Here is a 57671-nt window from a genome sequence, read left to right as displayed (position 1 = left end):
CGGCTGATGCAGATGGCGGATGTAGTGCTGTATGACAATCTGGTTTCAAAGCCAGTGCTGGAAATGACGCGGCGCGACGCCCATAGGATTTTTGTCGGAAAAATGCGCAGCAACCACAGCATGCCGCAGGAAAGCATCAACGAGCTCATGGTCAGGCTGGCAAGGCAGGGGAAACGAGTACTGCGGCTGAAAGGGGGAGACCCCTTCATATTCGGCCGGGGGGGAGAAGAAATTGAAACGCTGTCCGAATGCAAAATCAATTTTCAGGTCGTACCCGGCATCACCGCTGCATCGGGTGTGGCGGCCTATGCCGGGATACCCCTCACGCACAGGGATCATGCGCAGTCCTGTATTTTTGTAACCGGCCACCTGAAGGATGGCAGCATGGATCTCGACTGGGAAGTGCTGGCACGCCCCAATCAGACCGTCGTGGTATACATGGGCTTGCATGGGCTGGAAACCATCTGTTCCAGGCTGATTGAGCACGGCTCTCCGGAATCCACGCCTGCCGCCATTGTGCAGCAGGGAACCACCTGCAACCAGCGTGTGGTCACCGGCACACTAGCCACACTGCCAGAAAAAGCCAAGGCCGCAAAACTGAAAGCCCCCACACTGATCATCATAGGCGGGGTGGTGCAACTCAGGGAAAAACTCTCATGGTTTGAGCCGGACCAAAACACAAATCAACTTGACATAAAATTATAACAAACATCATTAATATTTTGATATTGCTATAATATATGAATTTTTCGAGAACCATTCCTAATAAAGTCAAGCCACCTTGCTGCGTTTAAAAAGCTCTGCAGCCTGCCACAGATACCAGGTTGCCACGGAACGATATGGACTCCAGGCCTGCCCGATCCTGGAGAGTTCCGCCGGAAGCGGCTGCCTAGGCAGATGCTTCAGCACCCGCCAACCTTCGCGCACGCCGAAATCCTGAACCGGCAGAACATCTGGGCGCCCCAGGGTATGAATCAGGAACATCTCAACCGTCCAGCGGCCGATACCACGTAGCGTTACCAGCGTATGAATCAACTCTTCATCGGTCATGGCCTGTGCAGCGTCTCGGGACGGCACGATACCGGAAAGCGCGCCTTCTGCAATCCCACGCAAAGTTATGGCCTTCGCGGTCGAAAAACCACAGGCACGCAGCAGACTGACATCAGTCGCCAGCAGGTATTCCGGCAACGGGAAAGACCCATCCGGGTACAGCGCCAGAAAACGTGCAAGAATCGATTCTGCGGCCCGTGCATGCAATTGCTGGTAAGCCACTGCCCGGACCAGTGCCTCGTACGGTTCCCGCTCCGGCCGGGGTTTCAGTCCGCAGCGCCCGACCCGGGCAATCAGACATTTCCAGTCCGGATCCAGGGCTGCCAGATGAGAAACGGCAGGGGAAAACGGGTCTGCAGGGCTCATGCTGCCTTCAGTCATGGTTACAGGGCCTTCCTGAAGGTTAAATTAATACGCTTGCGGCCGGCGATCGCATGATGCCCTTCAGCAAGCGGGGCAATCCCATGAAAATGGTATCTGGCAGGGCCGCCCCATACCACAATATCACCGTGCAGGAGCGTATAGCGCATCGGGCGAATGGAACGCTGTGAGCCACCGAACAAAAATACCGCAGGCAGACCAAGAGAGACGGAAACAATCGGTGCGGACGGGTCGCGCTCGTCCTTATCCTGATGCAGGGACAGCCGTGTTCCTGGCACGTAGCAATTGACCAGACAAACATCAGGAATAAAATTTTCATAGCCGGCACTCCGGGCCGCCCTGTTCGCCAGTTCCATGAAAACTGCGGGCAAAGTCGGCCATGGCTTACCCGTTTCTGGATCAATCGCATCATAACGGTAACCGCCCGGATCGCTTACCCATCCGGCCTGGCCGCAATTGCTCATGGCCACGGACATGCGGAAGCCGCCCGGGGTAATCATATGGCGCAACGGGGCCACGGCAATAATTTTTTCCACCTCTTCCAGCAGTACCCGGTCATCACTTCCGGCAAAGCCGCGCAGCAAAACTGCGCCATCATCAAGCCGAAACGGTTGCAATTGAGGAACCGGCAGCGCGTCAAAAAGATCCGGATGCATGTTCTTTATTTGGCTCTGGAAACTCCATTCAAAATTAAACCATGTTCATGTAATTTCGAAATATGTCTCGCAATACTTTAATATTTAGCTATTATCAATGCATTATTTTTGCTGCGATTACCCTTGCTGACAGGGGCTGACCAGATAATGAACCCCCCTTCCCGCGTAACCAGCGCACGCTGTATGTATGGCGGCCTACCATCCCGATTCGCGTTCCGGTGTGGCAGTGATCTTGTGTATGGTCAAATCCGAACCATTGAATTCTTCTTCCGCACTCAACCGGATGCCTACGGTATATTTCAGGGTTGCATAAACAGCAAAGCTGCCTCCAAATGCAACCGCGATGCCCAGCAGCGTGCCAATCACCTGCGCCATGAAGCTAATCCCTCCCAATCCCCCCAGGGAATGCAGGCCGAAAATACCTGCAGCAATGCCGCCCCATGCGCCGCACAGCCCATGTAACGGCCATACGCCCAGCACATCGTCGATTTTCCAGCGGTTTTGCGTCAGGGTAAACATCCATACGAACAGCCCCCCTGCAATGCCACCAGTCACCAGCGCACCTATCGGATGCATCACGTCCGAACCGGCACAGACTGCAACCAGTCCAGCCAGCGGGCCGTTATGCAGGAAGCCGGGGTCATTTTTCCCGGCGCAAAGTGCAACCAACGTTCCACCCACCATCGCCATCAGCGAATTAACGGCAACCAGACCACTGATATTTCCGATTGCCTGAGCCGACATGACATTGAATCCAAACCAGCCTACGACCAGTATCCATGCGCCCAGTGCAAGAAATGGAATGCTGGAAGGCGGGTGCGCCGATATTTTCCCATCCCTGCCATAGCGCCCATGCCTTGCCCCAAGCAGCAAGACTGCAGCCAGGGCTATCCAACCGCCCACAGCATGCACCACGACCGAACCAGCAAAATCGTGGAACTCTGCGCCGAACCGGCCATGAAGCCAATCCTGCACACCCAGGCGATGGTTCCATGCGATCCCTTCGAAAAAGGGATAAATAAAGCCAACCAGCATGAAAGTGGCCATAATCTGCGGATTGAATTTTGCCCGTTCTGCCACTCCCCCGGAAACAATTGCCGGGATGGCTGCCGCAAAAGTTAACAGAAAGAAGAATTTGACCAGGGCATAGCCATTCTTATCTGCCAGCTGCGACGCATCGCTGAAAAAATTCACGCCATAAGCAATGCCGTACCCGATAAAAAAATAGGCCAGCGTGGAGATACCAAAATCCGTAAGAATTTTCACCAGCGCATTGACCTGGTTTTTCTTGCGCACCGTGCCCAACTCAAGAAATGCAAAACCGGCATGCATTGCAAGAACCATAATTGCTCCCAATAGAACCAGCAATGTGTCACTCGCTGATTTCAGACTTTCGATGCTTTCCATTTTCTGCTCCATGTATGAACGAACCTATCATACATAAGCAAATTTCATTCCATGTTTTATAAATATATGATTACAAAAGATTCAAACAATTAAAAAACCTTTGAAAAAAGGCCAGGCTCACCAATTTGATGCATTTCCGGTCTGCACATGCCGCATGTTGGTGCATCGGACTCGAATGAATGGCCGAAATTCACTGCCCGGCGCTTTTCCAGCCGTTTAAAATTTTTTCCAGCCAGAAAATGCCGATGATGGTTTTGCTGTCATTTATTTTTCCCTGTCTGATCCACTCCATCGCATCCACCAAAGACAGATCGAATACTTCGAGAAATTCACCATCATCCAGCTTCCTTCCCTGGAACATCAGATCCTGCGCCAGAAAATATTCCATGCGCTCGTTGGCATAGCCGATGCACGGCCAGGTTGTCGTCAAATGCGTCCACTTGCAGGCAACATATCCGGTTTCTTCCAGCAACTCCCGTTGTGCGGTCAACAGCATATCTTCATCACGTTCCATTTTCCCTGCCGGTAACTCGAAGAATTCACGGTGCGGTGCATAGCGGAATTGCCGCTCCATCAGCAAATTGCCGTTTTCCAGAATCGCAAGCACGGCAACGGCACCGGGGTGATCTATATGCTCACGCTCGCTCACGCTGCCATCTGGCAGCTGTACTTTGTCCTTGAAGACCCGGATAAAGTGACCCTCGTACATGACAGCCGTATCCAGGCGCTTTTCTTTAAAATTCATGAATAACCCTTTGATGAATCTGTAAGTTTTTTGCATGCATCACTGAGAACACGCATGATTCGGAAAAATTGCAGCACTTCTTCCGTCTGCATAAAATTGACTTTATTTTACATGCCCCGGCCAGCTAACACCTATGTCTTGGTTCCCGCTGCTCCTAAACATGGAATTTGTCCAGGAAAACAAGAACCACACGCCCATTCACGGGTTATTGGCTAGGAGCGGGGGAAGCAAGGGTTTCCTCAGCAAACACCGGGAACAACAATGGGAGCAATAACAGCGTAAACAGCGTAGCGGATACAATTCCGCCGACGATGACCACAGCAAACGGGCGCTGCGTTTCCGAGCCTATACCATGCGACAGGGCGGCGGGTAACAGGCCTAGCCCGGCCATCAGCGCAGTCATCAGAATAGGGCGTAGCCGCGCCACCGCCCCATCCAGTACACTTTCGTACATTTCCCTGCCATTACGCAGGCCTTCCATGAATTGCTCCACCATGATCACCCCGTTCTGAACCGAAATACCCGCTACAGCAATAAATCCGACTGCCGCTGAAACAGACAGGTGCAGCCCGGCCAGCCCAAGCCCGGCAATACCTCCTATCAGCGTAAAGGGAACCATCAGAATCACCAGCAACGCCTTGCGCATGGAACGAAATGCCCAGAACAGCAGAATAAAAATCATCAGGATGGAGAGCGGTACAATCACTTGCAAGCGCTTAATGGCACGCTGCTGGTTTTCAAACTGCCCGCCCCAGGTCATTCTGTACCCCGGTGGAAGCTTTACCTGCGTATTAACTCTTTTCATGGCCTCGGCCACAAAGCTTCCCTGATCACGCCCAAGCAAATTGGCTTTCACGGCAACCAGCCTGCCGCCGGCTTCGCGCCCGATGCGTGCCGCCCCCTGGCGTACCGTAATATCTGCAATCGACCCCAGGGGTAACGTTCCTCCCGCAGGCAGGGTAACTGGCAGGTCCGCCAGATCATCCACCGCATCCCGGTAGGGTTTATCCAGACGAATGGTCACGTCAAAACGACGGCTTCCGTCATAAAATACGTTTACCGTGCTACTGGCCATGGCAATCTTGATGGTGTCGTTTACATCGTTTACGTTAAGGCCGTAACGCGACATGCGGATCCGGTCGAGGGTGATATTCACTTCGGTCTGCCCGCCAACTTTAATGGCGGCCACGTCGGCCGCACCACGGATGCCGCTAAGAATGTGAGCAATCTGCTCGGATTTGTCTTCCAGAATTTCCAGGTCCGGTCCGTAAACCTTTACCGAAATTTCCCCCTTTACCCCTGACAGTGCTTCTTCGACATTGTCCTGGATCACCTGGGAAAAATTGGTTGGAACACCCGGAATCGCACGAATCTTTCGGGTCATATCCGAAATCATCGCTTCTTTATCGGAAAAACTCCAGGTATCCCGCGGGTTCAGGTCTGCCATGATTTCCAGATTGTTCGGTCCTTTCGGATCCGTGCCATCATCGGGACGACCAACATGCGTGGCAACGTTGTGCACTTCGGGATAGGAATTCAGAATCGCCCTTACCTGACGTTCCACATCCTTGGTTTTATCCAGCGATGTTGCAGGTGGCAGGCTGATGGTCAGCCAGATATTGCCCTCATCCAGCTTGGGTAGGAACTCGCTGCCCAGCATGGGCACGGATATCAGCGTAACAGCCAGAAAACAGGTTGAGGCAACAACAATTCTCTTGCGGCGACTGATTGCCCACAGCAACAACGCATGATACTGTTCCTGTAGCCTGTGCATCCAGTTGCTGTGTTTCTCGGAGATATCTTTGTTTTTTACTGTGTAACTCAATATGGTGGGCAGCAAGGTTAGCGTTAGCAGAATTGCCCCTAAAAGGGCAAATGACAGAGTAAGCGCTACCGGAGTGAAAATCTTTCCTTCCACCCGCTGAAACGTAAAAATCGGCAAAAACGCCAGTATGATGATTGCCTTGGAAAACAAAATTGGCGTTCCCATTCCAATGCTGGTCTGCTTGATGAGGTGCAGGCGCCAGCCGTAGGTCTGTTGCTGGGGTAATCCGCTTGCCTTGGCCAGGGCAAGCTTCACCATCAGTGCTTCGATCAGCACTACAGCGCTATCAATGATAATCCCGAAATCAACCGCGCCGAGTGAAATCAGGTTGGCAGATACCCCCCCCTGATCCAGCAGGATAAACGCAAACAGCATGGCAAGCGGAATAATCACGGCAACGGCAAGCGCCGCATACCAGCTACGCAGAAACAGGATCAGAATCGCAATAACCAGCAGTGCCCCGACGATCAGGTTTTCACTTACGGTATGTACCGCATGCCGCACCAGGTCGGTTCTATCATAGTAAGGAATGATTTTTACCCCGGGCGGTAATTTGTATTCAATTTCTTCCATACGAGTTTTTAGTGCTTCCACAACCTTGGTGGCATTTTGCCCCTTGGTCATCTGCACAATGCCTTGCACGACATTATCGTAATCATTGAAAGCCACAATACCGGAACGGGGTCGATCCCCGATCACAACCTCGGCCACATCGCTGACCAGAACCGTCTTGCCATCCTTGGCCATGATCACAACACGTGCAATATCGCCAGGGTTTTTAAACAGCCCGATGCTGCGCACTACCAGTGATTCATCGCCCCGAATCAGCAACCCTCCTCCCCCATTGTTGCTATTTGCGCCCAGAGCCTGTGCCACCTGATTAATGGTTACATTGTATTTGCGCAAGCGGAAGGGATCGATATGGACCTGATACTCTTTTACTGCGCCACCGAAACTGACTACGTCCGCCACACCGCGAACCTGACGTAGCGCGGGGCGCAATATCCAGTCCTGAAGGGCACGTGCTTCCCGGGGCTCCATGCTTTGCGGGACTTGCAGCACATAACGGAACACCTCCCCCACTGCATTGGTTAGTGGCGCGAGGCTAGGCTGTATATTCGGGGGCAGGCTGATGTTCTGCAATTTCTCCAGAACCTGCTGACGGGCAAAATAATCATCAGTTCGGTCAGAAAAAGTCAGGGTTACGACCGACAGGCCAGTGATCGATACAGAACGCAACTGGGTCATGCGGGGAACACCGCTCATTTCACGTTCGATCGGCAGGGTTACGCTACGCTCCACTTCTTCCGGAGCCAGACCCACAGCCTGGGTAACGATCTGCACCTGCACGTCCTGCACATCCGGAAAAGCTTCAATTGGCAGATTTCCAACCGCCATCCAGCCATAAATGATCAATACAAGCGTACCAACAAGCACAAATACCCGCTGATGCAATGCGAAGGTAATGAGTTTTTCTAACATTAAATCAGCGCCAGGGTTTAATTGGGAGCGGTATTCCCGCTTGCTCCGAGTTCGGAATTGAGCAGCAGGGCTCCACTGGTCACTACACGCTCTCCTTCCTGCAAGCCTTCCCGGATATAGGCATATTCGATACCTTGGAGGCTTAAGGTAACCCGCCGTCGCTGCAGCACACCAGGGGATTTTTCGACAAACACATAGCTATATAGACCCTGGGTTACAATGGCTGCATTGGGTACTCGCGGGAGCCTGAATTTTTCTCCTGCAATCGGAGTAACCCTGGCAAACATTTCCGGCTTGAGTTTGAGCAAAGGATTGTCAATATCACAGCGTACCTGTATCCGTCGGGTAAGGGGATCGACAGCGCCGCCAATGACCGTCACCTTCCCCTGAAAGGTTTCCCCGGGATAAGCGTCCACTTCTACGAAAACCACATCCCCGAGACTGATTTTATCGAGCTGTCTCTCCGGCAGATCAATCTGCACCCAAAGACGGTAGGGATCGGTGATTACAAACAGCGGGCGGTCAGCATCCGCCCTGGCTTGTACTTCGCTACCGGCATTTACCTGACGTTCGCTGATCACCCCGGCCAAAGGCGCACGTAAAACAAACTGCCCACCTGCGGCTGAAGCTTCGGCATTCAGATTCTTCAGCCTTGCCTTGGCGCGCAGGAATTCTGCCTTGGCTTGCTGCCAGTCGGCAGCAGCGGTTTCAACCTCCCTGAGAGCAATCCCCTTGATTTCCAGAAGCAGCCTGGCTCGCTCATGAATCTCTTGCTTGCGCAACAGGTCTGCCTTGGCCTTTTCCAGATCAGCCAGAGCCAGGGCAAAATCCGGAGAATCAAGCACAATCAGGGCATCTCCATTCTTGACCGGCATCCCTATTTCGGCTGGAATTTTGATTACACGACCGGCAACAGGGGAAAAAACACGGGCAGTATAATTATCATTATAGGCAATACGCCCATTCAGGGGTTCTACCAAGGGTTCGGGAAATGCTTCAACCATCTTGATTTTCAAAAACGACAATTGTGGCGCATTTGCCGCAAACCGCAGTTCGTCGGCAGCCGACTGGACAGGGGGAGGCTCTTTGCGGGTTTCCGGCATGGAAGAGTGCAGTCTGATCCATCCCCAGTAACTTGCCACAAACACCAGAATGGTAACTAAAGTCAGGATAAGCAGCTTTCTGTAGCGCTGGTTCATTAAATTTCTTTCTCGTCTGCCGGGGAAGGAAAACATGAATAGGTCAATTCACACTTGTGGAACCGGGACGGTTCCACCACCCTCCGCCAAGCGCCTGATATAAAGCTGCCACATCGCCAAAACGGTTTGACTTGGCCTGGATCAGGTTAATCAGCGACTGCTGATGACTTTGCTCTGCCATTACAACCATTTGATAACTGGCATAACCCAGCTTATATTGCTTTCGGGTAATCTCGGCAGCGGCTTTCAGGGCTTTCTCGGAACGCGCTGCAGCTTCCAGGAAATCAGCATCCGATTGGATTGCATGCAGCGTGTCGGCCACATTCTGGAATGCGGTAATCACCACTGTCCGGTAATCCGCGCTGGCCTGGATCAGGCGCTCCCTTGCTGCGCCCTCTCTTGCCTTCAAAGTCCCGGCATCGAACAGGGTTTGTGAAATATTGGCCAGCAACGAAAAAAACGGGCCGCCGGTCTTAAACATCCACGATGGCGTCGAGGCCATTCCGCCGATCGCTCCGGTAATCGAAAACTGGGGCAGCCTGCTGGCTATGGCCACGCCGACCTCCGCGCTGGCCGAATGCAACTGCTCCTGGGCGGCGCGGATATCAGGGCGCTGCTCGACAAGCTGGGAAGGCAGGCTTAATGGGAGTTCCTCCGGCAGTCGGATCGTTGTAAGTTCAAATTTTTCAGGCACCTCTTCATCGGGCAGATTACCTGCAAGTGCCCGGATCAGGTCGCGGGTAAGCTCAAGCTGTTTTTTCAATGGAATAAGTGCCTGTTCTGCCTGCGCTCTTGCGGCCTCCTGGTTCGCCACATCTGCTTCGGCAATATAACCGAGCTTAAGCTGCTTGCGCATAATTTCCAGGTTTTCATTGCTGAGCCTGACTATTTTTTGCATGACCTCGATTTGGCTTCTCAGGGATGCTTCCTGCAATGCGGCGGCCACAACATTGGAGGCTAGCGTAATGTAGGTTGCTTCCAGCTGGAAGCGCTGCGCGCTTAACTGCGCCTGCAGAGACTCGACCTGCCGGCGGTTGCTGCCAAAAACATCCGGAACATAGCCTACTTTCAAACTGGCGAGATGATAGTTGTAATAGGCTGGGCCAACAAATATCGGCCCGGCCGGATTGGAAACTGTTTGAATATTTCTGCCATTCCCTTGCAGACCCAGCGCATTCCCCCCATTATTTCCGGCAAGTTTTTCACGATAGGGAGTATAGCCAATACCCACAGTGGGATAGAAAAACCCCTGTTGCGCAATCACACTCTGCTGCATTTCACGCAATGCTGCCTGTGCAGACTGAATTGAGGGATTAGCCTTGAAAGCGCGCTCAATCAATGAATTGATCTGCGGCGAATGGAATAGTGTCCACCAGTCAAACGGAATGGCAGCCGTTACATTGTACTTTTGCAGCCCTGCTGCCTGACCCGGTTCAGGGCTGGCATGCCCATTTTCGGATTGAGGGGAATAGCCACTTGAAACCGGTGCAGCTGGTTTTTTAAAATCAGGACCCATCGCACAGCCGCTGAGTAACACCATAAACGCGACCGCAACCCGGTTAAACAGATTTCTTGTATAAATCCTCCTGAATCGGGACATGCCAGTCTCTTTTTGGCCAGTTGTGATTTTCAAGTGACTGACATTGCCTGCGGCTGAATCCATACCCCGGTCTTCAAGCTTGCAATGGATTGGCATGTTAATGAATATCCGGATATACGACGATATCCCATAACCTGCACATGCTGTTCCTTGGGAGGTTCGATAGTAGGCCTTGCTTTCTGTATCTGAAGAAAAAATTGTAGCTGGAAGAATTCCGGCTATTTCTTCGACGAGCTGACAACATGGCAGACATATACGTCATGTTTTTAAAATCGGTGAGAGCGAAACGGTCGGCCAACCATACACGCTGCAGCAGACAATTCATCCATGCAAAAGGAAAAAATATACGAATGAGCCATTGATGTTAAATTTCAACTGTACCCGCAAGACGAATTACATCTATCCTTTTCTACAACCATTCCATGCATTATCGGGTTTTGCTATTCGAATCATAATGTCATGCCTTTTATTTTACCGTGAACTCGGTGTAACAACGGTTACGATAGAATTCCGGTTGACTTGATATGCTATATTAAATTTGGATTAAATCAAGCGACATCAAAATACAAGACAGATGGCTGCCTCAATGATCATTTTTTCCCAAAAACGAGACTATTCTTCAGGAAATTAAAATGACAGGCAAAAACCAATCAATCGGACGGGTCATGAAAAATTATTGCACACCTTGTGTACGACGGTGACGGAAATATTCGCGCAGCGCTGGCAGAAATGAAACGGCAACAACCGTCAGAACCATCAGGGTCAGATTATCTTTCACTACGGGGATATTACCCAGGAAATAGCCCCCCAGTACGAACACAGTGATCCACGAGATGCTTCCCAGGGCACTGTACAGCATGAAGAGACGATAGCGCATTGAACCAATGGCAGCCACGAACGGAGCGAAAGTTCGAATAATGGGCAAAAAACGGGCAAACAATATCGTCTTACCACCATGCTTCTGATAGAAAATACGCGTCTTTTCCAGATGCTCAATTTTAAGAAAGCGCGAATTCGCAAGCTTGACTATACGTATTCCCACCAACCGGCCAATCCAGTAGTTGGCGCTGTCTCCCAGGAAGGACGCTGCAATCAACAATGGTAAAATTAACTTAATTTCCAGCGCACCGACCCCGCAAAGCGCCCCTACCACGAACAGCAATGAATCCCCAGGCAGAAACGGCATGACCACCAACCCGGTTTCACAGAAAATGATCAGGGTAAGGATGACATAGACCCACATGCCATATGTCTGGATGATAGCCAGCAGATGTGCATCCAGGTGCAGGACTATGTCTATAAAGGAAGCGAGCAGTTCCACGGCCTAGGGCATTACTTCTTCAGCGACTTTTTCCGTCTTGATGAAATCCTCGCGGGAAACCCCCATCAGCATAAGCAATGGACTAGCTACGAGCACTGAGGAATAAATGCTGAACAAAATGCCGATCGTTAACGCAAGCGCAAAATAATGCAACGTTTCTCCGCCAAGAAACAGCATTGCAGTCACAACCAGTTGGGTGCTGAAATGAGTGATGATGGTACGCGACATGGTACGTGTAATCGCATTATCGATAATTTCTGCAACCCCGGTTTTACGCATTTTGCGGAAATTTTCCCGGATTCGGTCAAACACAACCACGGATTCATTTACCGAATATCCTAGCACCGCCAACAGCGCTGCCAGCACGGTAAGTGAAAAATCCCACTGAAAAAAGGCAAAAAATCCAAGTATGATCACAACATCGTGCAAATTGGCGATAACCGCGGCAAGACCGAACTTCCATTCAAACCGGAGCCACAGATAGCACGCAATACCCATAGACACGATCAACAAAGCAAGCGCACCATTTTCCACCAGGTCTTTGCCTACCTGCGGACCGACAAATTCGACACGGCGCATTTCTACACTGGCGTCCTGCTGGCGGAGCTGTGCAAGTATCATCTCGCTCAGATTGGCTCCCACGACATTCTGCTTGAGCGATACTTGAATCAGCACATCATGACTGGATCCAAAATTCTGGACCAGCACGTCATTCAGCCCTATTCCCGCCAATTGCTCGCGCACCCGGCCTGGATCCGCGGCCTGAGAATAATGCACCTCCATCACCGTTCCTCCGGTGAAGTCCACACCAAAATTCAGGCCCTTGGTTGCAATAAAAAACACCGCCAGGATAAATGTCACTAGGGAAATCGTAGTGGTATATTTCCCGTAACTCATAAACGGGATGTCGCGCTTGATCTTGAAAAATTCCATTTATTGCCTCTTCAAATCCTTGGTCGGATGGCGGTTTAACCGATAGAGATCTTGGTCAGGCGCGGCTTGCGCCCGTAGATCAGATTGACCAGTGCGCGTGATATCAGCACCGCGCTGAACATCGAAGTAAGAATACCCAGACACAATACAACCGCAAAACCGCGCACCGCTCCTGAGCCGAACATAAATAACGCTATACCTGCAATCAGGGTGGTAATATTGGAATCTAGGATAGTCCGAAATGCGTTTTCGTATCCGGCATGAATTGCCGCCTGTGGAGTAATGCCGTTACGCAGTTCTTCCCGTATGCGTTCATTAATCAGCACATTTGCATCAATCGCCATTCCCAGGGTCAAAGCGATGCCTGCCATCCCGGGCAGGGTCAGCGTAGCTTGCAGCATGGAAAGCAATGCCACGAGCAACAACAGGTTGGAGCCTAGCGCCAGAACCGAAACCATGCCAAACATCAGATAATAGGCAATCATGAAAATTGCAATCGCTGCAAAACCGATCTGCGTGGATTGAAAACCACGGGTTATGTTATCCGCACCGAGACTGGGGCCGACAGTACGCTCTTCAATGATTTCCATCGGTGCAGCCAGTGCACCGGCACGCAATAACAGGGAAATGTCATTTGCTTCCTTGGTATCCATCTGACCGCTAATTTGCACACGGCCGCCTCCAATTTCCTCACGGATCACAGGAGCGGTGATAACTTCACCCTTTCCCCTCTCGAATAACAGGATCGCCATCCGCTTGCCCACGTTTTCGCGTGTCGCTTCCTTGAATTTGCGCGTACCTGCGCCATCCAGATTGATATGCACCGCCGGTTCGTTGGTTCGATTGTCAAAGCCCGGCTGTGCATCCTGAATGCGCTCGCCAGTGAGCAACACGTTTTTCTTCACCAATAGCGCAGTGCCATCCCGATCCTTGAACATTTCCGTACCAAATGGTACAGGAGAACCTTCGCTGAATGAGTGTTCATCATCCACAAGCCGCACTTCCAGCGTGGCAGTACGTCCGATGATATCCTTTGCATGCGCCGTATCCAGCACGCCAGGTAACTGTACTACTATGCGATCCACTCCTTGCTGCTGGATGATAGGCTCAGCCACACCCAGTTCGTTGACACGATTGCGCAAGGTAACCAGATTCTGCTGCACGGCGGATTCCTGAATGCGTTTTTCTTCCTCCGGTCTGATTGTTGCAAGCAGAACTATTTCATTTCCTGCATTTTTATCGATAAAGTTCAAATTACCGAAACGTTGCCTGAATTCCGCCAAGGCTTTGTTGCGCATCTCTTCGTCACGAAACCTGACCGTCACTTCCCTGCCTTCACGACTGACACCGGAATAGGCAATATTGCGTTCACGAAGAACACTGCGCATATCACCGGAAGCGGCTTCTACCGCCTTCTCCAGAGCGCTGCTCATATCAATCTGCAACAAAAGGTGTACCCCACCACGCAGATCCAACCCAAGATACATCGGCTGCGCATTCATTGCAGTCAGCCATTGCGGGGATCGCGACACCAGGTTAACGGCGACCATATAGTCATCGCCCAGCTGGGACTGCAGAATATCTTTGGCTTTCAGCTGCGTGTCGGTACTATTGAAACGTACCTTCACACTGGTAGAATCAAGCACAACCCCTTCAGTGCCCAGATTGGCCGCCCTGATCGCCTGATCCACCCTTTGCAGCAAGGCATGATCCGCCTTAAGATTGGCGCGCAATGGCAATATCTGAACAGCGGGAGATTCACCATAAAAATTTGGCAAGGTATAAATAAAGCCAAAAATAATTACGACCATGACAAGCAGATATTTCCACAGCGGATAACGGTTCATTTCAGTACCTTAGATCGACTTGATGGTTCCCTTGGGTAAAACGGTCTGAACCGCATTTTTCTGGATATGTACGAAAAGGTTGTCGGCAATTTCCAGACTCACATAGGTTTCACCAACTTTGGAAACACGGCCTATTTGTCCGCCTATGGTAACAATCTCATCCCCCTTTTGCAGGGCGGCCAGCATCGCTCTTTGCTCTTTGGCGCGCTTTTGTTGCGGACGCAGGAGCAGAAAATAGAATACTGCACATACTATGACCAACGGCAGAAATTCCAGCAAACCTGAGCCAGACGTAGCTGGAGCGGTTTGTGCAAAGGCATTGCTAATCAACATTACACTTCCCCCGGTTAAAATCTAGTAGCCCGGGATTCTAGCACGAACTGGCACGGGCTTGCCTAAACCGAGAGACAAACTCTTCAAACCTGCCGGTTGTAATGGCGGATCGGATTTCATACATCAAGTCGTGATAATAATGTAAATTATGTATGGTATTCAGACGTGCCCCGAGTATTTCTCCAATACGGTGGAGGTGATGCAGATAAGCACGGGTAAAATTACGACAGGTATAACAGATACAATTCTTGTCAATCGGTTGCGTGTCCATACGGTACTGGGCATTTTTAATTTTAATATCTCCATTTCGGGTAAAAAGCATCCCATTGCGGGCATTGCGTGTAGGCATAACACAATCAAACATGTCTATGCCGTAAGTAACGGCAGCCACCAGATCCTCCGGTGTGCCAACGCCCATCAGATATCGCGGCTTGGCTGCAGGTAACTGCGGCGAGGTATGCATCAAAATCCGCAACATGTCCTCTTTGGGTTCCCCCACAGAAAGGCCTCCTATTGCATAACCGTCAAAACCAACATTTACCAGCTCACGCAAAGACTCATCGCGCAGATGCTCGAACATGCCACCCTGCACAATGCCGAAAAGTGCATTGGCATTATCGGCATGAGCACGCTTCGATCGTTCTGCCCAACGTAAACTGAGATGCATGGAGTTTTCCGCCTGCCTTTCATCCGCAGGGAATGGGGTGCATTCATCAAAAATCATCACAATGTCAGAATTCAAAACCCGCTGAATCCGCATAGATTCTTCCGGTGTCAGAAAACATTGATTCCCATTCACAGGAGAACGGAATCGCACCCCTTCTTCGGTAATTTTTCGCAGGGCACCCAAACTGAAAACCTGGAATCCCCCCGAATCGGTCAGAATCGGCCCATTCCAGCCCATGAATGCGTGCAGCCCCCCATGCGCCTCAATCACTTCCATGCCCGGACGTAACCATAAATGGAATGTGTTCCCTAGTACGATCTGGGCACCAATTTCCTTTAACTCGGCTGGCGACATGGCCTTCACCGTTCCATAAGTCCCTACTGGCATAAAGGCAGGAGTTTCAACAATGCCGTGTGCCAGGGACAGGGTACCGCGACGGGCCGATCCGTCCGTTGCGTTCACGCAAAAATCCATCAGCATCTATCCTTAAACTGTCGCAAAAACTGCTACCCTAAAGCTGTACCCATGTTGCTTCGGCGTAAAAAATACGCCCGCCATAAAAATCTGGCAACAGGACAAAGCGGTATCCTAGGAAATGATCTTTCCGGAAAAAATGGCGCGCGCGATGAAACGATTGCGCATCCTTTTTCTGGCATGAAATTTTTGAATTGCAAATGCAATCCCTTTCATCAGCATTTTCCCTGACCATAAAAATGGCAAGCAGATGCTTGCCATTTGTTTACCTTAAATCCAGGAATTAATTTTTATAGGCTTCCACTTCGAATTCCAGAACAATTTCATCCCCTACGTTAGGCAACCCAAACTTCATGCCGAAATCCGAACGCTTGATTTTCGCCCTGGCATCGGCACCGCATAACTCCTTTTTATTCATCGGATGGTTCCCACATCTAAAGGAAACAATAGTAAGAGCTACCGGCCTGGTTACCCCGAGTAAAGTCAGATTACCCTCAACACTTACCGGAGCATCCCCCTTGAATTTAATCGCACTAGATTTATAGGTAAGAGAAGGAAATTCAGCAACATTGAAAAAATCGGGCGAACGCAGGTGATCATCACGTTTGACAAACCCAGTGGAGATGGAGGAAGCATCAATGGTGACATCAACCGATCCGCTTTTTGCAGCACGATCTAGAATAATTGTACCGCCTGTTTTATCAAAACGACCATGCATCGTCGAAAAGCCCAAATGATTGACCGAGAAATGCCCATACGTATGCTGAGGGTCAATCACATACGAATCTGCAGCCTTGGCTGTAAACGGCAAAGTTGCAAGCAGCAATGTAAATATAATTTTTTGTTTCAGCATCACGATCTCCTTATTAATTACGCAGATTCAAATTTAAAGTGCAACACCTGCTTAAAGAATACCTGACTGTGGATTAAATTTGTACTGTTCAAGCCACGGGCACGCAGACTCGCCAAATTTCAGTCAGATTTTACCGACCTGCATGGCGATTACGATTCATAAAGCTTATTGAATGATCAGAAAAACCCAATAATAAAAAACAAACCCATTCACAATATGGCTTATTTTATCCGGACAACCCCGGCACGTAAGATGCTCCATATATCTTTGCATAATAGCGCAATATGCCCTTTGAGCAACGCCCCTTTAAGCAACTCCAAGGTTATGTCAAACCTTTCCTACCTGAATTTATACCTCGTTTGAGGCGAGTAAAAATTGAATCCAGCAGGTGACAGACACATCATCCGGACACTCAGACTGCATCACCCACTCGAAAATGAAACCACCTAGAAAATAACAGCTTCATCTGGCAGCTCATTTGCTGAATTGGATTTTCTTGGGAAATTCCGCTGTAAATGACCGCTGATGGCATGAATTCCTTGAATTACACCTGCTTCAAATTTTCCAGAGTGAAACGCACTCTCCATTTCAATGCAAATCTCTTCCCATACGGATGATCCAACTACACTATGAATACCACGGTCCGCAACAATTTCCACATCTCGGTCCGCGAGCAGCAAATAAATCAGCACACCATTATTGAGCTCCGTGTCCCATACCCTCAACTGCGAAAACAAGTCGATTGCCCGTTCGCTCGCGGTCTGGTTATGAAACAGTACACCAAAATCAAGCGAGGCTTCAACGGCAAAACGGATTTGCCCGGCATGTCCTGCTTCTGCCTTATGGATTGCTCGCTCAATGGCAAGCAGCGAATGTGCCGGGAATGCTGAACGTACTGCAATATTCCCCGTAATCAAATGCTTAATAATACGTTTAACAGACATCACCATCGTCCAGAAGCACCACCGCCACCAAAGCCTCCTCCGCCACCTCCGAAACCTCCCCCCCCATAACTTCCGCGTCCCAAACCGCCACCTCCCCACATGCCGCCTCCCCCACCGGTTAGCGTAAACATAAACGCAACAAGGCCGGCAATAGCCGCTAAAAACAAGGTTCCAACGACAAACCAGGCAAACATGGCTGTCACAATACCGACGATCACAGCTGCAGGTAGGCGACCTAAGAATTTGCGCAAAATACTACCCACTCCAATGGCCAGCATGAAACTAATGAATAAGGCTGATTCAATGTTTTCAAAACTGCCTGATGTCGCACGGCGATCGCGGGGAGGCGGAAGCGGTTCCCCTTCAATAATAGCTACCAGTTGTTCGACCCCCATTGCAATGCCATCATAATAATGAGCATTTTTGAAATATGGGATGATGGTTTCGGAAATAATGCGCTTTGCAACAGCATCCGGAATCACTCCTTCCAAACCATAACCAACTTCAATGCGTAGCGTACGATCTTCCTTGGCGACAAGCAGCAATACGCCATCATCAATTCCCTTGCGTCCAAGTTTCCAGGCTTCGGATACCCTGATTCCATACTGCTCAATCGTTTCAGGCTGAGTTGTCGGAACCACCAGCACAGCGATCTGTACGCCTTTCCTTGCTTCAAATTCTGCAAGTCGAGTTTCAAGTTTCTGTTTTTGTGAAACATCAAGCGTGCCGGTTAAATCGGTTACACGCGCTGAAAGTTGCGGCACCGCCACCTCGGCATAAGCTGTGCAGCCTAGCAGAAACAGCATAAGCAGAACGGCTGGCCACGCCCAAAGACGCATCATGTCACCTGGCAGGAACTACCTGGGCAGGAGCACTGAAATCAACAGTCGGAGGCCTTGAAATTTCTTTCTCGTTTTCGACTGTAAATGTCGGCTTGACCTTAAATCCGAAAAGCATGGCAGTCAGATTGCTGGGAAAGGAACGAACAGTAACATTGTAATCCTGTACCGTCTTGATATACCTGTTGCGCGCCACGGTAATACGGTTTTCCGTTCCTTCCAGTTGGGCCTGCAAATCACGGAAATTCGCATCCGATTTTAACTGCGGATAATTTTCACTGACTACAAGCAACCGGCTTAACGCCGAGGTCAGCTCTCCCTGAGCGGCTTGGAATTTGGCAAAAGCCTGTTCGTCATTGATAAGCTCAGGCGTCGCCTGGATACTGCCAACCTTGGCCCGTGCATTGGTAACCCCCAGTAATACAGCCTGTTCCTGTGCTGCATAGCCCTTGACTGTATTAACCAGGTTAGGAACCAGATCTGCTCGACGCTGATACTGGTTCAGCACCTCAGCCCAGCTTGCCTTAATTTGTTCATCGTTTATCTGTAAGGTGTTATAGCCACAACCGCTTAAGGCCATAGCAAAAATACAAGCCAGAAATAGCAGCAAGATACGCACGGTGTTCTCCTCATCAAAAAATTACGGGATCAGATGTCTGATTGGGACATCTCCAATCATATATCCATTTCAGATGGCAGACTATCCAAAATCAGAGCAGCAAAATCCAAGCAGCCCATACCTGGTCGTGCTTGAAATCAAAAATAACTGGTCCACGCAATATATACTCTGACTCTGCCTGTAATTATGCGGTCGAGTACAGTAACGGCAATTTCCCGAGCCATGAATTTTTTCCACTGCCAATCCATTCTGTTCTTTTTTTGAAGTTCCTGCACACCAGAGATCATGCAGCAGTGCTTGTCGACCGGTTTCTCAACTAGGATAGCAAAAACATAAGCACTCTCATTCGCCAATCAGAAGTCTGGCATGAGCATGCCCCTGTAATGCAGCCTTCTGCATCAGATCAATAGCCTTTAAATTGTCCTTTGGCACACCATCTCCATCCAGATACATCACCCCAAGGCTATACTGCGATTCGACATGCTGCAGCTCAGCCGCTTTTTGAAACCATTCAGCTGCCCGAACAGAGTCCTTGGGTATTATTTCGCCATCCCGATACATAATCCCAAGATTATATTGCGCTTCCGCATGTCCCTGAAGCGCAGCTTTCTGAAACCACTCTATACTTTTCGTCCCATTTCTGGAGATTTGCTCACCATTTGAAAAAACCCAGCCCAGATTATATTGGGCTTCCTTATGTCCCTGATCAGCAGCTTTCTGAAGCCACTCCACAGCCTTTTTCTCATCCTTGCGAATTCCTTCTCCATGCATATACATCGAACCAAGGAAGAATTGCGCTTCTGCATATCCATGATCCGCAGACCTTTGAAACCACTCGAAAGACTTTGCAAAATCTTCAGTCTCCCCCTCGCCTTTCGCATGCATTACTCCAAGAAAAAACTCTGCTGCTGCATGACTCTGAATAGCAGATTTCTGAAACAAATCCATTGCCATAACCGAATCTTTGGATACTTCATCTCCTCTTGCATACAGCAATCCGAGATTAAATTGCGCATCAGCATCTCCTGTCAACGCAGCTCTTTGCAGGGTTTGCAGACTGTTGTTTGGCGCCTGCTCGGCTCTCTGCGCAGCAGATGCATCTTGCAAGCTCACACTGTCCGTTGCATTTACCTGAACCTTCCTATCCCCCGCAGAAGCATCACGCATGTCAGAAGCCTTGGCCTGGCCGCCAACAGTTTTAGTCATGGTAGTAACTTTACTCCCGGAGGCTGTTTTGCTTTTCGCAGAAATCAAGTTTTTTACAGTGGTTTTTTTTGCTTTATTCTTTGCATGGAATTGATTTTTAACACGGGGCTTCCCATTGGCAATTTCCTTGGTTTTACCCTTGACAACAGTCTGTTTCCTGACAGTTTTACTTTTGATATTGGTTTGATTTTTAGATGTAATTTGATTGTCACCCCCCCCCCTATCTTGAGTTCGTGCGCTTCCTGCGATAGTTGGCCTGTCCGTATTTTCAATTCCTAGCGCATCACCGGAAGGAAGAATTGAAAGAAACAAGAAAAAAATTAAAATCTGGCTCACAGAATGTTCACATCATTCATTAAATAAAAAAGCTAACTGCGCAAAAAATCTTACACCGCATCATGAATACTTTTTGATCAGAGCACCTCTGATTGTGCATCACCCTACAGAACTGATTGATTACCTGGCTGCAGAAAAAATCCTGAATCGGATACATGATATTTCCTAAACCGGATTTTAAAAAATCACAGCTCATTGGAAAAAAGAATAGATTGCTCTCAATCAGATTGCTGCATTCACAAGAATTCAGGCGATTAGATAAAAAATATCCTGGACAGTTCTAAACAGCAGCAAGTTTCTACATTATTATGCTGCGTCTTCAGATCTATCTGAGTATGTAAAATTAAATTCCCGCCATTGGCGGGAATTTAATTTTACTCATGAGCTATGGAAACAATATCAATACAACATCAATGATTTCTGCACCGCTACTGCACAAACCGAAATTAACGTACCAGGCAGAATACCCAATACCAAAACTGCCAAGCCATTAATAGATATTAACAAACCACTGTCAGGTTGAATAGAAATAGGAACATGAGTTTCCGGGGCATCAAAATACATCAGCTTAACAATGCGAAGATAGTAAAAAGCGCCTATCAAAGAAAACAATACCGCTATCACGGCTAATGGGGTATACCCAGCACCCACAGCTGCTTGCAAAACAGACAGTTTTGCATAAAAACCTGCCGTCGGAGGTACACCAGCCATTGAAAACATCAATATCAGCATGATAAACGCTAACCACGGGCTACGCTGATTTAGCCCCTTGAAATCATTAAGCATGTCTGCTTCAAATCCTTCACGTGAGAGCAGCATGATCATGCCAAAACCGCCAAGGCTCATTAATACATAGATAACAGCATAGAACATGGCGGAACTATAACCGTCTATCCCTCCGCTCAATATGCCGAGCAACAAAAAACCCATGTGCGCGATTGTGGAATAAGCCAGCATGCGTTTCAGGTTAGTCTGTGCAATAGCAGTTATATTCCCGACAGCCATTGACAATATGGCAAGAATTGCCAACATACCGGACCACTGCACTACCAATGGCTGCAAGCCATCTACCAGAATACGCATGACAAATGCAAATGCAGCCAGTTTTGGAGCGGAACCAATCATCATGGTCATGGCAGTTGGGGCTCCATGATAAACATCGGGCACCCACATGTGAAATGGCACCGCTCCAAGTTTGAATGCCAGTCCTGCGACTACAAACACCAAACCAAATGCCAGCAATGATTTGTTATCCACCCCCTGCCTGATGGCATCAGCAATACCGGTAACTTCCAGTGTACTGGTTGCTCCATATAACATGGACATGCCATACAAAAGCAGACCGGAAGCCAGCGCACCCAAAATGAAATACTTCATTGCAGACTCACTGGCGATAGCGGAATCACGCTGCAATGCAACCATGGCATACAAGCTTAGCGACAACAATTCCAAACCGATATACAAAGTGATGAAGTGAGAAGCCGAGATCATCACCATCATCCCCAGCAATGCAAACAATGTGAGCACCATGAACTCACCAGTAAATAATTCACGCAATATCAAATATCTGCGCGAATATACCAGAGCCATGGATATGGCCAGATAACTAACCAACTTAAGCACATCGGACATCAGATCATCCACGAACTGATTGTTAAAAATATAGATTACACCAGGCTCATGGGTAAAAACCGTAATCAGTGCGCAACCCAATAATGTAAATTGAACCAGAAGATAGGTTGGAGTTTTGCTCGGGTGAGTGACAAACAAATCCGCAATTAAAATCAGGCTGGTCATCACCAGCAGGAATATCTCTGCGTAGGCGGGAGTCAGGGTGGACAAATAACTCATAAATTCCTCAGTTGATGATAGCTTATAACTTGGATCGGGCAACATGAACCAGCAGATCATTCACGGACGTATGCATAATTTCTGTAAACGGCAAGGGATACAACCCCATGCCAAGGACAGTCAGCGCCAATATGCCAAGCAACAATTTCTCCCGGAAAGTAATGTCGGTCAGCGCCTCAACATGGGGATTGGCTACTGCGCCAAAGACCACACGTTTTACCATCCACAGAGTATAGGCTGCCCCGAAAATCAGTATGCTTGCAAGCGCAAAGGCATACCAGAAATTAACATTGACTGTTCCCATGATCACCATGAACTCACCTACAAACCCGCTGGTCCCTGGCAACCCAACATTACCCATCGCAAAAAGTACAAAGAATGCTGAAAACATCGGCATTTTGCTGGCAACGCCGCCGTAATCAGCGATATTACGGGTATGCATGCGGTCGTATAACACGCCGATACAAAGAAATAATGCACCTGACACAAAACCGTGCGAAATCATTTGTACCAGAGCACCTTCCATTCCATAAGCATTAAAGATGAAGAAACCCAGCGTGACAAAACCCATATGGGAAATGGAAGAATAAGCCACCAGTTTCTTCATGTCAGTTTGGGTCAATGCAACCAGACCTATATATACAACAGCGATCAGCGAAAGGGCGATCATCCAACCTGCAAGGTAGTGACTCGCATCTGGAACAATAGGCATGGAAAAACGGATAAAACCATATGCACCAACTTTCAACATGATCGCAGCAAGAATGACAGAACCACCTGTTGGAGCCTCGACATGCGCATCGGGAAGCCAGGTATGCACCGGAAACATGGGCACTTTTACTGCAAATGCCATAAAGAACGCTACGAATATCAAAATCTGTGCAGTCATCGGAATTGGCATCCTGTGATATTCAAGGATTGAAAAACTGCCGCCAGACTGGACATACAGGTATAGAAGCGCGATTAGCATCAGCACCGAACCAAAGAAAGTGTATAGAAAAAACTTGATTGCAGCATATACACGATTCGGGCCGCCCCATACACCAATAATGATGAACATGGGGATCAACATAGCCTCCCAGAAAACATAGAACAGCACTGCATCCAGGGAAGCAAATACTCCATTAACCAAACCGGACATGATAAGGAATCCGGCTAGATATTGCGCAACACGCTTCTCGATTATCTTCCATCCTGCGATAACCACCAGCGGAGTAAAGAAACTATTCAGGATAACAAACAGTACGGAAATCCCGTCTACACCCAGATGATAATGAACATTGAAGTGAGGAATCCACTCAGACAACTCAACAAACTGCATGGCGCTGGTCATCTTGTCGAAATCCAAATAGAGCGGAATCGTAACCAGGAAGCCCAGTATCGCGCCAATCATGGCAACCACACGCGCTAACGGTGCATTGCGATCATTTCCGGTAGCAAGAACCAGCAAACCAAAAATAATTGGCAACCAGATTGAAAGACTTAACAGGGGAAATCCAAAAATCATTCTTATTCCTTCAGTTTCTCGCTTTGCGTATTATTCAAACCAAGTATGTATCGTTAGCAACAGGAATACCCCGATGATCATGGCAAACGCATAGTGATAGATATATCCGGTCTGAATGTGGCGCAACACGCTTGAAAAAAATCCAACCATACGCGCGCTACCATTCACTACAAGACCATCAATCAGCTTGATGTCACCAAATTTCCATAACATTCCACTTACCTTGCGGGCACCGGATGCAAAAAACCAGTCATTAAAGCTATCAAAGTAATACTTGTTGTCAAACAAGGTATATATCCAGCTGAATTTTTGCCGGATCATTTCAGGAATATTCGGGGTTTTCAGATAGAAGACCCATGCCATTGCAACTCCCGCCAATGCAAGCCAGAACGGCAATGAAGTAAGTCCATGCAATGTCATCGCTAAAGGCCCATGAAACTCGTGTTTCATTTCAGCCATAGATGGGTGCAACTCGTGATCAACAAAAATTGAGTCACTGAAATAATTTCCAAATAGCATCGGCTCAATAACGAGATATCCGATTATCATGGAAGGAATAGCAAGCAGAACCAGGGGCAGCCAGACTACCCATGGAGTTTCGTGCGGTTTCTGTCCAGGTGCCAAGCCATGGTGGTGATCGTCATGGCTGTCATTGGTTGCACCATGACTATCATGATGCGCTTGTCCAAAATGCTCTTTTCCGTGGAACACCAGGAAATATAAACGGAATGAATAAAATGCCGTGACAAAAACCCCGGCAAGAACCGCGAAATAGGCAAAACCGGAACCAGGAAGATGCGAAAGTGCCACAGCTTCAATGATGCTGTCCTTGGAGTAGAAACCGGATAAGAACGGTGTTCCGATCAAGGCCAGCGAACCGATCAGAAACGTGATCCAGGTAATTGGCATGTATTTGCGCAACCCACCCATGTGCCGGATATCCTGGACATGGTGCATGGCGATGATTACCGAACCGGCAGCCAGGAACAACAGTGCCTTGAAAAAAGCATGGGTCATCAGGTGGAAAATGGCCACCGAATAGGCCGAAGCACCCAGTGCCACGGTCATATAGCCAAGTTGCGACAAGGTCGAATAGGCTACTACACGCTTAATATCGTTCTGAATGATACCAAGGAAGCCCATGAACAGGGCGGTAATGGCTCCAGTCACCATGACAAACGACAGAGCGGTATCGGACAACTCAAACAGCGGCGACATGCGTGCCACCATGAAGATACCTGCTGTCACCATAGTGGCGGCATGAATCAAAGCTGAAATCGGGGTTGGGCCCTCCATCGAATCCGGCAACCATACGTGCAGTGGAAACTGCGCAGATTTTCCCATGGCGCCAATAAAGAGCAGGATACAGATTGCAGTAATCACGTTCCAGGATACACCCGGAATCGGCGCAACATCACTCGCATATTTACTGACATTGGCAAACACTTCTGCGTAGTCCAGCGTCCCGAATACCATCAAGATCAATCCGATACCCAACAGAAAGCCGAAATCTCCAACACGATTGACCAAAAAGGCCTTCAGGTTCGCATAAATCGCAGTGGGGCGGGTATACCAGAAACCGATCAATAGATATGAAACCAACCCCACTGCTTCCCAGCCAAAAAATAGCTGCAGGAAATTGTTGGACATCACCAGCATGAGCATCGAAAAAGTAAACAGTGAAATATAGCTGAAGAAGCGCTGATAACCTGCATCATCCGCCATATAGCCGATGGTATAGATATGCACCATCAGTGAAACGAAAGTAACCACGAGCATCATCAACACAGTCAGATGGTCAATCAGAAAACCCACTTCAAGCCGCGTATCGCCCAGGTTGAGCCATTGATAGACTGTACCGTTGAAAGTATTTCCCGCCATGACATCCTGATAGATGAACACCGAGGCAACGAAGGAAACAGCAACCAGCAAGATGGTGATGCAATGAGAAAAAGTTCGTCCAACGATATTGCCGAACAGGCCTGCAATTATTGCACCCACCAGAGGAGCCAACGGAACCAGCAAATATAGATTTTCCATAGTACTCATTCGCTGTTACCCTTTCAGGCTGCCGAGATCATCTACGTTAATGGTACGCAGATTACGGAATAACACGATTAGAATCGCCAAACCGATAGCCGCTTCAGCTGCAGCCACCGTAAGAATGAAAAACACGAATATCTGGCCTGATACATCATTCAGATAATGTGAAAAAGCAACGAAATTCGTATTTACCGCAAGCAACATCAGCTCAATGGACATCAGCAGGACAATGATGTTTTTCCGGTTGAGAAAAATACCTACCACTCCAATGGCAAACAGGATCGCCCCAAACACAAGAAAATGCGACAAACTCAAGTTCAGCATATGCTCCCTTTATTGAATCTTCATGTAATCCGATAGATGCATCCGCTGCACCACCCGTTATTCGGGCACTTGCACCATGCAGTACATCATATAGGCTGGAAATCCGACCATTTCCGCTTTAATACAGCATTTACCCGATCAATCACTGTTACTGCGATTTATTCTCTTTATTTTCAACCACTACAGAAACAATACGAAGACGGTCCGCTTTTTTCACAAGGATCTGCTTATCCGGTTCCTGTGACCTGGCATCCTTTCTGCGTCTCAGAGTGAGTGCAATAGCTGCAACAATTGCCACAAGAAGCAACACTGCCGCCAGCTCAAATGCGTACACATAATCCGTATAGATCAAACGCCCAAGTTCTTTGGTATTACTGTAATTGGCTGCATGCTTTATTACCTGGGCCCCGGTTTCGGCAGTCTGGCGGTTCCCCAAAACCCATATCATCTGAAATACCATAATGATTGCTAGCAATGCTCCAAACGGAAACCACCGCCAGAAACCTTCACGCAACTGCTCCAGATTAATGTCAAGCATCATTACAACGAACAGGAATAGCACCATCACCGCTCCGACATACACCAGAACAAGGGTGATCGCAAGAAATTCCGCCTCCAGCAGCATCCAGACTCCAGCCGCAGTGCAGAAAGCAAGAACCAGAAACAGAGCGGCGTGAACCGGGTTGCGTGCAGTAATGACCCGCAAAGATGCAAACACGGTAATTACGGCAAACATATAAAAAACAAGTGTCTCAAAACTCATCAGCATAATCTCAAGCCTTTAACTGTGTCCGGAACCGTAAAGGTCATTTCAATCCATCCATTGCAGAAATCCTTTCTGCCTTGCAATAACATCTGGGCACCAGTTCCACACTATCCGTGTCAAAACACTATGAATATTCTCATTACTGCAATGATAATGGTTTGTTAAATGATCTTAACGGTATTTGGCATCCGATGCCTTATCCTTTGCTATCTGTTCTTCATATTTTGCACCAACCGCAAGCAACATCGGTTTGGTGTAATACAAATCTGACCGATTCTCTCCGTGATATTCCAAAATGCGCGTTTCTACTATGGCATCAACCGGACAGGCCTCTTCGCACAGGCCGCAGAAAATACATTTGACCAGATCGATGTCATAGCGCGTAGTACGCCGGGTGTTATCGGATCTTTCCTCGGTTTCAATATGGATAGCCATGGCAGGACAGACTGCTTCGCATAATTTGCAGCCAATACAGCGCTCTTCACCATTGGCATACCGGCGCAATGCATGCAAACCACGAAAACGGTATCCCTGAGGCGTTTTTTCTTCAGGAAACTGAACGGTAATCTTACGGGCAAAAAAATGCCTACCGGTCAATGCCATGCCTTTTAATAACTCTACCAGCAGAAATGATTTAAAAAAATTCGCTATCTTTTCCATTATCTTTAATCCTTGGCGGTTACCAGAGCCAATAAGGGGTTTGCATCCATGCGCCTACTATCACAAGCCAAACCAGCGTTAAAGGAATAAAAACTTTCCAGCCCAGACGCATCAGCTGATCATAACGGTAACGTGGGAATGTGGCACGGAACCATAAAAAAAGGAAAAGCATGAAAGAAGTTTTAGCCAGCAGCCAGAAAATTCCTGGTAACAGGTTAAACGGTGCAATATCGAACGGAGGCAGCCATCCGCCCAGGAACATAATTGCCGTAAGTATGGCAATCAAAATCATGTTGGCATATTCAGCCAGGAAAAAGAGTGCGAAAGCCATGCCTGAATATTCGACATGAAAACCCGCAACAATCTCTGATTCACCTTCCGCCATGTCAAACGGAGCACGATTGGTTTCTGCTACGCCTGAAATAAAATACACAACAAAAATTGGAAACAGCGGGATGAAATACCAGCCCAATAAGCCTGCCGAACCCGATTGACCCAGAACTATGTCCCCCAGATTCATGCTCTGGGATACCATCAGCACGCAGACAAGGCCAAATCCCATTGGAATTTCATAGGACACAATCTGTGCCGCTGAGCGTAATGAACCCAAGAAAGCATATTTGGAATTGGATGCCCAGCCTGCAATGATGATGCCATACACGCCAAGAGAGGTCATTGCCAGAATATAAAGCAAACCGGCATTTACATCGGCCAGTACCATGCCATCGTCGAATGGAACCACAGCCCATGCTGCAAGAGCCGGCATTAATGCAAGAATCGGGGCACTTACGAACAGGAATCTGTTGGATCCAGACGGAACGATTATCTCTTTCATCAGGAGCTTGAGACCATCTGCAAGTGGTTGCAGAAGTCCGAAATAACCAACACGGTTTGGCCCGATGCGCACCTGCATATAACCAATTACCTTGCGTTCAGCAAGAGTAAGGTATGCAACAGTCAGCATGATCGGAACCACAATCACCAGTATTTTGACCAGCGTCCATACCGGCAACCAAGCCACACCTAGCAAATTCTGCAAATATTGCATCAATTCTGTCATGCGCGCTCCACCCTGATCTCTCCAAACATCCCGGCAAGCCCCGCAGTAGCGGAATGACCGGATACCACACGCACTACCCCGCATGGCAGACCATCATCTACAGAAGTGGGCAACCGCACGCTGCCACCCTCCTGAATTAGCTTGACCATTTCCCCAGGCCGCAGATCCAGCTTTTCCAATTCCGTGCTATGCATCCATGCGACTGGATCCGCTGCATCCCGGGTTTTTTGTAGCGAGGCTGCCCGGCGTACAATGGAGTCTGTGGCATAGATCGGCACGTCGCTTACACGCTGTAAGCCGGCAGTTTTCCTTGTTTCCGGTCGCTTGGACATGGTTTCCGGTTGCAAGGATATGCCTCGCAAGCTGTTGTCAAGATTCTCCGGAAGATTTATACCCCTGAGTGCTTCATCTCGAATTTCCTCTGAGTCGTTGAAATCGAACCCAGGGACATTGAGCAGATTGCCCAGAACACGCAGCACCTTCCATGCCGGACGTGATTCCCCTAGTGGCCGTACTGTACCCTTAAAGCTTTGCACACGGCCCTCGGCGTTGACAAAAGTACCCGAAGTCTCAGTAAATGGAGCAATTGGCAACAATACATCGGCATATTCGATTGCATGATGTTTGTAAGCACTCATCGCTACCACCATGTCCGCAGCGTGCATCGCGGCCAGTGCCTGCTGCGGGTTCTGCGTGTCCAGCTCTGCTTCAACATTCAGCAGGACATAGGCCTTACGATGGGAAGCCAGCATGGCCGAAGCATTCATACCCTGAAGTTCGGTTCCGGAGAAAGGTACAGCTTGTGCCAGATACCCCCCGACACTATTGGCAGCTTCTCCCAAGAAGCCAAATTTTGCCCCGGACAAAGCAGCAATATGCTCCGCCAGATGTTGCAGCAGCGACGCTTGCGGATGCTGCTGGGCAAAGTTGCCAAGCAAAATAGCCACCCGCTCCCCACTGGCCAGGCTGCTGGCTATTGCATGGGCAACGGGAGACGGGGTAACCGCATTCACGACATTTCGAACGCTGTCATCCAGCGACAAGTTCTTGATCAAAGACAGCGCTTTCAGAACTTGCCCAAGAACCGCAACCATTTCACCTGGTGGAATGATCGCCTTATTGCAAACAGGCATCATCAGCTCGTCATCTGCAGAGTGAACCAGGTTAACCTGGGCTCCTTTATTTGCAGCAAAACGCACCCTTGCCGCTAGAAGCGGGTGATCCTTGCGCAGGAAACTGCCCACTATCAGGAAACGGTCAATTTGATTGATGTCTGCCACAGTCATCCCTAACCAAGGGACTCCAGCCTGCTTCCCATCTGCACTGAAATCGGACTGTCGCAAACGAAAATCAACATTATGGCTCCCCAGGCCACGCATCAACTTCTGTAATAAATAAAGCTCTTCCAGAGTAGAATAGGGCGTTGCCAGGGAACCAATAAATTCGGCTCCTGCCTCACTGGAAATCTGGCGCAATCCATTCGCCACATATTCAAGCGCAGCCTTCCAATCTGCTTCCTGCCACTTGCCCCCCTGCTTGATCATTGGCTTGGTAAGGCGTCCAGCCGAATTCAATCCCTCGTAGCTAAAACGATCCCTGTCAGAGAGCCAGCACTCGTTGACTGCCTCATTTTCAATTGGCAACACACGCATCACACGGTTGTTCTTGACTTGCACGGCCAGATTGGATCCAAGGCTATCATGCGGACTAACGGATTTACGACGCGACAGCTCCCATGTACGTGCACTATAACGGAAGGGTTTGCTGGTAAGAGCCCCCACAGGGCATAGGTCGATCATATTTCCGGACAACTCGGAATCTACCGTGTCAGACACGAAAGACATAATTTCAGCATGTTCGCCGCGAAATGCCTGGCCCAGCTCCATTGCCCCGCCAATTTCAACACCAAACCGCACACAGCGGGTGCAGTTAATACAACGACTCATCTCTTCGGCCGCCACCAGAGGGCCGATATCCTTACTCAATACAACGCGCTTCTCTTCTTGATACCGGGATGCGCTTCCACCATATCCAACTGCCAGATCCTGTAACTCACATTCCCCACCTTGATCGCATATCGGACAATCCAGTGGGTGGTTGATCAGTAAAAATTCCATCACCCCTTTCTGCGCTTTCACTGCCTGTTCAGAAGCGGTAAAAACCTTCATGCCTTCAGCTACCGGTGTAGCACAGGCAGGAAGCGGCTTGGGGGCTTTCTCCACTTGCACCAGGCACATCCGACAATTGGCTGCGATGGATAATTTTTTGTGATAGCAAAAGTGTGGAATGTAAATCCCCAACCGACGCGCCGCCTCTATCACAGAGCAACCGTTTTCCACCTCGATGCGTTTGCCGTCAATTTCAATGTTGATCATTGCTCACCTAACCATCAGTCTGGCACCAAGCAACGCTTGTGCTCTATATGATATTCAAACTCGCTACGGAAATGTTTGAGGAAACCTTGTACCGGCCACGCTGCAGCATCACCAAGGGCACAAATTGTACGGCCAGCAATATTTTCGCAGAGATCAAGAAGCAGGTTCAGATCTTCTGGTCGACCATTTCCATTTTCAATGCGATGTATGATGCGATACAGCCAGCCGGTACCTTCACGGCATGGCGTACACTGGCCACACGATTCTTCATAATAGAAATAGGACAGACGCTCCAGGGCTCGTACCATGCAGGTCGTATCATCCATGATGATAATCGCACCCGTTCCAAGCATGGAACCAGCCTTGGCAATGGAATCATAATCCATGTCCAGATCCATCATGATTTCGCCCGGCAATACTGGCATGGAGGATCCTCCAGGTATGCAAGCCTTCAACTTACGGCCTCCTCGCATGCCACCAGCCATTTCCAACAAGGTTTTGAATGGTGTACCCAGTGGCACTTCAAAATTTCCCGGATTGTTCACATGACCAGAAATAGAGAATAACTTAACTCCTCCGTTATTCGGCCTCCCCAGCTCAAGAAAATTCTGCCCCCCGTTTGTAATAATGTAGGGGATACTCGCAAAAGTTTCGGTGTTATTAATTGTGGTCGGTTTACCATACAAACCGAAACTCGCAGGGAATGGAGGCTTAAAGCGGGGCTGACCTTTTTTACCTTCGATCGACTCCAGCAAAGCGGTTTCCTCACCGCAAATATAAGCGCCGTACCCCAAATGGTTGTATAGATCAAAACTAAAATCACTGCCTAGTATGTTATCTCCTAGATATCCTCCGGCACGTGCTTCCTCAACAGCCGCTTCCATCCGTTCATAAGCCTCGTAAATTTCGCCATGCACGTAGTTATATCCGACCCTGACATCCATGGTGTAAGCGGCAATGGCCATGCCTTCAATGAGAAGATGCGGATTGAAGCGCAATATATCCCTGTCTTTAAAAGTACCCGGCTCTCCTTCGTCTGAATTGCACACCAGATATTTATCTCCCTGGTAGTTTCTAGGCATGAAACTCCACTTCAGACCCGTAGGAAACCCCGCTCCTCCTCTCCCGCGCAGGCCAGAAGCCTTGACTTCGGCAATGATCGCTTCGGGCGTCATGCTTTCTGCAAGCACTTTTCGAAGCGCCTGATATCCACCCACCTTAAGATAATTTTCCAGCGTCCACGGCTGGTCGAACTGCATGGTGTTCAATAAAATCGGACTGCTCATTGCTCATCCAATTCAGCCAGAATTTGATCGATCTTTTCTCTCGTCAGCCGACCACATGTCTTTTTATTGTTAATCATGAATAACGGTGCCTCATCGCAAACATTCTGACACTCGCCCTCCAGCAAACCAAACTTCCCATCTGCGGTCACTTCGCCCACTCCGATACTTAACTTGTCTTTGATATAATTCAGAATTTCTTCTGCCCCTACCAGTTGGCAGGACAAATTCGTGCAGACAGTTAACGTATGCCTTCCCATGGGTTTGAGGTTATACATGTTATAGAAAGTAGCCACCTCATATACGCCTATCTGCGGCATGCCAAGGTAGGCTGCAACATCAGCCATATCTTCATTGCTAATCCAGCCCTTTTCATCTTGCACGAAACGCAATGCAGCCATAACTGCCGACTGTTTCCGATCAGGCGGGTATTTTTTTAACTCTCGGTCTGTTCTTGCTCGAACTTGCTCGGATAACATTAAAGAACCTCTAAATTAAAGAACCTCTAAAATTGCCGTTATCATAAAAACATCCGATGCACGGCTCTTCGATGGAGAATGATCAGATATGGCGCCAGAGAGGTTCATCAACGGTCAACTTCACCAAAAACAATATCCTGCGTGCCGATAATCGCCACTACATCAGCAATCATATGGCCTCGCGACATTTCATCAAGCGCAGCGATATGTGCAAAACCTGGAGCACGTATTTTCATGCGGTAGGGTTTATTCGCACCATCGGAAATCAAATAAATACCAAACTCTCCTTTGGGATGCTCAACTGCAGCATAAGCTTCTCCGACAGGAACATGCATACCCTCGGTAAACAGCTTGAAATGATGGATTAGCTCCTCCATGTTCTGCTTCATGGATTCCCGTTTTGGAGGGGCCACCTTATAATTCTCAACTATCACAGGACCAGGATTCTGGCGCAGCCAGGCTATGCATTGCTTTATTATTCGGTTTGACTGGCGCATTTCCTCCACACGCACCAGATAGCGGTCATAGCAATCCCCTTCGGCACCGACAGGAATATCAAAATCAAGACGGTCATACACTTCATAAGGCTGGTTTTTGCGCAGATCCCAGACAATACCGGAACCGCGCAACATTGGTCCGCTAAAACCCAGTGCCCGTGCTCGATCCGGGGACACAACGCCAATACCGACTGTACGTTGTTTCCATATCCGGTTGTCGGTTAGCAATGTCTCATATTCATCTACACATGTTGGGAAGCGATTTGAAAAATCTTCAATGAAATCAAGAAGAGAACCCTGACGATTTTCATTCAGTTGTTTTACCGCGTTGGCATTGTGAATCTTGGATGCCTGATATAAGGGCATGGAATCGGGCAAGTCCCGGTATACTCCTCCCGGCCGGTAATACGCAGCATGCATTCGTGCACCAGATACAGCCTCATACACATCCATCAGATCTTCCCGTTCACGGAAAGCATACAAAAAGACGGTCATTGCACCTATATCCAGGGCATGAGCACCCAGCCACAGAAGGTGATTCATGATCCTGGTAATTTCATCGAACATTACCCGGATATACTGTGCTCTTAAGGGAACTTCAATGGCCAGAAGTTTTTCCAACGCAAGCACGTAGGCATGCTCATTGGACATCATCGACACATAGTCGAGGCGATCCATATAGGGAAGGGATTGCAAAAAAGTCTTGTGTTCCGCCAGCTTTTCGGTTGCGCGATGCAGCAACCCGATATGCGGGTCAGCGCGCTCAATCACCTCACCATCCAGCTCCAGGACCAAACGTAATACTCCATGAGCAGAAGGATGCTGAGGACCAAAATTCATGGTGTAATTTTTTATTTCAGCCATGATTCAAACCTTCTCCCGTGATTTTTGCACAGATGGAAAAACCCAAAAACCATTGCCAATATTCAGACAACGTACCCATGCGCTTGGGAATTAAATTTCCGGTTTTCATTTGCCGCCACCATAATGTTCTTCACGAATGATTCGGGGAACAAGTTCACGCGGTTCTATTGATACTGGCTGGTAAATCACGCGCTGCTGCTCAGGGTCGTAGCGCATCTCGACATGGCCGGACAATGGAAAATCCTTACGGAAGGGGTTACCAACAAAACCATAATCGGTAAGGATACGGCGCAAATCTGGATGTCCGGCAAACACGATCCCATACAAATCGAATGCCTCCCGCTCATACCAGTTAGCACACGGCCAGATACCCACCACGGAATCCAACACAGGCAAATCATTATCTTCAGCAAACACACGAACTCTTAAACGAACATTATGTGCCAGGGACAACAAGTGATATACGATGGCAAATCGCAAAGGGTACGCATCAGGAACATCGTCATTTCTAAGGTATACCCCGCCTTCGCAAAGAGCACTTCCATATGTGGAGTAGTCCACTCCACACAGATCCATCAACTGCTCGAACCGGAAAGCCGGATCATCCCGCAAGCAGCACAGCACATGCAGCATATCCCTAGCCTGAACGACCATAGTCAGTTCATCCAGAGAATTCACAAGGCTTACAATCCTGCCAGAGAAAACCGTGTTTAAGTTAGAAGCCAAAAGGTTCAAGTCAGAAGACATATTTCACACCAGGATAGTACACATCAGATTTCAGTAACTTTATATTTTTTCTGGCTTATCGAGCAATCGTGTTGGTTCGCCTGATTTTACTTTGCAACTGAATAATCCCATATAACAGGGCTTCTGCTGTCGGTGGACAACCTGGCACATAAACATCTACAGGCACAATGCGATCACAACCCCGAACGACAGAGTAGGAATAATGATAATAACCGCCACCATTGGCACAGGAGCCCATCGAAATTACCCAGCGTGGCTCAGCCATCTGATCGTATACCTTGCGCAGCGCAGGTGCCATCTTGTTGCAAAGAGTGCCCGCCACCACCATAACATCCGATTGCCTGGGACTGGGTCGAAACGTAATACCAAAACGATCCAGATCATAACGCGAAGCGCCAGCCTGCATCATTTCTACCGCGCAACATGCCAGACCAAAAGTCATGGGCCAAAGCGAACCGGTCCGGGCATAATTGATAAGAACATCAAGTGATGTAGTTACCACCCCTTTTTCGAGAACTCCTTCTATTCCCATTCCAATGCTCCCTTTTTCCACTCATAGATAAATCCAACTACGAGGATAGCCAGGAAAACAACCATGGCAATAAATCCGAACAATCCTATTTCTTTAAGAACCACTGCCCATGGAAAAAGAAAGGCAATCTCCAAGTCAAACAATATAAACAAAATAGCCACTAGATAATATCGCACATCAAACTTCATACGCGCGTCTTCAAAGGCCTCGAAACCACACTCATAGGGTGAAAGCTTGGCACTATTTGGCCGATGCGGTGCTGCCAGACCACCGAGAAGCATAGGCGCCACGCCCATCACCAGGCCAACAATTATGAACAGCAGTACCGGAAAATAATTTTCCAACATCTGAATCTCCCACCCTTATATTTGCGCCTGGACAAACCGGACGCGAAGAATGCATTCCCAGTATTTACGAACCAGAGCCAGACAACTTTGGTTTAGTGTTTTAATTAATGGTGCCGATGAGCAGACTCGAACTGCTACAGCTTTCGCTACTAGCCCCTCAAGCTAGCGTGTCTACCAATTTCACCACATCGGCATTGCAATAAATTTTTAATTTTATTTTGGTATTTCTTGCGATTTCGAACTCCCGACATCGCCGGGTGACGAAGCGGGTACAGCTTGCTGCTGAACTGGCTTCGATACATCATGCCGATCCATTACGCCATGTGATTTTGATGGATTAGCATAAATATAAGTTAACGACATACTGGTAACAAAAAAGATCCCTGTAGCTATTGCGGTACTTCTGCTCAAAAAATTGGCCGATCCGCTAGAGCCAAACACGCTCCCTGCCGACCCGGTACCAAATGCGGCTCCCATATCCGCACCCTTCCCATGTTGCATTAATACCAGTCCGATCAGCACAATTGCTGCTAAAACATGCACAACCCAGACAAAAATTTCCACAGACCACCCCAGAATATCAAATTTAAATTTAGCTCGTACCCGCTCGGCAAATGGCAAGGAAATCCTCGGCAACCAGCGATGCGCCACCTATCAACCCACCATTGATATCTGGCATGGCAAACAGCTCGGCTGCGTTGGAAGCATTTACACTACCTCCGTAAAGTATACACAAAGCATGGCCAAAATCCTCATCAAATCCGGCAATCTTTTTACGAATGAAGGCATGTACTTCTTGCGCCTGTTCCGGTGAAGCCGTCCTGCCCGTCCCTATCGCCCAGACAGGCTCGTAAGCAATGACTGCCGTACGGAATGACTGCACGCCCCGTACCTTGATGACTTCAGCCAACTGCTCCCCGACCACGGTTTCTGTCATGTTCGCTTCGCGCTGTTCCAGGGTTTCACCAACACAAAGAATGGGCGTCAACCCTGCCTTCTGGACACTCGCATATTTTTCCGCCACCAGCCCACTGCTTTCTCCCGACAGGGTGCGCCGTTCAGAATGTCCGACAATCACGTAATTGCATCCGAAATCACGCAGCATGTGAACCGAAACTTCGCCAGTATAAGCGCCTTTCTCAGCCTGATGCACGTTCTGTGCCCCATATTTTATGGAAGTACCACGCAACAATGCCTGCGTCTGTGCAAGATAGGGAAATGGCACGCATACCGCGCAATCCATCCCGGACATCCCGGTTACACCATCCGTCAGCTTCTTAAGCAAAGCCTCATTCTTTGCCAGCGTCCCATTCATCTTCCAGTTACCGATAATGAGTTTGCGTTGCATTTTTACACTTGCCTTTCAAAACAGCGAAGACAGCTATCGTACCCGCGAAAATACAAACGGTCAATCTCACCCTAACCCTTCAAACACTATGCGAATGAAATACCTTCCCATGCCTGCAATCAGCTTTTCCCTCACACCCACCGCCTGTTCAAAATTTTGCATTGCGAATACTGAAAAACCGTTCAGAAAACCGCTCCCGTAAAATACACCTATCCAAACGATTTCTTACTGAGAAAACCTGAAAATACAATATTCATCACACTGACATTGTACGCCTGAGCAACGATCTTATATCGGTAAGCGACCGGGTATTCAAAACATCTTTTTTCTCCAGCCAGCCACGACGCGCCTGTCCAACGCCATACCGCAAATTATGAAAGTCAAATACGCTGTGTGCATCCGAATTTATACTCACCAGCACTCCCTCTTCCTTGGCCATCTGACAATGGATATCCAGCAAATCAAGACGTTCCGGATGAGCATTCAACTCGAGAAAGCAGCCTCGCTTCCCGGCATGGCGAATAATACTCAGCATATCTACATCATACGGAGCCCGGCGCTCGATGAGACGACCACATGGATGAGCAAGCAGGGTAAAATTAGGGTGATCCATGGCGCATAAAATGCGTTTAGTCTGTTTCGCACGCGGCAAGTCAAAACCACTATGCACCGCACCTATCACAATATCAAGACGTGCCAGCACGGAATCAGGCAAATCCAGCCCACCATCCTCAAGAATATCCACCTCAATCCCTTTAAGCAGAGTAATGCCGCATAGCTGCTCATTCAGCCGGTCAATCTCATCACACTGTCTCGCAAGCTGCAATGAATCCAGGCCGTGCGCTACTGCAAGACGACGCGAATGTTCAGTAATGGCCAGATACTCCAGGCCAATCTCCTTGGCTGCCAAGGCCATATCATGCAGACTATCATGCCCATCGGAAGCAGTCGTATGGGCATGCAAATCGCCGCGCAAATCCGAAAGCTCGACCAGATGGGGCAAACGCCCAGCACGGGCAGCTTCAATTTCACCACGATCCTCGCGCAATTCGGGTGGAATATATGCCAGACCAACGGCCTGATAAACCGATTCCTCACTGTCTCCGGCGACACGCCTGAATCCATGATATACCCCATATTCATTTACTTTCAGGCCACGCTGCTGCGCTATTCGGCGAATGGCAATGCCATGTTCTCTGGAGCCGGTAAAATAATGTAATGCTGCACCATAACAATGCTGTCCGACCACGCGCAGGTCAACCTGCAAGCCACACTTAAGAAGAACGCTGGCCCGCGTATCACCAACAGAATACACTGTGGCTATTTCGTCATAACCTGTAAAACTTTGCATTACCCGGCTGCCGGATGAAGCAATGACCAGAATATCCAGATCCCCAACCGTTTCGCGCATGCGTCGGAAGCTGCCTGCTACTGCAACCTGCTGCACCCCGGGAATCGACCTCAGAAAGACGCATATTGATTCCGCGTACTGGGCAGCTACTGCCAGCTTGATGCGCCGCGACTGATTTGCATGGGCCTCCACGGCCCGCAGTATATTGAGTTCGGTTTTTTCGCCAAAACCTGGAATCGAACGAATACGTCCATCTTTGGCGGCACGACGTAACTGTTCTATGGTTTGCACATCCAGATCATGGTACAAAACCCTGACACGCTTTGGTCCCAGCCCCGGTATTTTTAATAATTCACTGATGTGCGGTGGCAACTCCCTATGCAATCGTTCGAGGATACTGCAACGGCCGGTAGAAATAATTTCGTTGATCTTTCCTGCCAGGTCCACACCAATACCAGGCAATCGGGTCAAATCCTCTCCTTGCTCCACCAGCAAGCGTACCTCATGGGGCAAATCGCCCAAAATACGGGCACCATTGCGATACGCACGGATACGGAAAGGGTTTGCCCCCTGGATTTCCAGAAGATCGGCTATCTCTTCGAATATGGCAGCAAGGTCGGCATTATGTACTGGCATGGCATTCCTCCCCAGAATTTTAAATCCTTCCTGAATTCAGAAAAAAACAACCCCATGAAATAAAGTGAGCCTGTTTTATACAGATTGCAACACCTGCAATGGCGGCGTATAAGCCACATGTCTCGTAGCCAGCCACCCGGCCAGCGTTGCAGTGACAATTCCGCCGCCCACCCCGGCCAACCATATCAAAGCATGAGAATGATAAGGAATATCCAGAACATTGACCGCCAGCACCCAGCCTAGCAAGACACTGCCAGCTGCGGCAAAAAACCCGCTCAAGCCACCCAGAACCGCAAACTCGATCAGATACAAGCGTAGCAAATAGCGTCGACTGGCTCCCAGTGTGCGCAAAATAGCCGCCTGATAAACACGCTCATCCTGCGTTGCAAGAATCGCAGAATAAAGAACAACCAAACCGCTCAAAAGCGTAAACAGAAATACCGCAGTCATCGTTCGGGCGATCTGGTCTATCACCTGACGCACTTGCTCAATCACCGTATCCATATCAATCAGCAGCAGGTTGGGAAAATTCTTAATCAGCGCATCTCCCGCGTCCTTCTTGTCAGGCGGCAAATAGAAACTGCTTATGTAGCTGGCTGAAAAATCTCCCAATACATCTCGCGACGTAATCACAAAAAAATTTACCTGCATGGAATCCCACTGAACCTTGCGTAAATTAGTCACTGTTGCCTGCAAGGAAACACCCTCAACATCATAGGTAAGAACATCACCGATGCGGATACCTAGCGTTTTAGCCATTCCTTCTTCCAGCGAAAGTACTGAGGAGTCTCCCCGTTCCCACCATTCCCCTCGTATTAGCGTATTATGAACCGGCATATGATCTGACCAGGACAAATTGAACTCGCGTTCCACCAGGGCACGAGCACGAGGCTCGGCGTAATTGGCTCCACTCACAGGATGATGATTGATCGATATCAAACGCCCCCGGATTACGGGGAATAATCGCGGTTCGGATAACTGCCACATTGCAAAAAAATCCTTAACCGCAATACGCTGGTCTGGCTGGATCTGGGTAACAAAACGGTTCGGGGTGTCCGGCTTCATGCGGCCGCGCCAGCTTTCCAGCAAATCGGAACGCACAAAGGTAAGCAGCAGCAACGCCATACCGCCCAGGCTTAAGGCCACGATTTGCAGGGCATTGATGCGGGCATATCTGGCCAAATTCAAGAAAACATGATTCCAGCGCAAATGCACTCGTGCCATGGCATGCAGAAAAAACCAGGCCAGCAGGCCGAAAAACAGCATGCCAGCAACCAAACCCGCAAACACAGTCAGGCCAAGTTTGACTGAACCAGCCTGCCACAAAAACAATGCACCCAGAACAGCAGTGCCCGTCAAATACACCATACCGGTGCGGGCCGGAGGCATACCCAGTTCACGACGAATCACACGTAATGGTGATACATTTTTCAGTTGCCACAAAGGCAGAAAGGCAAACCCCAGCAAAAGCACCATTCCACTGGCCGCTGCCTGCCACAATGGAAGCAACCCCGGCTGGGGCAGAGCCGCATCACGCATGCTCTCAATTGAATTCACCAGCATGAATTGGGCAACGTAACCAAGCAGTCCGCCTAACAATACGGCAACCATACCCAACAGCAGCAACTGGTTGATAAAAAGACGCAGTACCTGCGCCTGGGTTGCCCCCAGGCAACGCATCATGGCGCAAATATCAAGATGGCGCCTGACGAAAAGGCTCGCAGCGAGTGCCATGGCAACCCCAGCCAGGACTACGGAAGTAAGTGCAGCCAATCCTAGAAAATGTTCGGCGCGCTCCAGTGCAGCTCTGGTTTCTGGGCGCGCGTCACGCACATCCTCAATTTTTTCACCCGTATTTAGCCGGCCTTGCAGCCAGTCGCGAAAACCTGAAACTTGAGCCGGATCACCCGCAAGCAGAATCTTGTAGCTGGCTCTGCTGCCCGGCAGGATCAGGCCAGTGGCCTGCAAATCTGCTGCATTGATCAGCGCGCGCGGTGCAAAACTGGCAAAACCAACAGACTGATCCACATCGCGCACTACCCGTGCCGCTATCTGCATTTGCAGTTCTCCGACACCAATCTTATCCCCGACATGCAATTCCATGCGCTGCAACAACCGGCTGTCTGCCCAAGCCGTACCACGTATTGGAATACCCTGTGCAGGATGCTGCGTGACACCTTCAACAATTTCAATATTACCGCGCAGCGGATAGCCTTCTTCCACTGCCTGGATTTCCACCAGAACATTTTTATGACCATAAACCACCATGCTCGGAAAACTGGTGGTCTCAACCACACGCAACCCCCGTTGCAACGCTTCGACACGGTACGCTAATGAAAATGGACGTGAAGAAACCAGGCGCAGATCAGCGCCCAGCAGGCTGGTGGCCTCCTGTTGCAGCGCTAAACTGACACGGTCAGCAAATAATCCTACAGTCGCAATGCTTCCTACCGCCAGCACCAGAGCGATCAGCAGCACGCGCCATTCCCTGGTACGCCAGTCCCTCCGCAGCATACGCCATGAAAGGAGCCAAATATTCACGACACAAGCCGTCCATTCGAAAGATGCAATTGGCGCCCGCATTTTTGCGCGAGAGATTTGTCATGCGTCACCAGAATAAGGGTTGTGCCCTGCGCACTATTCAATTCCTGCATGAGATCAATCACCTGGCCACCGGTAACAGCATCCAGGTTACCCGTGGGTTCATCTGCGAACAAAATTTTTGGCCGTACGACAAATGCGCGCGCTATAGCCACGCGCTGTTGCTCACCTCCCGATAAATGCCTGGGTAAATGGCCAAGACGCGCCTCCAGGCCTACGCGCTGCAAGGCGGCGGTTGCCCGCTCGCGCGCATCTGCCAAACCATGGAGCTCCAGCGGTAACATGACGTTTTCCAACGCGGTCAGCGCTGGCAATAACTGAAAAGACTGAAAGACAAAACCTGCAAGTCGTCCACGTATGCGGGCACGGCCATCCTCATCAAAAGAAAAAATATCCACCCCGTCAAGGTACACGGTACCATTGCTGGGAACATCCAGTCCGGCCAACAGCCCAAGCAGTGTGGATTTTCCCGAGCCGGAAGCACCTAGAATAGCCAGACTATCCCCTGTTTCGACAGAAAAACTGATATTGTTGAGAATGACGAGGGGCTGACCCCCGCTTTCTACTTGCTTACCCAGATCAATCGCCTGCAAAATGAATGCCATGAAATACTCCGCTTTCCTACAAACCGTTTTATTTGTTGTTTTCTGTCTGCTGTACGGTGTGAGTAACGCACAGCAGCAAACCATACTGGTATTTGGCGATAGCCTGTCTGCGGCATACCGAATGCCTCGGACCTCAGGCTGGGTCCATCTGTTGCAGCAGGAACTACAGCGCACTTATCCCCAGTACAAGGTGGTAAACGCCAGTATAAGCGGCGAAACTGCCAGCGGAGGAAGTCGGCGCATCGCTTATGCCCTGCGCCAGCACTCCCCAAGCATTGTCATTGTTGAACTCGGCGCTAACGATGGCCTGCGAGGCGCACCCATTGCCGATATCGAAGCCAACCTAAGCTCTATTATCCGGCAATCAGAGAAAAGCAACCGAAAAGTACTGCTGGTTGGAATTCAGATCCCACCAAACTATGGAAAACAATACACCAGTCAGTTCAAGGCAATCTACCCCAGGCTGGCGCAACGCCACCGCATAGAACTTGTGCCGTTCATGCTGGACAATATACAACCGGAACAATTTCAGGCCGACAATTTGCACCCCACCGCTTCGGCACAAAAGCAGATCATGCAAACCATCCTGGCCAGGCTAAAACTGCTTCTTTAAGGCTAATTTTCGTTTCTGCCAGTTGAATTTATCTAAACTTGATTTCAGTCTGTGCAATCAATTCCTGCAACCCGCTTGCCATCCCTGCACCAAAACGCTTTGCAAGACGCTCAGTAAGACCTTCATGGGTTGTAAAGTCAACAATATCCTCGGCCTTGATCACATCACGTGCCACACTTTCCAGGCTGCCCATTTCATCTGCCAGGCCAAGCTCGATGCTTTTTTTCCCGGTCCAAATCAAACCGCTGAACAAATCCGGGGATGAAGCCAGGCGCTGACCTCGACCCTGCTTTACAACCTCAATAAATTGCTGGTGGATATCCGCAAGCATTTTTTTAGCATGCTCCTTCTGCCCTTCATTGACAGGAGAAAACGGGTCCATGAATCCTTTATTCTTGCCTGCCGTCAGCAGACGCCGATCAACCCCCAGCTTTTCCATCGCACCCGTAAAACCAAAACCATCCATCAGCACGCCAATGGATCCCACCAGACTGGCTTTGTTGACAAAAATCTTGTCTGCAGCAGCAGCCACGTAATAGCATCCAGAAGCACATATATCCTCAACAACCACATATAATGGGATATCCGGGTATTTAGCGCGCAGGCGCAAGATTTCATCATTGATATAACCAGACTGCACCGGACTACCTCCGGGGCTATCCACCCGCAGAATCACGCCCTGGGTATGCTTATCCTTAAAGGCATCCTGCAAACTGGATATGACGCTGTCCGCGTTCGCTGCAGTTTCTGCTGCAATCACGCCATGCATATCCACCAGTGCCGTATGCTTTCCGCTTCGCGTCAAACCTGCATTTCCAATCCAGCCGGCAAGAAAGAACAGAAATATGCCCAAGTACCCAAACATCAGAATTTTGAAAAAAATACTCCAATGACGTGCGCGACGTTGCTCCTGCAAAGCGGACATCGCGAGTTTCTCCAGCACACCGCGTTCCCAGTTATTTTCTTGCTCTAACATTATTGTCCCTCAACATTTAGGCTGTGCCCTGAATACATAAAACCAACCACACACACCCATAAACTATACGTTTATGCAACATATACAGTAACGTCCGGCACGGCCCTGATCATGCATGCTCCTTGAACCACGACCGCAAACCCGTAAAATCATCCAGCAATGCCAAGGGCTGCATGGCAAGCAATTGCTCTGCCGGATGCGCTCCATGCGTCACTCCAATTGCGTTCACTCCTGCATTACGAGCCATCTGCAGGTCATGAGTAGTATCCCCCACCATCAGTACACGTCTTGCCTCGATTCCAATTTCATCCATTATTTCCAGCAGCATTGCCGGGTTCGGCTTGGAAAATGTCTGATCCGCAGTCCGGGTCGTATGAAAAAATGGCTTCATTCCGCTGGTCTTCATGGCACGCTCCAGACCGATCCGGCTTTTCCCCGTTGCAACAGCCAGCCAGTGACCGGCAGCATGCAATTCTGTAATGGTCTGGACCGCCCCTTCATACAACGACAGGGTGCCATCCTGCAAAAGATAATGATGACGGTAACGTTCTACCAGATCGCCGCGCTTACTCTCAGGCACGCCCGGAACGGCCTGGCGCAAAGCTTCATGCAACCCGAGCCCGATCACATGCTTGCAGACCATATCACTGGGCTCATCCAAACCCAAATCCCTGCACGCTGCCTGAATAGAACCAGCAATCACCCCGGTCGAGTCCATCACGGTGCCATCCCAATCAAACACAATCAAATCATAACGTTTTGCCATGTAATTCAATCAAAAATTCAATGATATATTCTAGCATTTTTGTCAGGAATACGCTTCCATGCACGCCCCATCCGGATACGATCCAGCTTTATGAGAAAAAAAAGCCCATCGGGAGCAAACATGACATGTTTTCACGGCTGCGTATGCTCTCTGGAAAAATTCGCATCTGTCAGCCAAGGCTGAAGTAGAAAATACCCCCCGGAAATGATTGTTGAAGTGATAGATCAACCCTGATGCTGCAACAAAACCAGATTCACTTGCACCGACTGGCATCCACCGGTGACAAATCATTTCTGTCCAGCCTGTCCAGAAAGCGCTGCAACTCAACGGGCAGGGGTGCCCGCAGCCGCAAAATTTCCTGGGTTAGCGGATGGGCAAAAGTAATACTGCAGGCATGCAAAAACATGCGCTTCAAGCCCTGTTTGGCAAGCAGCTTGTTCCCGCTGAAATTGCCGTACTTGTCATCACCCGCAATAGGAAAACCCAAATGAGACAAATGCACACGAATCTGGTGCGTGCGCCCGGTTTTCAACTCTGCCTCAAGCAGGCTATAACCCGGCCAGTTTCTCTGCAAGGTAAAAATGGTATGTGCAGCTTGACCATCGTCCCGCACCATCACTCTCTTCTCGCCATCCCGGGAAATAAATTTATGCAGAGGCAATTTCACGTGCTGCCTGGAATTCTGCCAGTTTCCCGCCACCAGACACAGGTAACGCTTGTCGTTTTTCCCTTCCCGGAACTGCTCGTGCAGTTGAACCAGGGCAGAGCGTTTCTTTGCCAGGAGAAGAACGCCCGTCGTTTCACGATCCAGGCGATGAACCAGTTCCAGGAACCGGGTTTGTGGCCGGGCGCTACGTAATTGCTCAATCACCCCGAAGCTGACTCCACTTCCGCCATGAACCGCAACCCCGGCTGGTTTAGCGATCACCAGCAGCGCTTCATCTTCATACAGAACAGGAAATTCAAGCGCCGGGACATAATCGCGGGCTCGCTCCTCTGCCACCCTGACTGGCGGGATACGAACCTGATCGCCAGCCTGCAGGCGATAATTCTGGTCAACACGTTTCTTATTGACGCGCACCTCCCCGCTGCGCAAAATGCGATAAAGATGACTTTTGGGCACACCCTTGAGAAATTTGCATAGAAAATTATCTATGCGCTGACCACAACTACCTTCGTCAATATTTGTCCAAAATACAGATTCTTTGCGTAAATGTTCCAATATGCTTATACTCTACAATAACGTGTTCGGGTATTCCTAATGTAACGCGTACTGGCTAACGGAAAAATGGGATGTAAATTCCCCATAAGTGACGAGCAGGCAACCATGCCGCCGCCCCGTAAACGCTATCCGGTTAATGTCACTCACCGGGATAAGCAGTGATAGTAATTGATTTACGCGCTCAAAGCACCTGTTGATTTTCTCCGTGTCGCCCCGAAAACCAACGCATCGGCGGCACCTGCAATTAGTAACAAGCTAATAACAGAGAATAATATCTTGAACAAACATCGACATCGCCATATCAGCAAAAATTGCATGGCCCTTATTCGCCTCCTCGCAAGCGGTTAACTATGTCTGGATTTGTTCTGCCCGTGTCAGAGCGCGGGAGAAAATATAATGAAACGCATGTTATTCAATGCGACACAAGCGGAAGAACTTCGTGTCGCCATTGTTGACGGTCAGAAATTAATTGACCTAGACATTGAATCCGCAGGAAAAGAGCAACGCAAAAGTAACATTTACAAGGCAGTCATCACCCGTATCGAACCCAGCCTGGAAGCAGCCTTTGTCGAATATGGCGGTACCCGCCACGGCTTCCTGCCATTCAAGGAGGTTTCACCCGACAATTACCTGAATTACGACGGCAGCGGCCGCCCCAGTATCCGGGAAGCATTGCGCGAAGGCCAGGAACTGCTCGTCCAGGTAGAAAAAGATGAGCGTGGCAACAAAGGAGCCGCGCTCACCACCTACATCAGCCTGGCCGGCCGTTACATTGTGTTGATGCCAAACAATCCAAGCGGGGGTGGCGTTTCGCGCCGCGTCGAAGGCGAAGAACGCAACGAACTGCGCGACATCCTTTCACAGCTTGAAATTCCTCCCGGGGCCAGCATCATTGCCAGAACAGCCGGAATCGGCCGGAATCTGGAAGAACTGCAATGGGATCTGAACTACCTCCGACAATTATGGGAAGCCATTGAAAGCGCGGCAAAAACTGAAAAAGCACCCTCGCTGATCTATCTCGAAAGCAGCTTGGTAGTGCGCGCAATCCGCGACTATTTCCACCCGGAAATCGGGGAAATCCTCATTGATACCGACGACATCTACCAGCAGGCGCGTGCCTTCATGAGCACGGTCATGCCCAACAATGTCAATGTAATTAAAAGATACCAGGATGACGTTCCCCTGTTCTCGCGCTTCCAGGTAGAGCACCAGATTGAATCCGCGCATGCCCGCCAGGTAAACCTTCCCTCCGGCGGCGCCATAATCATTGACCACACCGAAGCACTAACTGCTATTGACATCAATTCCGCCCGTGCCACACGCGGCACGGATATAGAATCAACTGCCCTCAATACCAATCTGGAAGCTGCGGAAGAAATTGCACGGCAAATGCGCCTGCGCGATTTGGGCGGCCTGATCGTGATTGACTTTATCGACATGGAAAGCTCCCGTAACCAGCGCGAAGTTGAGAATCGCCTGCGCGATGCCCTGCACTATGACCGGGCGCGCGTGCAGACCGGAAAAATCTCGCGATTCGGTCTGCTAGAACTTTCACGGCAGCGACTGCAGCCCAGTCTCGAGGAAAGCAACCACACCACCTGTCCCCGCTGCAACGGTATCGGCCATATCCGGGGTACCGAATCCTCTGCCTTGCATATTTTGCGCATCGTCCGCGAAGAAGCAATGAAAGAACACAGTGCCGCCATTCATGTACAGGTGCCATTAGATGTGGCCACCTTCCTGCTGAATGAAAAACGATCCGAGATTCACCAGATCGAATCCAGGCTGAAAGTAACCATTATGCTGATCCCCAACGCGCATATGGAAACTCCGCACTACACGGTAACACGCTTGCGGCAGGACGACATGACCATTGAGAACCAGCAGGCCAGCTACAAACTGGTAGCAGTTCCGGAATCCAACCAGGTTACCTCCAAAGCCAGCCAGGAAACCAAGCCTCCGCGTCCAAAGGCCGTCGTTCAAAGCATCACCCCGCCTCAGCCCGCCCCGGTCAGATCCGGCAGGGAAACAGTTGAGCCTTCTATTTTTACCAGGCTGTTAAACTGGCTCAAAACGCTGGGAGCAGAACCAGCACCCGAAAAACCAGCCGCCAAACCGCGCCCCGCTCAGCAACCACGACGTGAACGCGAGAATCAGGGAGGAAATCGCCAGGAAACCAACCGGACTGAAGGCAACCGCCAGCGTAACCCGCGTCGCGACCGCGAGGAATCTCAACCGCGTACGGAAAAACCGGTACAGGCTGCTCCTGCCAAGACCCAGGAACCACGTGCAGAACGTCCTCCCCGCCAGCCACGCCCGCCGGTAGAAACGGCAGTCATTGAAAGCATTGCGAAGGTTGCACCCATTCCGACTGCACCCACAGGAGAAAGTGGCCAAGGTACCGGACGCAAGCGCGGCCGGCGTGGAGGGCAGCGCGAACGCGAACGCCGCGAACAGCAACAGGCAGTCGGTCATTTATCCAGTGAACAGCAGGCTGCACAGCCTGAAGCTGTACAACAGATAGAAATCAAGCCAGTGGAAACCGCACAGCCGCTCGAACCGGCCACATCGCAAGGCACGCAGAATATACAACCCGTCCAGCCTTCGCTGAAACAGGTTGTTCACTCACAGAGCGAGGCCAGCACTGCAAGCAGTCCGGCGGAACCGGCAATCACGCCAGTCCAGGTATCTCCTGAAATCAGTCCGGCCAAGCCTGCTGAGGATATTCAGCATGCACCTGCAACGCTCCAAGTCGAAGCAGCATCTGTACCGGAAAAAATCGGATCCATTAATTCCGTTGAACGGGATTCAGTGCCGGCACAGGGTCTTGCCACTACCAGGGATGAAACTGGTTTAGTGCAGATCGAAACCGATGCAGCCAAGCGTGCAAAGACCATCGCCATTCAGGATGCCCCCCCACCGCCGGTGTCCCGCCGCCGCTCGCGGCCCCGTGAAGTTTACAGCATGGAAAACAGCGAACCGCTGATCCAGATTGAAACTCAGCATCCGGCGAACTGATCTGTAACTGTCTGCTTATACAGTTATCCGGATAAAAAGCCGCACAGCATGCTGTGCGGCTTTTTATTCCAGCTACCAAGCCACATCACCAGAAACCGCTAGCCAGAGGCCTGCCGGATATACCGTAACAACCCCTCTGCCGCGTCCTCCACCATATCCAGCACGCGCTCAAAACCCTCTTCTCCGCCGTAATACGGATCCGGTACTTCACGCTCGCCATGCCGGCTTGCATATTTCAGAAACAGTTCTAAACGTCCCTGTTCCTTTTGCGGGCACAATCGTTGCAAATTTTCCATGTTGGCATGATCCATGGCCAGCACATAATCAAAACGGGAAAAGTCGGAAATTTCAACCTGCCTGCCACGCAGCCCGCTCATATCGTACCCGCGCTTCATGGCCGCACGCTGAGTGCGTGTATCCGGCGGTTTTCCGATATGGAAATCATGCGTTCCCGCAGAATCAATCTCAATATGCTGCCCCAGTCCGGCCTCTTCAACGCGCACCCTGAACACCGCTTCTGCAGTAGGCGATCTGCAGATATTCCCAAGACAACAAAACAATACTCTGGTTTTCTTCAATTGCAGCACCTCAAACAACGAACAAAAGCTCATTGTAAGGTATCACGCAAATTTTTTGCCTTATAGCGGAGACAGAAACGCTCCTTCCCGCAACTTCTTCAGCTGATCACGCAATTCGCTGGCACGTTCAAATTCAAGATTTTTGGCTGCCTGCAACATTTCCTTCTCCAGGCGCTTGATTTCCCGGGCCAGTTCACGTTCACTCATCGCCAGATATTTTTGCCGCTCCTGTTCCGCTTTCAGTTGCGTGCGGGCGGCATCAGGCTCATAGCTACCCTCGATAATATCCTTGATGCGTTTCTGCACGCCCTGCGGGGTAATGCCGTGCTGCTCGTTATGCAATAACTGTTTATGCCGCCTTCGCTCCGTTTCATCAATCGCCCGGCGCATAGACCTGGTCATGCTATCGGCATACAGTATTGCGCATCCATTGATATGGCGTGCAGCGCGACCTATGGTCTGAATGAGGGCCCGTTCAGAACGCAGAAAACCTTCCTTGTCCGCATCCAGAATGGCAACCAGGGACACTTCGGGAATATCCAGTCCCTCGCGCAGCAGGTTAATCCCCACCAGCACGTCAAATACGCCAAGACGCAAATCACGGATGATTTCCACGCGCTCCACGGTCTCGATATCAGAATGCAGGTAGCGAACCTTGATGCCATGCTCGGTAAAATAATCGGTCAGATCTTCAGACATGCGCTTGGTAAGGGTGGTCACCAGCACCCGCTCTCCTCTGGCCGTGCGCAAGGTCACCTCGGACATCAAATCATCCACCTGATGCAAGGCCGGCCTGACTTCGATCCTTGGGTCGACCAGCCCCGTCGGACGCACCACCTGCTCTACCACTTGCCCGCTGTGCTCTGCCTCAAAATCAGCCGGCGTAGCAGAAACAAAGATGGTCTGGCGCATCACCCGCTCAAATTCATCAAAACGCAATGGCCGATTATCCAGCGCCGAAGGCAGCCTGAATCCGTAATTGACCAGGTTTTCCTTGCGCGCTCGATCCCCCTTGTACATCCCCCCGATCTGCGGAATAGTAACGTGGCTTTCATCAATAAACATCAGCGCATCCGGCGGCAGATAATCAATCAGTGTGGGGGGCGGCTCACCTGCCTTGCGCCCGGAAAGATGGCGCGAGTAATTTTCGATGCCCTTGCAAAATCCAATTTCATTCAGCATTTCCAGATCGTGACGGGTTCGCTGTTCAATGCGCTGCGCTTCCACCAGCTTATTTTCACGCTGAAAAAAGCAGATGCGCTCGGCCAGCTCCACCTTGATCGTCTCAATGGCCTGAAGCGTTGTGCTGCGTGGCGTAACGTAATGGCTGGATGGATACACGGTAAACCGCGGCACGCGGTTCAGAATATGCCCGGTCAGCGGGTCAAAAAGTGACAGGCTTTCCACTTCATCGTCAAACATCGTCAGGCGCAATGCATGCTCGCTGTTTTCAGCCGGGAAAATATCAATCACATCGCCTCGCACACGAAAATGGCCATGCGAAAACTCCACATCGTTGCGTTCATACTGCATTTCGGTAAGCCGCTTGATGGCTTGCTGCCTTTCCAGCTTCTCATGCTCGCGCAAATGCAACACCATGCCGTGGTAATCTACCGGATCACCGATACCATAGATAGCCGAGACAGTGGCTACAATAACCGCATCGGGCCTTTCTAACAGGGATTTGGTGGCCGATAGACGCATCTGCTCGATCTGCTCGTTGATACTGGAATCCTTCTCGATGAACATATCGCGCGCAGGTACATAAGCCTCAGGCTGATAATAATCATAATAGGAAACAAAATATTCAACGGCATTTTCCGGAAAAAAATCCCGCATCTCAGAATACAATTGGGCTGCCAGCGTTTTATTGGGTGCAATGATAATGGCCGGGCGCCCAAGCCGGGCAATCACATTCGCCATGGTGAATGTCTTTCCAGAACCGGTTACGCCAAGCAGTGTCTGGAATGACAGGCCTGCATTTATACCCTCCACCAGCTGCGCAATTGCGGCAGGCTGATCTCCCGCCGGATCAAACGGCTGGTGCAGCAAATATGGGCTATTGGGAAAATTCTTAATCACGGTATAATTTCAAACAGATAAAATATAATTAAATACATTTTAAAAACAGGACAGTTTACTCTGAATTGATAAGGATACCATCTTGGAACTTTCGAAACGCGTGCAGGCAATCAAACCCTCCCCCACTCTCGCCGTTACTGCACGGGCTGCCAAACTAAAGGCGGAAGGCAAGGACATTATCGGGCTGGGAGCTGGCGAACCAGATTTCGATACCCCGCAGCACATCAAAGATGCCGCCATCGCAGCCATCAACCAGGGGTTCACCAAATACACCGCGGTCGGCGGCACCCCCTCGCTGAAACAAGCCATCATCGCCAAATTCAAGCGCGACAACCACCTGGAATATACCCCCAGACAGATCCTGGTTTCCTGCGGTGGCAAGCAAAGCTTTTTCAACCTGGCGCTCGCCCTGATCAATCCTGGGGATGAGGTCATCATTCCGGCTCCCTACTGGGTATCCTATCCGGACATTGTTCTCATTGCCGAAGGCAAACCAGTCATCGTTCCGGCGGGAATCGCGCAAAATTTCAAGATGACCGCGGCGCAGCTGGCTGCCGCCATCACGCCCAAAACAAGACTGGTAGTCATCAATAGCCCCAGCAACCCTTCAGGCGCAGTATATAGCCTCGAAGAGCTACGGGCACTTGGGAAAGTACTGCGCCAGCATCCTCAGGTATTGATCGCAACGGACGACATGTATGAGCACATCGCGCTACAGGACGAGAAATTCGTAAACATCCTGAACGCCTGCCCCGACCTGTATCCGCGCACGATCGTTCTGAACGGCGTATCCAAATCCTATGCCATGACAGGCTGGCGCATAGGATATGCCGGAGGGCCGGAACACCTCATCACCGCGATGGAAAACGTGCAATCCCAAAGCACCTCCAACCCCACTTCCATTTCTCAGGTCGCCGCAGAAGCGGCATTGAATGGCAACCAGGACTGCATCACGCCCATGCTTCGTGCCTTCCGCGAAAGACACCTGTTCATCGTTGATGCGCTGAACAGTATTCCCGGCGTCCATTGCGTTTCAAGCGGAGGAGCCTTCTACGCATTCCCCGACGTCCGTGAGGCGATAGCCCGGTTACACCAGAAAAACATCATCAAAGAAGCCTCGGACGTTGCGTTATCCGAATATCTGCTGGAGCAAGCCGGGGTAGCCATCGTGCCTGGCTCTGCATTCGGCAGCGAAGGCTATATTCGCCTGTCTTTCGCCACCTCCATGGAAAACCTGCAAAATGCAATGGCTCGCATCTCCCGGGCATTGACTTGATTCTTTTTCTGCGCAAATTGCAAGAAAATACTTTTTATGCCCATACTTTATACTGGAAAAAAACCAAATTTTAATTACCCAAATTTAACAACAACCATGAGATTGCAGCATCTCACTATTGACTGAAAAGCCTACAACCATTACTATATCGGTCTCATCAATTCCCTGATAGCTCAGTCGGTAGAGCGACGGACTGTTAATCCGCAGGTCCCTGGTTCGAGTCCAGGTCGGGGAGCCAAGTATTTAAGCACTTGCGATAATTTCAATAGTGCTTTTTAATTTCAGGGTTACACTGGGGTTACTTTTGCATCAGTAAAAACTCTCAAGACTAGCTCTACCCAATTAACGGGGGATGAACATTCATCCGACCAGGTTAATTACACCGTTCCATCCGCACTGAGCCAAGACTTACATGCGGTAATTTTCAAAATTCCTGGTGCTGTGGCGACTTAATGCAAACAAATTAGGATGCTATGGGCTGCAATGAGCGCTCTAAAAGGAATTTAAATATACTACAAACTGAAATGGCGTATTTAATCATCTTGCATTAAGATATAACATATCTTGCATTAAGATATAACATCAAGATAAATCATGATGGAATTTGCCATGAGTGCCTCTATTCGCGAAAAATTCTCCTCCCAAGCTGCACCTGAGGTGCTGGCAGCTCTTCGTCAGCTTGCCGAAGCGCAAGGACGCCAGTTTCAAGCTGTACTTGATGAAGCCCTGCGTGACTACATTGACCGCCATCAAAAAGAACGTCCACGCCGGCATGTGATGACATCGTTCGCATCCAGCCTGGATGAATTTGACACTCTCTACCGTGAGCTTGCCAAATAAGCAGCGATGGGTGAACGAGATTTCCTAACCGTAGCAGATGTAATTGGAATACACACGATCCTAATCCAGCGTTACGGCGGTATCATGGGCGTACGCGACCCTGGCGCTCTCGAAGCCGCTCTATATAGACCGCAAACCGGTTACTATAAGGATATTGTGGCCGAAACTTCCGCGCTAATGGAAAGTCTGGGCGTCACCACCCTTTTATCGATGGCAACAAGCGTGTCGCTTTCGTAGCTGCCGATGTGTTCCTGAGAATCAATGGCTGGCATCTGCAGCGCCCACCAATGCAGATTCACACCGAGATAATTCAGATGTTCGAATCATGCACCTTCGACATCGCCCACCTGGAACCCTGGCTTCGCAGCTTTGCAAGAGAATCGACAGATAGTTAGGGAATGGTCGTCGGCAGCAAGTATTGAGTGGGATTGCCCGCAGACGGTAGCGCAACCACTCGTCTAGTTCTCTCCAGACGCGGGGCGTTTACGCCAACCTGAAGTACGCCTTCACAACTACAACCCCGCAATCTCCAAGTCACGCAGCAGCGCCGCCCCCCATCTCAATGCGATCCTCGGTATCGACACCGTTCGCTTGGGGAATGGCGCAGATACCGTTGGAAACCAAGTACTTGCTGGCCACCTTGTCAAAAGCCTGGCGTTGATCGGTCTGGGTGGACAAGTTGCTCAGACCCCAGCCGCCTTCAAGGCACCGGATCTGCAGCCCGCTGCGGCGCAGCTTCAAGTGACGTTCTTCGATTTGATCGCCAGGAAAGCAGCGCGGCCGGCCTTCATTGTCGATATGCTCTGGTGCAATGCCAGCTTCTTGTACCAGCGCCAACAGATATGCATCGTAGTGGTAACTGCGGCCGTCGCAAAAGTCGCTCTTGGGAATGCAAATAGCGTAACCCGCTCCATCAGCAATCACATAGTTCCCGGTAAATTCTAGCTGCGTGCTGCGCATGGCTGCATGCTTGGCCAAGTAGTAGCGCCAGTCTTTGGATGTGCTGGGGTTGTGGATAAATTGCTCGACCACGGTTTTCGCTGATTTGCCGCTGGCCATGTCGTCCAGCAGGGCCATCAGCGCACTGGAACTGGGGTGGGGATGCTCCGTTATAGCGGGCGCGCCAATAGTCTTCCCACAGGCCGGTTTGCCGTGATTTGGTGGCCCCCAGATAAGTAAAACGATAACCATTGCGGTGCTTGTAAATGCGCCCTTCATGCCCCTTGGCCAACAGCGCGGCGCTGATTTCTGGGGTGGGGCCGTTGTCAAACAAAGTAAAAAATTGTGCCGCACGCTGGGTGAAGGTGGCGGCGTCTTGCGTGGGCGCCAGTTCCTTGGGAAGCGCAGAAGCAATGTACCCCATTGTCACCATATTTGTGATGGCTACAGGAGTGCTATCGAATGGGAAACCCAGCTGAGTCGCATGGCTCGAAAGCTGACCTACTAGCTGGCCAATCCGCTCATGCAAAATATAGATTGCTTTTTCACGTCTATCCATTTCTTCTAAAGACAGGTCAGAATGAATATGTGCAGCGGCCTCCGTTGCTTTTGCGAGAACCATCGTGGACCACAACAACCAAGCTTCTAGCAGATAACTTTAAAACGTCTCCACTATGAACAAACAACAACTCGCCGCCAAAATCTGGGAATCCGCAAACCAGATGCGCTCCCAAATCGAGGCCAATGAATACAAGGACTACATCCTCGGCTTCATCTTCTACAAATACCTCTCCGACAAATTGGTGCGCTTCGCAAAAAGCCAAGACTTCAGCGACGAGGATAAATCAGATCACTGCCGGGGGTTGCGCAGACTCCACTACATGTCCAGCCTGCAGGTGCGAGACGCTCTATTAAGCACGGGACCAAGCCGCAATCTTTTATGAATCACCCTCGGCGGCTGGGAATCATAAACCTGCTGTGCGGATCTGGCCTGCCTGCCAACCATCTGCCTGATATGTCAGATCAGTGTCTGGTGTAATAAATAGTTCATTTTCAATGGGTACAATCCATAAATCATAATGATATGGTGCCGTAAAATGGAGAACGAATTTATTATGGTTTGGATCATGTTGGTAGCTGCCATTATCCTGGGGATCCTGTCCAAAACAGATGATGACTAGCCAGATTGGTTGAGACGAACCGTTTTTCTGTTCATCCCCTCGTTCACAATTCCCGCCATGATATGCTGGACCAGATTATAGAAAATGACCGGCACCATGACATTGGGGTAGGCGGATAAAGCCAGCGATGCCAGCACCAGCCCGGTTCCATTGTTATTCATGCCCAGTCCGAACATGAGCGAAACGCGCTCCGTTTGGTCTAGCCTGAATAGCCGGCTTAAACCATGACCGGCGGTGAACAGGGTAAGGCATAGCCCGGCGGAAACAGCCATTGCGATAACCAAGAAATCATAGTCCCGCTCCACCATGGCTTGCGGCAGAGATACGGCGGCATTGGAGTAGTTTAGACATAGCAAGACCATGCTGTTGACGAGCTTCAGGTAAGGCATGTATCCGCTAAGCCAGTTTTCGCTGGCGGTCCGGCGCAACGCGATGCCCAGCAGGGATGGCAGGACTACCCACAGCCCGAGGAAGGCGCCGGAGCCGTATGCCGCCAGCCCCTGCAAGACGCGCTCGAATTCCTCGGAAGCCATCTCGCTAAAAATATTGAATGAGGCTGGAGTGACAATGGGGCTGAAGACGGTAGAGAAAAAAACCAGGCCCAGGCTCAAAGCCAGGTTGCCGTTTGCATTCTGTGCCCATGCAGTGGAGGCTCCGGCAATGGGCATGGCGGCAACCAGCGCCATGCCGACGAGAACATACTGGGCTTCTACCGGATCGCTCCATAGTTGCATCAGCATCGTAACGCCAAAAATATAGCTAATCGGGATGGCTACGTTTGCCGCCAGGCCAGCCAGCAATACATGTTTCTTGCGCAGGATATTTTTTAACTGGGAGAACTGTAACCCCAGCCCTGCGTTGAACATCAGCATGGCAAGCATCACCATCAGCAGCGACAAGTTTGTTTTCTGCTGGTAGAGGGTAAGTTCGCCGAAGGAAACATTCCGGATCCACAGGCCAGGGGCGGGAAAGACCACGGCAATGACATATGCCGCGATCAAAAACCAGAGCAAATGACGGTGGAGTAACTTAGATAACGATTGTAATATCAATTTAGATAATCATTTCTGTTTTCAATGAAACGACTTTCAACTGAAACCCAAGAGTCCACGGCACCAAAACTAAAATTATAGCATCACTATAAAATCCTCCTGCATCCAATGTTAATCTGGATCTGGCCTGTAAGGCTGGAAACTACCGGACTATATTTAAATTCCCAGTACCCTGCCGTAAAATTTTCATTGACAGGTAGAGGCTTTCTTGGGGTGGATGGGAAGCATGGAAAATGAGCGGGAAAGGAGCCGCGCAGCCGGACAGGCCGAGCGGAAATCATCAAACAGTACGCGCAGTCGACCGGGCAGCAAAAAGCGAAGGGGCGGCGCTTTACCAGCCCCGTTTTGCTGCCCCTCGACGCAGGAGAGGGATGTTGACTTTGACTTGCGTGGCGGGATTTACCCGGACCGGGCGCAAGACATAAAGGAACTTATGCGAACCCGGAGGGCGGGAGCCTTCCCGGCGCTTGCGCTTTGCATAAGACGCCTTTATGTTAATTCCCGGCACACCTAGGGAAGCCCTTATATGGACGCC

The 57671-nt window shown here is 49.8% G+C and carries 52 protein-coding genes and 2 tRNA genes (1 of these 54 running past the window's edge); 9 read left to right on the top strand and 45 right to left on the bottom strand.

Features of this window, described 5'->3' with window-relative positions; genetic code table 11:
* A protein-coding gene (gene cysG / locus KJA68_RS09225; RefSeq protein WP_213036646.1) for a siroheme synthase CysG crosses the window boundary here: on the top strand, positions 1-705 show its 3' portion. It extends 699 nt beyond the left edge of the window; 705 of the gene's 1404 nt are visible here — the last part of the coding sequence; its start codon lies beyond the left edge, outside the window; it ends in the stop codon at positions 703-705.
* Between the two features lie 66 nt (positions 706-771).
* Here the strand turns inward: cysG and KJA68_RS09220 are convergent, their stop codons facing one another.
* The 37 genes from KJA68_RS09220 to KJA68_RS09040 all read right to left on the bottom strand — a co-directional run bounded on the left by KJA68_RS09220 (position 772) and on the right by KJA68_RS09040 (position 42593).
* On the bottom strand, positions 772-1431 hold the full coding sequence (locus KJA68_RS09220; protein WP_246487138.1) for a DNA-3-methyladenine glycosylase family protein: 660 nt from the start codon (positions 1429-1431) through the stop codon (positions 772-774).
* Positions 1432-1433: 2 nt separating this feature from the next.
* The gene (alkB, locus tag KJA68_RS09215; RefSeq protein ID WP_213036645.1) at positions 1434-2087 is read right to left on the bottom strand and encodes a DNA oxidative demethylase AlkB; all 654 of its coding nucleotides are present in this window, start codon (positions 2085-2087) and stop codon (positions 1434-1436) included.
* Positions 2088-2282: 195 nt separating this feature from the next.
* Complete coding sequence (locus KJA68_RS09210) at positions 2283-3485, bottom strand: ammonium transporter (protein ID WP_213036732.1); 1203 nt, start codon at positions 3483-3485, stop codon at positions 2283-2285.
* A gap of 199 nt (positions 3486-3684) precedes the next feature.
* The gene (locus tag KJA68_RS09205) at positions 3685-4239 is read right to left on the bottom strand and encodes an NUDIX domain-containing protein (RefSeq protein WP_213036644.1); all 555 of its coding nucleotides are present in this window, start codon (positions 4237-4239) and stop codon (positions 3685-3687) included.
* Between the two features lie 205 nt (positions 4240-4444).
* Positions 4445-7546, bottom strand: coding sequence for an efflux RND transporter permease subunit (locus KJA68_RS09200; protein WP_213036643.1), 3102 nt, complete (start codon positions 7544-7546; stop codon positions 4445-4447).
* A 17-nt stretch (positions 7547-7563) separates the two neighbouring features.
* A complete protein-coding gene (locus tag KJA68_RS09195) occupies positions 7564-8745 on the bottom strand; it encodes an efflux RND transporter periplasmic adaptor subunit (RefSeq protein WP_213036642.1) in 1182 nt (393 codons plus the stop codon).
* 43 nt (positions 8746-8788) lie between these two features.
* Positions 8789-10345 (bottom strand): efflux transporter outer membrane subunit, encoded by a 1557-nt coding sequence (locus KJA68_RS09190; RefSeq protein WP_213036641.1) that lies wholly within the window; start codon positions 10343-10345, stop codon positions 8789-8791.
* 673 nt (positions 10346-11018) lie between these two features.
* Positions 11019-11666 carry a DedA family protein gene (locus tag KJA68_RS09185; RefSeq protein ID WP_213036640.1) on the bottom strand — a complete coding sequence of 216 codons (648 nt, stop codon included), beginning with the start codon at positions 11664-11666 and terminating at the stop codon, positions 11019-11021.
* Positions 11667-11669: 3 nt separating this feature from the next.
* Positions 11670-12599: a protein translocase subunit SecF gene (gene secF, locus KJA68_RS09180; protein ID WP_213036639.1), complete on the bottom strand. Its 930-nt coding sequence runs from the start codon at positions 12597-12599 to the stop codon at positions 11670-11672.
* 35 nt (positions 12600-12634) lie between these two features.
* Entirely contained in the window at positions 12635-14446 is a 1812-nt protein-coding gene (gene secD, locus KJA68_RS09175) for a protein translocase subunit SecD (RefSeq protein ID WP_213036638.1), read from the bottom strand.
* A 9-nt stretch (positions 14447-14455) separates the two neighbouring features.
* Positions 14456-14779, bottom strand: coding sequence for a preprotein translocase subunit YajC (gene yajC / locus KJA68_RS09170; protein WP_213036637.1), 324 nt, complete (start codon positions 14777-14779; stop codon positions 14456-14458).
* A gap of 37 nt (positions 14780-14816) precedes the next feature.
* Positions 14817-15920 (bottom strand): tRNA guanosine(34) transglycosylase Tgt, encoded by a 1104-nt coding sequence (gene tgt / locus KJA68_RS09165; RefSeq protein ID WP_213036636.1) that lies wholly within the window; start codon positions 15918-15920, stop codon positions 14817-14819.
* 283 nt (positions 15921-16203) lie between these two features.
* Positions 16204-16773, bottom strand: a complete 570-nt coding sequence (locus KJA68_RS09160) for a YceI family protein (protein WP_213036635.1) — start codon at positions 16771-16773, stop codon at positions 16204-16206.
* A 446-nt stretch (positions 16774-17219) separates the two neighbouring features.
* Entirely contained in the window at positions 17220-17717 is a 498-nt protein-coding gene (locus KJA68_RS09155; protein WP_213036634.1) for a TPM domain-containing protein, read from the bottom strand.
* Complete coding sequence (locus KJA68_RS09150) at positions 17717-18559, bottom strand: TPM domain-containing protein (protein ID WP_213036633.1); 843 nt, start codon at positions 18557-18559, stop codon at positions 17717-17719. Before KJA68_RS09150 ends, KJA68_RS09155 begins: the two co-directional genes overlap by 1 nt.
* A 1-nt stretch (position 18560) precedes the next feature.
* Positions 18561-19136 carry a LemA family protein gene (locus KJA68_RS09145; RefSeq protein WP_213036731.1) on the bottom strand — a complete coding sequence of 192 codons (576 nt, stop codon included), beginning with the start codon at positions 19134-19136 and terminating at the stop codon, positions 18561-18563.
* Between the two features lie 381 nt (positions 19137-19517).
* The gene (locus KJA68_RS09140; RefSeq protein WP_213036632.1) at positions 19518-20381 is read right to left on the bottom strand and encodes a tetratricopeptide repeat protein; all 864 of its coding nucleotides are present in this window, start codon (positions 20379-20381) and stop codon (positions 19518-19520) included.
* Between the two features lie 735 nt (positions 20382-21116).
* The gene (gene nuoN, locus KJA68_RS09135; RefSeq protein WP_213036631.1) at positions 21117-22568 is read right to left on the bottom strand and encodes an NADH-quinone oxidoreductase subunit NuoN; all 1452 of its coding nucleotides are present in this window, start codon (positions 22566-22568) and stop codon (positions 21117-21119) included.
* A gap of 22 nt (positions 22569-22590) precedes the next feature.
* A complete protein-coding gene (locus tag KJA68_RS09130) occupies positions 22591-24075 on the bottom strand; it encodes an NADH-quinone oxidoreductase subunit M (RefSeq protein WP_213036630.1) in 1485 nt (494 codons plus the stop codon).
* A 30-nt stretch (positions 24076-24105) separates the two neighbouring features.
* Complete coding sequence (gene nuoL / locus KJA68_RS09125) at positions 24106-26124, bottom strand: NADH-quinone oxidoreductase subunit L (RefSeq protein WP_213036629.1); 2019 nt, start codon at positions 26122-26124, stop codon at positions 24106-24108.
* Positions 26125-26130: 6 nt separating this feature from the next.
* On the bottom strand, positions 26131-26442 hold the full coding sequence (gene nuoK / locus KJA68_RS09120; RefSeq protein WP_213036628.1) for an NADH-quinone oxidoreductase subunit NuoK: 312 nt from the start codon (positions 26440-26442) through the stop codon (positions 26131-26133).
* A 148-nt stretch (positions 26443-26590) separates the two neighbouring features.
* Positions 26591-27205, bottom strand: a complete 615-nt coding sequence (locus tag KJA68_RS09115) for an NADH-quinone oxidoreductase subunit J (RefSeq protein WP_213036627.1) — start codon at positions 27203-27205, stop codon at positions 26591-26593.
* A gap of 174 nt (positions 27206-27379) precedes the next feature.
* Positions 27380-27868: an NADH-quinone oxidoreductase subunit NuoI gene (nuoI, locus tag KJA68_RS09110; RefSeq protein ID WP_213036626.1), complete on the bottom strand. Its 489-nt coding sequence runs from the start codon at positions 27866-27868 to the stop codon at positions 27380-27382.
* Positions 27869-27887: 19 nt separating this feature from the next.
* Positions 27888-28916 (bottom strand): NADH-quinone oxidoreductase subunit NuoH, encoded by a 1029-nt coding sequence (gene nuoH, locus KJA68_RS09105; protein WP_213036730.1) that lies wholly within the window; start codon positions 28914-28916, stop codon positions 27888-27890.
* 8 nt (positions 28917-28924) lie between these two features.
* Positions 28925-31303 (bottom strand): NADH-quinone oxidoreductase subunit NuoG, encoded by a 2379-nt coding sequence (nuoG, locus tag KJA68_RS09100; protein WP_213036625.1) that lies wholly within the window; start codon positions 31301-31303, stop codon positions 28925-28927.
* A 14-nt stretch (positions 31304-31317) separates the two neighbouring features.
* Positions 31318-32589, bottom strand: coding sequence for an NADH-quinone oxidoreductase subunit NuoF (nuoF, locus tag KJA68_RS09095; RefSeq protein ID WP_213036624.1), 1272 nt, complete (start codon positions 32587-32589; stop codon positions 31318-31320).
* Entirely contained in the window at positions 32586-33065 is a 480-nt protein-coding gene (locus KJA68_RS09090) for an NADH-quinone oxidoreductase subunit NuoE family protein (protein ID WP_213036623.1), read from the bottom strand. Before KJA68_RS09090 ends, nuoF begins: the two co-directional genes overlap by 4 nt.
* A 107-nt stretch (positions 33066-33172) precedes the next feature.
* Positions 33173-34426, bottom strand: coding sequence for an NADH-quinone oxidoreductase subunit D (locus tag KJA68_RS09085; RefSeq protein ID WP_213036622.1), 1254 nt, complete (start codon positions 34424-34426; stop codon positions 33173-33175).
* Positions 34427-34531: 105 nt separating this feature from the next.
* Positions 34532-35173: an NADH-quinone oxidoreductase subunit C gene (locus KJA68_RS09080; RefSeq protein ID WP_213036621.1), complete on the bottom strand. Its 642-nt coding sequence runs from the start codon at positions 35171-35173 to the stop codon at positions 34532-34534.
* A gap of 55 nt (positions 35174-35228) precedes the next feature.
* Positions 35229-35705: a NuoB/complex I 20 kDa subunit family protein gene (locus KJA68_RS09075; RefSeq protein ID WP_213036620.1), complete on the bottom strand. Its 477-nt coding sequence runs from the start codon at positions 35703-35705 to the stop codon at positions 35229-35231.
* The gene (locus KJA68_RS09070) at positions 35696-36052 is read right to left on the bottom strand and encodes an NADH-quinone oxidoreductase subunit A (RefSeq protein WP_213036619.1); all 357 of its coding nucleotides are present in this window, start codon (positions 36050-36052) and stop codon (positions 35696-35698) included. Before KJA68_RS09070 ends, KJA68_RS09075 begins: the two co-directional genes overlap by 10 nt.
* Positions 36053-36160: 108 nt before the next feature.
* Positions 36161-36245: transfer RNA gene (locus tag KJA68_RS09065), tRNA-Leu, on the bottom strand.
* 20 nt (positions 36246-36265) lie between these two features.
* On the bottom strand, positions 36266-36616 hold the full coding sequence (gene secG / locus KJA68_RS09060; protein WP_213036729.1) for a preprotein translocase subunit SecG: 351 nt from the start codon (positions 36614-36616) through the stop codon (positions 36266-36268).
* A gap of 28 nt (positions 36617-36644) precedes the next feature.
* Positions 36645-37400, bottom strand: a complete 756-nt coding sequence (tpiA, locus tag KJA68_RS09055; protein WP_213036618.1) for a triose-phosphate isomerase — start codon at positions 37398-37400, stop codon at positions 36645-36647.
* A gap of 256 nt (positions 37401-37656) precedes the next feature.
* Positions 37657-39387: a DNA polymerase/3'-5' exonuclease PolX gene (gene polX, locus KJA68_RS09050; RefSeq protein WP_213036617.1), complete on the bottom strand. Its 1731-nt coding sequence runs from the start codon at positions 39385-39387 to the stop codon at positions 37657-37659.
* A gap of 75 nt (positions 39388-39462) precedes the next feature.
* Complete coding sequence (locus KJA68_RS09045) at positions 39463-41928, bottom strand: ABC transporter permease (protein ID WP_213036616.1); 2466 nt, start codon at positions 41926-41928, stop codon at positions 39463-39465.
* A complete protein-coding gene (locus KJA68_RS09040; protein ID WP_213036615.1) occupies positions 41925-42593 on the bottom strand; it encodes an ABC transporter ATP-binding protein in 669 nt (222 codons plus the stop codon). Before KJA68_RS09040 ends, KJA68_RS09045 begins: the two co-directional genes overlap by 4 nt.
* 58 nt (positions 42594-42651) lie before the next feature.
* Between KJA68_RS09040 and KJA68_RS09035 the strand changes: the two genes are divergently transcribed.
* A complete protein-coding gene (locus KJA68_RS09035) occupies positions 42652-43206 on the top strand; it encodes an arylesterase (protein WP_246487137.1) in 555 nt (184 codons plus the stop codon).
* Positions 43207-43234: 28 nt separating this feature from the next.
* Here the strand turns inward: KJA68_RS09035 and KJA68_RS09030 are convergent, their stop codons facing one another.
* The 3 genes from KJA68_RS09030 to KJA68_RS09020 form a co-directional block, all read right to left on the bottom strand.
* Positions 43235-44182, bottom strand: a complete 948-nt coding sequence (locus tag KJA68_RS09030; RefSeq protein WP_213036613.1) for a S49 family peptidase — start codon at positions 44180-44182, stop codon at positions 43235-43237.
* A 109-nt stretch (positions 44183-44291) separates the two neighbouring features.
* Complete coding sequence (locus KJA68_RS09025; protein WP_213036612.1) at positions 44292-44948, bottom strand: HAD-IA family hydrolase; 657 nt, start codon at positions 44946-44948, stop codon at positions 44292-44294.
* A 253-nt stretch (positions 44949-45201) separates the two neighbouring features.
* A complete protein-coding gene (locus tag KJA68_RS09020) occupies positions 45202-46170 on the bottom strand; it encodes an RluA family pseudouridine synthase (RefSeq protein WP_213036611.1) in 969 nt (322 codons plus the stop codon).
* 396 nt (positions 46171-46566) lie between these two features.
* Here KJA68_RS09020 and KJA68_RS09015 point away from each other — a divergent pair, with 396 nt between their 5' ends.
* Complete coding sequence (locus tag KJA68_RS09015; protein ID WP_213036610.1) at positions 46567-49188, top strand: Rne/Rng family ribonuclease; 2622 nt, start codon at positions 46567-46569, stop codon at positions 49186-49188.
* A gap of 98 nt (positions 49189-49286) precedes the next feature.
* Here the strand turns inward: KJA68_RS09015 and KJA68_RS09010 are convergent, their stop codons facing one another.
* Together KJA68_RS09010 and uvrB are read right to left on the bottom strand one after the other, a co-directional pair.
* Positions 49287-49799: a low molecular weight protein-tyrosine-phosphatase gene (locus KJA68_RS09010; protein WP_213036609.1), complete on the bottom strand. Its 513-nt coding sequence runs from the start codon at positions 49797-49799 to the stop codon at positions 49287-49289.
* 27 nt (positions 49800-49826) lie between these two features.
* On the bottom strand, positions 49827-51848 hold the full coding sequence (uvrB, locus tag KJA68_RS09005) for an excinuclease ABC subunit UvrB (RefSeq protein WP_213036608.1): 2022 nt from the start codon (positions 51846-51848) through the stop codon (positions 49827-49829).
* Between the two features lie 82 nt (positions 51849-51930).
* On the opposite strand from uvrB, the gene KJA68_RS09000 reads away from it, so the two are divergent.
* The 4 genes from KJA68_RS09000 (at position 51931) to KJA68_RS11140 (ending at position 54359) form a co-directional block, all read left to right on the top strand.
* On the top strand, positions 51931-53124 hold the full coding sequence (locus KJA68_RS09000) for a pyridoxal phosphate-dependent aminotransferase (protein ID WP_213036607.1): 1194 nt from the start codon (positions 51931-51933) through the stop codon (positions 53122-53124).
* A gap of 162 nt (positions 53125-53286) precedes the next feature.
* A tRNA-Asn gene (locus KJA68_RS08995) sits at positions 53287-53362 on the top strand.
* Between the two features lie 371 nt (positions 53363-53733).
* Positions 53734-53964, top strand: coding sequence for a hypothetical protein (locus KJA68_RS08990; RefSeq protein WP_213036606.1), 231 nt, complete (start codon positions 53734-53736; stop codon positions 53962-53964).
* A 206-nt stretch (positions 53965-54170) separates the two neighbouring features.
* Complete coding sequence (locus tag KJA68_RS11140; RefSeq protein ID WP_420887647.1) at positions 54171-54359, top strand: hypothetical protein; 189 nt, start codon at positions 54171-54173, stop codon at positions 54357-54359.
* A gap of 139 nt (positions 54360-54498) precedes the next feature.
* Here KJA68_RS11140 and KJA68_RS08980 read toward each other — a convergent pair whose 3' ends face one another.
* On the bottom strand, positions 54499-54924 hold the full coding sequence (locus KJA68_RS08980; protein ID WP_213036605.1) for a hypothetical protein: 426 nt from the start codon (positions 54922-54924) through the stop codon (positions 54499-54501).
* Complete coding sequence (locus KJA68_RS08975; protein ID WP_213036604.1) at positions 54878-55525, bottom strand: hypothetical protein; 648 nt, start codon at positions 55523-55525, stop codon at positions 54878-54880. The genes KJA68_RS08980 and KJA68_RS08975 overlap by 47 nt, the downstream gene beginning before the upstream one ends.
* Positions 55526-55577: 52 nt before the next feature.
* Between KJA68_RS08975 and KJA68_RS08970 the strand changes: the two genes are divergently transcribed.
* A complete protein-coding gene (locus KJA68_RS08970) occupies positions 55578-55847 on the top strand; it encodes a type I restriction-modification system subunit M N-terminal domain-containing protein (RefSeq protein ID WP_213036603.1) in 270 nt (89 codons plus the stop codon).
* 233 nt (positions 55848-56080) lie between these two features.
* On the opposite strand, the gene KJA68_RS08965 is transcribed toward KJA68_RS08970, so the two are convergent.
* Entirely contained in the window at positions 56081-57085 is a 1005-nt protein-coding gene (locus KJA68_RS08965; RefSeq protein WP_246487136.1) for a bile acid:sodium symporter family protein, read from the bottom strand.
* A 284-nt stretch (positions 57086-57369) separates the two neighbouring features.
* Here KJA68_RS08965 and KJA68_RS08960 point away from each other — a divergent pair, with 284 nt between their 5' ends.
* Positions 57370-57561, top strand: a complete 192-nt coding sequence (locus tag KJA68_RS08960) for a hypothetical protein (RefSeq protein ID WP_213036601.1) — start codon at positions 57370-57372, stop codon at positions 57559-57561.
* Positions 57562-57671: the final 110 nt, after the last annotated feature.

Source organism: Candidatus Nitrotoga fabula (assembly GCF_905221025.1).
GTDB lineage: Bacteria > Pseudomonadota > Gammaproteobacteria > Burkholderiales > Gallionellaceae > Nitrotoga > Nitrotoga fabula.
This window is presented reverse-complemented; position numbering and strand designations above follow the sequence as displayed.

Coding starts and splice junctions, on each gene's coding strand:
- KJA68_RS09220 (WP_246487138.1), bottom strand. CDS start 1,431: ATGACTGAAGGCAGCATGAGCCCTGCAGACCCGTTTTCCCCTGCCGTT.
- alkB (WP_213036645.1), bottom strand. CDS start 2,087: ATGCATCCGGATCTTTTTGACGCGCTGCCGGTTCCTCAATTGCAACCG.
- KJA68_RS09205 (WP_213036644.1), bottom strand. CDS start 4,239: ATGAATTTTAAAGAAAAGCGCCTGGATACGGCTGTCATGTACGAGGGT.
- KJA68_RS09200 (WP_213036643.1), bottom strand. CDS start 7,546: ATGTTAGAAAAACTCATTACCTTCGCATTGCATCAGCGGGTATTTGTG.
- KJA68_RS09195 (WP_213036642.1), bottom strand. CDS start 8,745: ATGAACCAGCGCTACAGAAAGCTGCTTATCCTGACTTTAGTTACCATT.
- KJA68_RS09190 (WP_213036641.1), bottom strand. CDS start 10,345: ATGTCCCGATTCAGGAGGATTTATACAAGAAATCTGTTTAACCGGGTT.
- secF (WP_213036639.1), bottom strand. CDS start 12,599: ATGGAATTTTTCAAGATCAAGCGCGACATCCCGTTTATGAGTTACGGG.
- secD (WP_213036638.1), bottom strand. CDS start 14,446: ATGAACCGTTATCCGCTGTGGAAATATCTGCTTGTCATGGTCGTAATT.
- yajC (WP_213036637.1), bottom strand. CDS start 14,779: ATGTTGATTAGCAATGCCTTTGCACAAACCGCTCCAGCTACGTCTGGC.
- tgt (WP_213036636.1), bottom strand. CDS start 15,920: ATGGATTTTTGCGTGAACGCAACGGACGGATCGGCCCGTCGCGGTACC.
- KJA68_RS09160 (WP_213036635.1), bottom strand. CDS start 16,773: ATGCTGAAACAAAAAATTATATTTACATTGCTGCTTGCAACTTTGCCG.
- KJA68_RS09155 (WP_213036634.1), bottom strand. CDS start 17,717: ATGTCTGTTAAACGTATTATTAAGCATTTGATTACGGGGAATATTGCA.
- KJA68_RS09150 (WP_213036633.1), bottom strand. CDS start 18,559: ATGATGCGTCTTTGGGCGTGGCCAGCCGTTCTGCTTATGCTGTTTCTG.
- KJA68_RS09145 (WP_213036731.1), bottom strand. CDS start 19,136: ATGGCCTTAAGCGGTTGTGGCTATAACACCTTACAGATAAACGATGAA.
- KJA68_RS09140 (WP_213036632.1), bottom strand. CDS start 20,381: ATGACTAAAACTGTTGGCGGCCAGGCCAAGGCTTCTGACATGCGTGAT.
- nuoN (WP_213036631.1), bottom strand. CDS start 22,568: ATGAGTTATTTGTCCACCCTGACTCCCGCCTACGCAGAGATATTCCTG.
- KJA68_RS09130 (WP_213036630.1), bottom strand. CDS start 24,075: ATGATTTTTGGATTTCCCCTGTTAAGTCTTTCAATCTGGTTGCCAATT.
- nuoL (WP_213036629.1), bottom strand. CDS start 26,124: ATGAGTACTATGGAAAATCTATATTTGCTGGTTCCGTTGGCTCCTCTG.
- nuoK (WP_213036628.1), bottom strand. CDS start 26,442: ATGCTGAACTTGAGTTTGTCGCATTTTCTTGTGTTTGGGGCGATCCTG.
- KJA68_RS09115 (WP_213036627.1), bottom strand. CDS start 27,205: ATGAGTTTTGAGACACTTGTTTTTTATATGTTTGCCGTAATTACCGTG.
- nuoI (WP_213036626.1), bottom strand. CDS start 27,868: ATGGAAAAGATAGCGAATTTTTTTAAATCATTTCTGCTGGTAGAGTTA.
- nuoH (WP_213036730.1), bottom strand. CDS start 28,916: ATGCAATATTTGCAGAATTTGCTAGGTGTGGCTTGGTTGCCGGTATGG.
- nuoG (WP_213036625.1), bottom strand. CDS start 31,303: ATGATCAACATTGAAATTGACGGCAAACGCATCGAGGTGGAAAACGGT.
- nuoF (WP_213036624.1), bottom strand. CDS start 32,589: ATGAGCAGTCCGATTTTATTGAACACCATGCAGTTCGACCAGCCGTGG.
- KJA68_RS09090 (WP_213036623.1), bottom strand. CDS start 33,065: ATGTTATCCGAGCAAGTTCGAGCAAGAACAGACCGAGAGTTAAAAAAA.
- KJA68_RS09085 (WP_213036622.1), bottom strand. CDS start 34,426: ATGGCTGAAATAAAAAATTACACCATGAATTTTGGTCCTCAGCATCCT.
- KJA68_RS09080 (WP_213036621.1), bottom strand. CDS start 35,173: ATGTCTTCTGACTTGAACCTTTTGGCTTCTAACTTAAACACGGTTTTC.
- KJA68_RS09075 (WP_213036620.1), bottom strand. CDS start 35,705: ATGGGAATAGAAGGAGTTCTCGAAAAAGGGGTGGTAACTACATCACTT.
- KJA68_RS09070 (WP_213036619.1), bottom strand. CDS start 36,052: ATGTTGGAAAATTATTTTCCGGTACTGCTGTTCATAATTGTTGGCCTG.
- tpiA (WP_213036618.1), bottom strand. CDS start 37,400: ATGCAACGCAAACTCATTATCGGTAACTGGAAGATGAATGGGACGCTG.
- polX (WP_213036617.1), bottom strand. CDS start 39,387: ATGCCAGTACATAATGCCGACCTTGCTGCCATATTCGAAGAGATAGCC.
- KJA68_RS09040 (WP_213036615.1), bottom strand. CDS start 42,593: ATGGCATTCATTTTGCAGGCGATTGATCTGGGTAAGCAAGTAGAAAGC.
- KJA68_RS09030 (WP_213036613.1), bottom strand. CDS start 44,182: ATGTTAGAGCAAGAAAATAACTGGGAACGCGGTGTGCTGGAGAAACTC.
- KJA68_RS09025 (WP_213036612.1), bottom strand. CDS start 44,948: ATGGCAAAACGTTATGATTTGATTGTGTTTGATTGGGATGGCACCGTG.
- KJA68_RS09015 (WP_213036610.1), top strand. CDS start 46,567: ATGAAACGCATGTTATTCAATGCGACACAAGCGGAAGAACTTCGTGTC.
- KJA68_RS09010 (WP_213036609.1), bottom strand. CDS start 49,799: ATGAGCTTTTGTTCGTTGTTTGAGGTGCTGCAATTGAAGAAAACCAGA.
- KJA68_RS08990 (WP_213036606.1), top strand. CDS start 53,734: ATGAGTGCCTCTATTCGCGAAAAATTCTCCTCCCAAGCTGCACCTGAG.
- KJA68_RS08980 (WP_213036605.1), bottom strand. CDS start 54,924: ATGCGCAGCACGCAGCTAGAATTTACCGGGAACTATGTGATTGCTGAT.
- KJA68_RS08975 (WP_213036604.1), bottom strand. CDS start 55,525: ATGGTTCTCGCAAAAGCAACGGAGGCCGCTGCACATATTCATTCTGAC.
- KJA68_RS08970 (WP_213036603.1), top strand. CDS start 55,578: ATGAACAAACAACAACTCGCCGCCAAAATCTGGGAATCCGCAAACCAG.
- KJA68_RS08960 (WP_213036601.1), top strand. CDS start 57,370: ATGAGCGGGAAAGGAGCCGCGCAGCCGGACAGGCCGAGCGGAAATCAT.